Origin of the sequence: Sporosarcina sp. P20a, from assembly GCF_002743175.1 — a bacterium.
Taxonomy (GTDB): Bacteria; Bacillota; Bacilli; order Bacillales_A; family Planococcaceae; genus Sporosarcina.
Genome location: NZ_PDYT01000018.1, coordinates 1 through 56,891, shown reverse-complemented (window position 1 = coordinate 56,891; position 56,891 = coordinate 1). Strand labels below are relative to the sequence as shown.

General features: G+C 42.2%; 64 protein-coding genes, 1 rRNA gene and 2 riboswitches. Of the genes, 18 read left to right on the top strand and 47 right to left on the bottom strand.

Annotated elements, in window-relative coordinates; all coding sequences use genetic code 11:
* Together CSV72_RS12945 and CSV72_RS12940 are read right to left on the bottom strand one after the other, a co-directional pair.
* Positions 1 to 63, bottom strand: a 16S ribosomal RNA gene (locus tag CSV72_RS12945); the annotation flags it as partial.
* A 276-nt stretch (positions 64 to 339) separates the two neighbouring features.
* Complete coding sequence (locus CSV72_RS12940) at positions 340 to 1,242, bottom strand: DMT family transporter (protein WP_099678686.1); 903 nt, start codon at positions 1,240 to 1,242, stop codon at positions 340 to 342.
* Between the two features lie 125 nt (positions 1,243 to 1,367).
* Between CSV72_RS12940 and CSV72_RS12935 the strand changes: the two genes are divergently transcribed.
* A complete protein-coding gene (locus CSV72_RS12935; protein ID WP_099678685.1) occupies positions 1,368 to 2,090 on the top strand; it encodes an MgtC/SapB family protein in 723 nt (240 codons plus the stop codon).
* A 108-nt stretch (positions 2,091 to 2,198) separates the two neighbouring features.
* On the opposite strand, the gene CSV72_RS12930 is transcribed toward CSV72_RS12935, so the two are convergent.
* The gene (locus tag CSV72_RS12930; RefSeq protein WP_099678684.1) at positions 2,199 to 3,362 is read right to left on the bottom strand and encodes an iron-containing alcohol dehydrogenase; all 1,164 of its coding nucleotides are present in this window, start codon (positions 3,360 to 3,362) and stop codon (positions 2,199 to 2,201) included.
* 104 nt (positions 3,363 to 3,466) lie between these two features.
* Here CSV72_RS12930 and CSV72_RS12925 point away from each other — a divergent pair, with 104 nt between their 5' ends.
* Positions 3,467 to 3,724, top strand: coding sequence for a DUF378 domain-containing protein (locus CSV72_RS12925; protein WP_099661983.1), 258 nt, complete (start codon positions 3,467 to 3,469; stop codon positions 3,722 to 3,724).
* 41 nt (positions 3,725 to 3,765) lie between these two features.
* Here CSV72_RS12925 and CSV72_RS12920 read toward each other — a convergent pair whose 3' ends face one another.
* The 3 genes from CSV72_RS12920 to pruA form a co-directional block, all read right to left on the bottom strand.
* Entirely contained in the window at positions 3,766 to 5,010 is a 1,245-nt protein-coding gene (locus tag CSV72_RS12920) for a Glu/Leu/Phe/Val family dehydrogenase (protein ID WP_099678683.1), read from the bottom strand.
* A gap of 136 nt (positions 5,011 to 5,146) precedes the next feature.
* Entirely contained in the window at positions 5,147 to 6,340 is a 1,194-nt protein-coding gene (locus tag CSV72_RS12915; RefSeq protein WP_099678682.1) for an ornithine--oxo-acid transaminase, read from the bottom strand.
* Between the two features lie 33 nt (positions 6,341 to 6,373).
* Positions 6,374 to 7,918, bottom strand: a complete 1,545-nt coding sequence (pruA, locus tag CSV72_RS12910) for an L-glutamate gamma-semialdehyde dehydrogenase (protein ID WP_099678681.1) — start codon at positions 7,916 to 7,918, stop codon at positions 6,374 to 6,376.
* Between the two features lie 180 nt (positions 7,919 to 8,098).
* On the opposite strand from pruA, the gene CSV72_RS12905 reads away from it, so the two are divergent.
* Complete coding sequence (locus CSV72_RS12905) at positions 8,099 to 9,400, top strand: sigma 54-interacting transcriptional regulator (protein WP_099678680.1); 1,302 nt, start codon at positions 8,099 to 8,101, stop codon at positions 9,398 to 9,400.
* Between the two features lie 199 nt (positions 9,401 to 9,599).
* Here CSV72_RS12905 and yugI read toward each other — a convergent pair whose 3' ends face one another.
* The 4 genes from yugI to CSV72_RS12885 all read right to left on the bottom strand — a co-directional run bounded on the left by yugI (position 9,600) and on the right by CSV72_RS12885 (position 11,314).
* The gene (gene yugI / locus CSV72_RS12900; protein ID WP_029054404.1) at positions 9,600 to 9,974 is read right to left on the bottom strand and encodes a S1 domain-containing post-transcriptional regulator GSP13; all 375 of its coding nucleotides are present in this window, start codon (positions 9,972 to 9,974) and stop codon (positions 9,600 to 9,602) included.
* A 117-nt stretch (positions 9,975 to 10,091) separates the two neighbouring features.
* A complete protein-coding gene (locus CSV72_RS12895) occupies positions 10,092 to 10,358 on the bottom strand; it encodes a DUF1871 family protein (RefSeq protein ID WP_099678679.1) in 267 nt (88 codons plus the stop codon).
* Positions 10,359 to 10,472: 114 nt separating this feature from the next.
* Positions 10,473 to 10,694, bottom strand: a complete 222-nt coding sequence (locus CSV72_RS12890; RefSeq protein WP_099678678.1) for a hypothetical protein — start codon at positions 10,692 to 10,694, stop codon at positions 10,473 to 10,475.
* A 29-nt stretch (positions 10,695 to 10,723) separates the two neighbouring features.
* A complete protein-coding gene (locus CSV72_RS12885; RefSeq protein WP_099635633.1) occupies positions 10,724 to 11,314 on the bottom strand; it encodes a peptidylprolyl isomerase in 591 nt (196 codons plus the stop codon).
* A gap of 687 nt (positions 11,315 to 12,001) precedes the next feature.
* Between CSV72_RS12885 and CSV72_RS12880 the strand changes: the two genes are divergently transcribed.
* Positions 12,002 to 13,243 (top strand): MFS transporter, encoded by a 1,242-nt coding sequence (locus CSV72_RS12880; protein ID WP_099678677.1) that lies wholly within the window; start codon positions 12,002 to 12,004, stop codon positions 13,241 to 13,243.
* Positions 13,244 to 13,364: 121 nt separating this feature from the next.
* Positions 13,365 to 15,218 (top strand): transglycosylase domain-containing protein, encoded by a 1,854-nt coding sequence (locus CSV72_RS12875; protein ID WP_233191282.1) that lies wholly within the window; start codon positions 13,365 to 13,367, stop codon positions 15,216 to 15,218.
* Positions 15,219 to 15,264: 46 nt separating this feature from the next.
* On the opposite strand, the gene CSV72_RS12870 is transcribed toward CSV72_RS12875, so the two are convergent.
* The gene (locus CSV72_RS12870) at positions 15,265 to 15,837 is read right to left on the bottom strand and encodes a DUF5366 family protein (protein ID WP_099678676.1); all 573 of its coding nucleotides are present in this window, start codon (positions 15,835 to 15,837) and stop codon (positions 15,265 to 15,267) included.
* A gap of 182 nt (positions 15,838 to 16,019) precedes the next feature.
* Here CSV72_RS12870 and CSV72_RS12865 point away from each other — a divergent pair, with 182 nt between their 5' ends.
* The 7 genes from CSV72_RS12865 to mnhG are packed head-to-tail and all read left to right on the top strand — an operon-like array spanning position 16,020 to position 21,789.
* Positions 16,020 to 18,428, top strand: a complete 2,409-nt coding sequence (locus CSV72_RS12865) for a Na+/H+ antiporter subunit A (protein WP_099678675.1) — start codon at positions 16,020 to 16,022, stop codon at positions 18,426 to 18,428.
* Positions 18,415 to 18,837, top strand: a complete 423-nt coding sequence (locus CSV72_RS12860) for a Na(+)/H(+) antiporter subunit B (RefSeq protein ID WP_099678674.1) — start codon at positions 18,415 to 18,417, stop codon at positions 18,835 to 18,837. The genes CSV72_RS12865 and CSV72_RS12860 overlap by 14 nt, the downstream gene beginning before the upstream one ends.
* Positions 18,837 to 19,178 carry a Na(+)/H(+) antiporter subunit C gene (locus CSV72_RS12855; protein WP_099678673.1) on the top strand — a complete coding sequence of 114 codons (342 nt, stop codon included), beginning with the start codon at positions 18,837 to 18,839 and terminating at the stop codon, positions 19,176 to 19,178. Before CSV72_RS12860 ends, CSV72_RS12855 begins: the two co-directional genes overlap by 1 nt.
* A complete protein-coding gene (locus CSV72_RS12850) occupies positions 19,171 to 20,655 on the top strand; it encodes a Na+/H+ antiporter subunit D (protein ID WP_099678672.1) in 1,485 nt (494 codons plus the stop codon). Before CSV72_RS12855 ends, CSV72_RS12850 begins: the two co-directional genes overlap by 8 nt.
* A gap of 6 nt (positions 20,656 to 20,661) precedes the next feature.
* Positions 20,662 to 21,144, top strand: a complete 483-nt coding sequence (locus CSV72_RS12845) for a Na+/H+ antiporter subunit E (protein ID WP_099678671.1) — start codon at positions 20,662 to 20,664, stop codon at positions 21,142 to 21,144.
* Positions 21,141 to 21,422, top strand: coding sequence for a Na(+)/H(+) antiporter subunit F1 (locus CSV72_RS12840; RefSeq protein WP_099634500.1), 282 nt, complete (start codon positions 21,141 to 21,143; stop codon positions 21,420 to 21,422). The genes CSV72_RS12845 and CSV72_RS12840 overlap by 4 nt, the downstream gene beginning before the upstream one ends.
* Positions 21,406 to 21,789 (top strand): monovalent cation/H(+) antiporter subunit G, encoded by a 384-nt coding sequence (mnhG, locus tag CSV72_RS12835; RefSeq protein WP_099678670.1) that lies wholly within the window; start codon positions 21,406 to 21,408, stop codon positions 21,787 to 21,789. Before CSV72_RS12840 ends, mnhG begins: the two co-directional genes overlap by 17 nt.
* A 19-nt stretch (positions 21,790 to 21,808) precedes the next feature.
* Here mnhG and CSV72_RS12830 read toward each other — a convergent pair whose 3' ends face one another.
* Together CSV72_RS12830 and CSV72_RS12825 are read right to left on the bottom strand one after the other, a co-directional pair.
* The gene (locus tag CSV72_RS12830) at positions 21,809 to 22,057 is read right to left on the bottom strand and encodes a hypothetical protein (RefSeq protein ID WP_099678669.1); all 249 of its coding nucleotides are present in this window, start codon (positions 22,055 to 22,057) and stop codon (positions 21,809 to 21,811) included.
* Between the two features lie 70 nt (positions 22,058 to 22,127).
* On the bottom strand, positions 22,128 to 23,642 hold the full coding sequence (locus CSV72_RS12825; protein ID WP_099678668.1) for a leucyl aminopeptidase: 1,515 nt from the start codon (positions 23,640 to 23,642) through the stop codon (positions 22,128 to 22,130).
* A gap of 156 nt (positions 23,643 to 23,798) precedes the next feature.
* Between CSV72_RS12825 and CSV72_RS12820 the strand changes: the two genes are divergently transcribed.
* Positions 23,799 to 24,275, top strand: coding sequence for a divergent PAP2 family protein (locus CSV72_RS12820; protein ID WP_099678667.1), 477 nt, complete (start codon positions 23,799 to 23,801; stop codon positions 24,273 to 24,275).
* Positions 24,276 to 24,497: 222 nt separating this feature from the next.
* On the opposite strand, the gene CSV72_RS12815 is transcribed toward CSV72_RS12820, so the two are convergent.
* From CSV72_RS12815 to CSV72_RS12805, 3 genes are all read right to left on the bottom strand, one after another.
* On the bottom strand, positions 24,498 to 24,824 hold the full coding sequence (locus CSV72_RS12815; RefSeq protein WP_099678666.1) for a YuiB family protein: 327 nt from the start codon (positions 24,822 to 24,824) through the stop codon (positions 24,498 to 24,500).
* Positions 24,825 to 25,043: 219 nt separating this feature from the next.
* Positions 25,044 to 26,258, bottom strand: a complete 1,215-nt coding sequence (locus tag CSV72_RS12810) for an NAD(P)/FAD-dependent oxidoreductase (protein ID WP_099678665.1) — start codon at positions 26,256 to 26,258, stop codon at positions 25,044 to 25,046.
* A gap of 236 nt (positions 26,259 to 26,494) precedes the next feature.
* Positions 26,495 to 26,860, bottom strand: coding sequence for a HesB/IscA family protein (locus tag CSV72_RS12805; protein ID WP_099678664.1), 366 nt, complete (start codon positions 26,858 to 26,860; stop codon positions 26,495 to 26,497).
* A gap of 120 nt (positions 26,861 to 26,980) precedes the next feature.
* Between CSV72_RS12805 and CSV72_RS12800 the strand changes: the two genes are divergently transcribed.
* A complete protein-coding gene (locus CSV72_RS12800; RefSeq protein WP_199170103.1) occupies positions 26,981 to 27,685 on the top strand; it encodes a DUF2225 domain-containing protein in 705 nt (234 codons plus the stop codon).
* 61 nt (positions 27,686 to 27,746) lie between these two features.
* On the opposite strand, the gene CSV72_RS12795 is transcribed toward CSV72_RS12800, so the two are convergent.
* A complete protein-coding gene (locus tag CSV72_RS12795; protein WP_085131439.1) occupies positions 27,747 to 27,986 on the bottom strand; it encodes a NifU family protein in 240 nt (79 codons plus the stop codon).
* A gap of 83 nt (positions 27,987 to 28,069) precedes the next feature.
* Between CSV72_RS12795 and CSV72_RS12790 the strand changes: the two genes are divergently transcribed.
* A complete protein-coding gene (locus CSV72_RS12790; RefSeq protein WP_099678663.1) occupies positions 28,070 to 28,396 on the top strand; it encodes a YuzD family protein in 327 nt (108 codons plus the stop codon).
* Positions 28,397 to 28,545: 149 nt separating this feature from the next.
* Here the strand turns inward: CSV72_RS12790 and CSV72_RS12785 are convergent, their stop codons facing one another.
* Complete coding sequence (locus tag CSV72_RS12785; protein ID WP_099678662.1) at positions 28,546 to 29,613, bottom strand: NAD(P)/FAD-dependent oxidoreductase; 1,068 nt, start codon at positions 29,611 to 29,613, stop codon at positions 28,546 to 28,548.
* A 138-nt stretch (positions 29,614 to 29,751) separates the two neighbouring features.
* Between CSV72_RS12785 and CSV72_RS12780 the strand changes: the two genes are divergently transcribed.
* A complete protein-coding gene (locus CSV72_RS12780) occupies positions 29,752 to 29,988 on the top strand; it encodes a YuzB family protein (protein WP_099678661.1) in 237 nt (78 codons plus the stop codon).
* Positions 29,989 to 30,482: 494 nt separating this feature from the next.
* Here the strand turns inward: CSV72_RS12780 and CSV72_RS12775 are convergent, their stop codons facing one another.
* The 14 genes from CSV72_RS12775 to CSV72_RS12720 form a co-directional block, all read right to left on the bottom strand.
* Positions 30,483 to 31,250: a TIGR01457 family HAD-type hydrolase gene (locus CSV72_RS12775; protein ID WP_369802920.1), complete on the bottom strand. Its 768-nt coding sequence runs from the start codon at positions 31,248 to 31,250 to the stop codon at positions 30,483 to 30,485.
* On the bottom strand, positions 31,247 to 31,693 hold the full coding sequence (locus tag CSV72_RS12770; protein WP_099634510.1) for a DUF86 domain-containing protein: 447 nt from the start codon (positions 31,691 to 31,693) through the stop codon (positions 31,247 to 31,249). The genes CSV72_RS12775 and CSV72_RS12770 overlap by 4 nt, the downstream gene beginning before the upstream one ends.
* A gap of 97 nt (positions 31,694 to 31,790) precedes the next feature.
* Positions 31,791 to 32,144 carry a YutD family protein gene (locus tag CSV72_RS12765; RefSeq protein ID WP_233190444.1) on the bottom strand — a complete coding sequence of 118 codons (354 nt, stop codon included), beginning with the start codon at positions 32,142 to 32,144 and terminating at the stop codon, positions 31,791 to 31,793.
* 18 nt (positions 32,145 to 32,162) lie between these two features.
* The gene (lipA, locus tag CSV72_RS12760) at positions 32,163 to 33,128 is read right to left on the bottom strand and encodes a lipoyl synthase (RefSeq protein WP_099634512.1); all 966 of its coding nucleotides are present in this window, start codon (positions 33,126 to 33,128) and stop codon (positions 32,163 to 32,165) included.
* A 241-nt stretch (positions 33,129 to 33,369) separates the two neighbouring features.
* Positions 33,370 to 33,507 (bottom strand): methionine/alanine import family NSS transporter small subunit, encoded by a 138-nt coding sequence (locus CSV72_RS16590; RefSeq protein WP_233191280.1) that lies wholly within the window; start codon positions 33,505 to 33,507, stop codon positions 33,370 to 33,372.
* Positions 33,508 to 35,028, bottom strand: coding sequence for a sodium-dependent transporter (locus CSV72_RS12755; RefSeq protein WP_099634513.1), 1,521 nt, complete (start codon positions 35,026 to 35,028; stop codon positions 33,508 to 33,510).
* A gap of 158 nt (positions 35,029 to 35,186) precedes the next feature.
* Positions 35,187 to 36,755, bottom strand: a complete 1,569-nt coding sequence (locus CSV72_RS12750) for a Na+/H+ antiporter NhaC family protein (RefSeq protein WP_099678660.1) — start codon at positions 36,753 to 36,755, stop codon at positions 35,187 to 35,189.
* A gap of 191 nt (positions 36,756 to 36,946) precedes the next feature.
* Positions 36,947 to 37,122: riboswitch (Lysine riboswitch) on the bottom strand.
* Between the two features lie 55 nt (positions 37,123 to 37,177).
* Positions 37,178 to 37,945, bottom strand: a complete 768-nt coding sequence (gene yunB / locus CSV72_RS12745) for a sporulation protein YunB (protein ID WP_099634515.1) — start codon at positions 37,943 to 37,945, stop codon at positions 37,178 to 37,180.
* A gap of 47 nt (positions 37,946 to 37,992) precedes the next feature.
* Positions 37,993 to 39,372 (bottom strand): bifunctional metallophosphatase/5'-nucleotidase, encoded by a 1,380-nt coding sequence (locus CSV72_RS12740; protein ID WP_199170102.1) that lies wholly within the window; start codon positions 39,370 to 39,372, stop codon positions 37,993 to 37,995.
* A 5-nt stretch (positions 39,373 to 39,377) separates the two neighbouring features.
* Positions 39,378 to 40,202 carry a sulfite exporter TauE/SafE family protein gene (locus CSV72_RS12735; RefSeq protein WP_099678658.1) on the bottom strand — a complete coding sequence of 275 codons (825 nt, stop codon included), beginning with the start codon at positions 40,200 to 40,202 and terminating at the stop codon, positions 39,378 to 39,380.
* Positions 40,202 to 41,062 (bottom strand): DUF72 domain-containing protein, encoded by an 861-nt coding sequence (locus CSV72_RS12730; RefSeq protein ID WP_099678657.1) that lies wholly within the window; start codon positions 41,060 to 41,062, stop codon positions 40,202 to 40,204. Before CSV72_RS12730 ends, CSV72_RS12735 begins: the two co-directional genes overlap by 1 nt.
* 175 nt (positions 41,063 to 41,237) lie before the next feature.
* Positions 41,238 to 41,591: a rhodanese-like domain-containing protein gene (locus CSV72_RS12725; protein WP_199170101.1), complete on the bottom strand. Its 354-nt coding sequence runs from the start codon at positions 41,589 to 41,591 to the stop codon at positions 41,238 to 41,240.
* A 15-nt stretch (positions 41,592 to 41,606) separates the two neighbouring features.
* On the bottom strand, positions 41,607 to 41,759 hold the full coding sequence (locus CSV72_RS16785; RefSeq protein WP_158232217.1) for a hypothetical protein: 153 nt from the start codon (positions 41,757 to 41,759) through the stop codon (positions 41,607 to 41,609).
* On the bottom strand, positions 41,756 to 41,992 hold the full coding sequence (locus tag CSV72_RS12720; RefSeq protein WP_099678655.1) for a glutaredoxin family protein: 237 nt from the start codon (positions 41,990 to 41,992) through the stop codon (positions 41,756 to 41,758). Before CSV72_RS12720 ends, CSV72_RS16785 begins: the two co-directional genes overlap by 4 nt.
* Positions 41,993 to 42,163: 171 nt before the next feature.
* Between CSV72_RS12720 and CSV72_RS12715 the strand changes: the two genes are divergently transcribed.
* Positions 42,164 to 42,496 (top strand): hypothetical protein, encoded by a 333-nt coding sequence (locus CSV72_RS12715; protein WP_158232216.1) that lies wholly within the window; start codon positions 42,164 to 42,166, stop codon positions 42,494 to 42,496.
* A 76-nt stretch (positions 42,497 to 42,572) separates the two neighbouring features.
* Here the strand turns inward: CSV72_RS12715 and CSV72_RS12710 are convergent, their stop codons facing one another.
* Both CSV72_RS12710 and CSV72_RS12705 read right to left on the bottom strand, forming a co-directional pair.
* Positions 42,573 to 43,550, bottom strand: a complete 978-nt coding sequence (locus CSV72_RS12710; RefSeq protein ID WP_099678653.1) for an NAD(P)H-dependent flavin oxidoreductase — start codon at positions 43,548 to 43,550, stop codon at positions 42,573 to 42,575.
* A gap of 167 nt (positions 43,551 to 43,717) precedes the next feature.
* Positions 43,718 to 44,191, bottom strand: a complete 474-nt coding sequence (locus CSV72_RS12705) for a MarR family winged helix-turn-helix transcriptional regulator (protein ID WP_099678652.1) — start codon at positions 44,189 to 44,191, stop codon at positions 43,718 to 43,720.
* Between the two features lie 193 nt (positions 44,192 to 44,384).
* Between CSV72_RS12705 and CSV72_RS12700 the strand changes: the two genes are divergently transcribed.
* The gene (locus CSV72_RS12700; RefSeq protein WP_199170105.1) at positions 44,385 to 44,795 is read left to right on the top strand and encodes a hotdog fold thioesterase; all 411 of its coding nucleotides are present in this window, start codon (positions 44,385 to 44,387) and stop codon (positions 44,793 to 44,795) included.
* Positions 44,796 to 44,864: 69 nt separating this feature from the next.
* Here the strand turns inward: CSV72_RS12700 and sufB are convergent, their stop codons facing one another.
* The 13 genes from sufB to CSV72_RS12635 all read right to left on the bottom strand — a co-directional run bounded on the left by sufB (position 44,865) and on the right by CSV72_RS12635 (position 56,590).
* Entirely contained in the window at positions 44,865 to 46,262 is a 1,398-nt protein-coding gene (gene sufB / locus CSV72_RS12695) for a Fe-S cluster assembly protein SufB (RefSeq protein WP_099678651.1), read from the bottom strand.
* A 42-nt stretch (positions 46,263 to 46,304) separates the two neighbouring features.
* Entirely contained in the window at positions 46,305 to 46,742 is a 438-nt protein-coding gene (gene sufU / locus CSV72_RS12690; RefSeq protein WP_099678650.1) for a Fe-S cluster assembly sulfur transfer protein SufU, read from the bottom strand.
* Positions 46,732 to 47,961, bottom strand: a complete 1,230-nt coding sequence (locus CSV72_RS12685; protein ID WP_099678649.1) for a cysteine desulfurase — start codon at positions 47,959 to 47,961, stop codon at positions 46,732 to 46,734. The genes sufU and CSV72_RS12685 overlap by 11 nt, the downstream gene beginning before the upstream one ends.
* Complete coding sequence (gene sufD, locus CSV72_RS12680) at positions 47,961 to 49,268, bottom strand: Fe-S cluster assembly protein SufD (RefSeq protein WP_099678648.1); 1,308 nt, start codon at positions 49,266 to 49,268, stop codon at positions 47,961 to 47,963. Before sufD ends, CSV72_RS12685 begins: the two co-directional genes overlap by 1 nt.
* An 18-nt stretch (positions 49,269 to 49,286) precedes the next feature.
* Positions 49,287 to 50,066, bottom strand: coding sequence for a Fe-S cluster assembly ATPase SufC (sufC, locus tag CSV72_RS12675; RefSeq protein ID WP_099678647.1), 780 nt, complete (start codon positions 50,064 to 50,066; stop codon positions 49,287 to 49,289).
* A gap of 265 nt (positions 50,067 to 50,331) precedes the next feature.
* Positions 50,332 to 51,513: a dicarboxylate/amino acid:cation symporter gene (locus CSV72_RS12670; RefSeq protein ID WP_099678646.1), complete on the bottom strand. Its 1,182-nt coding sequence runs from the start codon at positions 51,511 to 51,513 to the stop codon at positions 50,332 to 50,334.
* 410 nt (positions 51,514 to 51,923) lie between these two features.
* Complete coding sequence (locus tag CSV72_RS12665; RefSeq protein WP_099678645.1) at positions 51,924 to 52,781, bottom strand: MetQ/NlpA family ABC transporter substrate-binding protein; 858 nt, start codon at positions 52,779 to 52,781, stop codon at positions 51,924 to 51,926.
* Between the two features lie 64 nt (positions 52,782 to 52,845).
* Positions 52,846 to 53,514 carry a methionine ABC transporter permease gene (locus tag CSV72_RS12660; RefSeq protein WP_099678644.1) on the bottom strand — a complete coding sequence of 223 codons (669 nt, stop codon included), beginning with the start codon at positions 53,512 to 53,514 and terminating at the stop codon, positions 52,846 to 52,848.
* A complete protein-coding gene (locus tag CSV72_RS12655) occupies positions 53,507 to 54,532 on the bottom strand; it encodes a methionine ABC transporter ATP-binding protein (RefSeq protein WP_099678643.1) in 1,026 nt (341 codons plus the stop codon). Before CSV72_RS12655 ends, CSV72_RS12660 begins: the two co-directional genes overlap by 8 nt.
* Before the next feature lie 378 nt (positions 54,533 to 54,910).
* A riboswitch (SAM riboswitch) is annotated at positions 54,911 to 55,016 on the bottom strand.
* 49 nt (positions 55,017 to 55,065) lie between these two features.
* A complete protein-coding gene (locus CSV72_RS12650; RefSeq protein ID WP_099634532.1) occupies positions 55,066 to 55,365 on the bottom strand; it encodes a thioredoxin family protein in 300 nt (99 codons plus the stop codon).
* Positions 55,358 to 55,711 (bottom strand): toprim domain-containing protein, encoded by a 354-nt coding sequence (locus CSV72_RS12645; protein ID WP_099634533.1) that lies wholly within the window; start codon positions 55,709 to 55,711, stop codon positions 55,358 to 55,360. Before CSV72_RS12645 ends, CSV72_RS12650 begins: the two co-directional genes overlap by 8 nt.
* A gap of 62 nt (positions 55,712 to 55,773) precedes the next feature.
* A complete protein-coding gene (gene gcvH / locus CSV72_RS12640; protein ID WP_029054457.1) occupies positions 55,774 to 56,154 on the bottom strand; it encodes a glycine cleavage system protein GcvH in 381 nt (126 codons plus the stop codon).
* A gap of 76 nt (positions 56,155 to 56,230) precedes the next feature.
* Entirely contained in the window at positions 56,231 to 56,590 is a 360-nt protein-coding gene (locus tag CSV72_RS12635) for an arsenate reductase family protein (protein ID WP_099678642.1), read from the bottom strand.
* Positions 56,591 to 56,891 lie beyond the last annotated feature (301 nt).

Genomic DNA, 56,891 nt, shown 5'->3' with positions numbered 1-56,891 from the left:
GACTTGCATGTATTAGGCATGCCGCCAGCGTTCGTCCTGAGCCAGGATCAAACTCTCCATAAGAGAAATTCGATTAGCTCGAGTTTCATTTGCTGGCATCAATTAAGATACTCATTTTGTTTGTGTCACCGTTAGGTGCACAAACTGTATTTCGTTAACGTTTTGCTGTTCAGTTTTCAAGGTTCGTGTTTGTCAGTCGTATAAAAGCGACTTCTCTATATTACACTCGGTGGCTATCAAAGTCAACAACTTTTTAAAAGAAGTTTTTTCTTTGTTTTCGTTGTTCTCGATTACGTCCGAAGCGACAAGAACTAATATACAATAGATCGTATAGAGAAATCAAGTGTTTTTCGTAAATAGTTTTTTATTTATTGCTTTTACATCAATGACAAACAGCAAAACCCCTGCCAGGACAACGATTGCGCCTCCTAATTGAAGAGAAGTTATTTTTTCGTGCAACACGAAATATGCGGCTATGGAAGCGAGTACCGGTTCAAACAAGATGGCGATCGACACAACATTTGTGCTCACCCATTTGACTGCCCAGTTAAATAACGTATGTCCCAATAGATTTGGCAAGATCGCCAGAGCTAAAAACCATCCCCAATCCGCTGTGGGATATCCGAAGAAAGGCTCTTGCGTGATAAGTATATAGAAAAAGAGAGTTACCGAACTTATAGAATACACAAGAAAAGTGTACGTCACGAGTGATATTCTTTTGCGTACATTCTGGCCTATTAATAAATATGCTGTAACGAATGCACAAGCGAGCAATGCAAGTAAATCCCCAAATAATGCAGCCCCGCTTACTTGAAAATCCCCCCAACTAATAATGAAGCTCCCTGTTAATGCAATGATAACAGCAGTCAACATTTTGCCTGTGATGATTTCTTTAAAGAACAATGCTGTTCCGGCTAATGCAAATATTGGTTGTAGTGTCACTAACACGGTCGAGCTAGCGACCGAAGTGTAGTTGAGCGATTCAAACCACAGTATAAAATGGATGGCAAGAAATATTCCTGAACTTGCGGTAAACAGCCAATCCCTTTTTGTTAATGAAGTAAGTTCGCTACGATAGGAATTTAAAAACAACGGAAGCATAATGACGGCTGAAAAGAACATACGATAAAAGGCGATGACTCCTGCATCGGCAGTAGCCATCTTTACAAAGATTGCAGACAATCCAACAGTGAGGACACCAATCGCAATCGGTACGTAGGGATGAATTGACGGTTTATTCAAAATACCACTTCTCTTTCTATCTCTCTTCCCATTACAATAGAAGAAGAGGCCAATACAAGTCGATTGCCGTATAAAAGAGAGTATATAGGTAATCTTCCTATTTTGTAAGTAAAGGAGGATGATTTATGTTCACATTACTTGCCGATTCATTTAATGGAGAAGCATTAATTAAAATAAGTATTGCCCTCGTACTTAGTATCATTATTGGTGTAGAGCGAGAAATCAAGAAAAAGCCTATTGGTCTGAAAACAAGCGCAGTCATTGCCACCTTCAGTTGTCTGTTGACAATTATCTCAATGGAAGCAGCTTACTTAGTCCCCTCTCGCAATGATATCAATATTACAATGGACCCTTTGCGGCTATCCGCACAAATCGTCAGCGGTATCGGTTTCCTTGGCGCTGGGGCTATATTGCGCAGAGATAATGATAATATTACGGGGCTTACTACGGCCGCGATGATTTGGGGTGCAGCGGGTATTGGCATCGCCGTAGGTGCAGGTTTCTACATCGAAGCATTTTTCACCGTAGTTAGCGTCATGATTGTTATTGAGCTAATAGCGCCTTTATTGGGCAAGTTCGGTCCTAAACGATTGCGTACTAAAGAAGCGAATTGTACGATTATCATTACTCAAAAGTCTAAAATTGACGATCTCGTAAAGTACTTGAAAGAAGAGCATATGGAAATTGACCATATGCGTATCAGACAATTCCAGACATTAGAACATCAATACCATCACGAATTGCAATTCAAACTTATGGCACATCCAAAAAAATCTACCTCTTCACTCTATATTGAACTCACTACACTTTCCTATGTAGAATCGGTGGAACTCGTAATTTATCCATAAAAAAAACGCCAAGTCCACGTGACCTGACGTTATAAACTGAAAGCAAACCCGCTCGCAGGCTTTGCTTTCAGTCTTTTTATTTATTCAATTTACATATAACTAAAGAAATCACAAGCTAGCTTTCAATAAAGATAGCACTTCATCCTCAGATAGCTTAGCAAACCCACCGACCGGACCATTCACAGCTGCTTTTTCTGCCATTAACTCTAATTTAGAGTCATCAATATCATAATCCGCCAGCGTGACGGGCGCGCCAATCTTGTTCCAATAAGCACTCAAACGGTCGATTCCTTCCATTGCAATCTCTTCATCCGTCTTATCAGCTGGATCTACTCCGAATACATTAACGGCCAACTGCACAAAGCGTTGTGGGTTTTTCGGGAATGTCTGCTTCATCCAGTGCGGGAATAAAATTGCTAAACCGCCAGCGTGAGGAATATCGTAGACAGCGGATACCGCGTGTTCGATATTATGCGTGCCCCAGTCCCCTCTTGTGCCCATCGATAGGAAACCGTTTAATCCCCAAACACCTGCAAACATCATGGATTCGCGAAGCTCTATGTTCTCAGGATCTTTCACGAGTCGCTCCCCAGTTTTCATAACGGAACGTAATGCCGCTTCACATATTTCATCCTGGAACGAAGCATTGTTTGCCGTATGGAAATATTGCTCGAAAATATGGGACATCGTATCAACAATACCGTTCACTGTTTGATCAAGCGGCACGGACAATGTGTATTTAGGATCCAATATGGAGAACTTCGGATAGTTTAACGGTCCACCCCAGCCATATTTCTCTTGTGTTTCTTCATTCGTAATAACAGAACCTGCATTCATTTCCGAACTAGTCGCAGTGATCGTCAGCACTGTACCAAATGGAAGTGCCTCTTTAGGTGTTGCTTTACCTGTTACGAAATCCCATGGATCACCGTCGTATTTCGCTGCGGAAGCAATCAGTTTAGTACAGTCAATCACAGATCCTCCGCCAGCAGCGAGAATCACATCGATATTATGCTCTTTACAAAGCTCCGCGCCTCTTTTGGCTGTCGACAGTCGTGGGTTCGGTTCAACACCCGGCATGTCTACTACTTCAAAATCATTGTCGTTCAACAATTTTGTTATTTCATCATACAGGCCGTTGCGCTTAATACTACCGCCACCATATACTAGCAATACCTTTTTCCCGTATGCTTCAAGTTCTTTAGGTAAATGCTGCAGTTGATCTGTACCGAAAATTAATTTCGTCGGATTGTTGAAAATGAAATTATCCAAATCGTACGCCTCCTTCATCTTACTCTCTATTATGAAAAAGATGTATTTACGATGCAAGTATAGTGTTCTAAAAACAGGATATACTTTTTGTAGGAGGAGATAAAATGGAAACTTTACAAAAAGTTACGTTAGCGATCGCGCTTATCGGTGCATTAAACTGGGGAGTTGTCGGGATTTTCCGTTTCGATGTCATTGCCCAACTGACAGAAGGCGCCTATCAGCCACTAGCACGCTTTCTTTATATCGTCATCGGTTTGTCTGGTCTCGTGGCGTTACAAGTACTCTTTACGTATTGGCGCAGGGAAGAGGAGCCGAAATCAACAGAAGAAATTCGATCCGCTTCATCTATCGAACAAATATAAAAGGCATCTCCTCACACTCGAGGAGATGCCTTTTATTATTATTATACCCAGCCACGGAAACGGCTTGCTTCCGCTGTTTTACGTACACCAACCATATATGCTGCTAAACGCATATCGATATTACGTGTAGCCGCTACGTTATACACATTTTCAAATGCCAGAACCATCTTCGCTGTCATTTTTTCACGCACTTCTTCTTCAGACCAGTAATACCCCATATTATTCTGAACCCATTCGAAATACGATACAGTTACGCCACCAGCACTAGCCAATACGTCAGGCACTAGTAGAATACCGCGATCTGTTAGGATTTTTGTAGCTTCCGAAGTAGTTGGACCGTTAGCTGCTTCCACTACGATGTTCGCTTTAATATTATGGGCATTTTTTTCAGTGATCTGATTTTCGATAGCAGCTGGAACTAGAATATCACATTCCATTTCGAGAAGTTCCGCGTTTGTTAGCGTATTGTCGAATAGTGTAGTAACTGTTCCGAAACTGTCACGACGATCTAGTAGATAGTCGATATCTAAACCATCAGGGTCATACAATGCACCGTATGCATCGGAAATCCCGATTACTTTCGCACCTGAATCATGTAAAAACTTAGATAGGAAGCTACCCGCGTTACCGAATCCTTGAATGATTACGCGTGCACCCTTCATATCAATATTACGACGTTTCGCCGCTTCATTAATAATTATCGTTACACCCTCAGCTGTTGCGCGCTCGCGGCCGTGTGAACCACCAAGTACAACTGGCTTGCCTGTAATGAAACCAGGTGAGTTGAATTCATCTATTTTACTATATTCATCCATCATCCATGCCATGATTTGTGAATTTGTAAAGACGTCCGGTGCAGGAATATCCTTTGCAGGTCCCATTACTTGACTAAGTGCACGCACATAGCCACGGCTCAAACGTTCTAATTCACCCATCGACATTTCTCGCGGATCGCATATGATACCGCCTTTAGCACCGCCATATGGCAAGTCTACAATTCCTGCTTTAAGTGTCATCCACATAGAAAGCGCCTTCACTTCATCTGCACTTACGTTAGGATGGAAACGAATTCCACCTTTTGTGGGTCCAACTGCATCATTGTGTTGTCCGCGGTATCCTGTAAATACTTTTACTTTTCCATCGTCCATACGGATAGGAATACGCACTTCTACCATAAGAAGTGGTTCTTTCAATAGTTCATACATTCCTTCATCATAGCCTAGCTTTTCAAGTGCTTCTTTTATAACAACTTGTGTAGACGTAAATAGATTCAGGTTTTCTGTCATTGTATGGCTCGCCTCTTTGTTTGTTATTGTCTTTCACGGACACATTATAACATGAGCATTGTCAAACATCCACACATCGATTCAAATCTTTTCCGAATTTTTTCGTTTAATAAAAAGCTTGGCGGCAAGGTATTACTTACTTGTTAAAAACTGTGCGAATCTTATCCAATGCCCAGTCTAACTCCTCTTTCGTGATGATCAACGGTGGAGCGAAACGGATCACGGTATCATGTGTTTCTTTACATAATAAACCAAGGTCTTTTAGTTCTTCGCAATACGGACGTGCTTCTTCTGTCAATTCCATTCCAATAAACAATCCGCGTCCACGCACTTCCTTTATTGCAGGATGCGTCAGTTTCTTCAACTCATCCATGAAATAGTTTCCTAATTCTTTGGATTGCTTCGCAAGCTCCTCATCTTCCAACACCTCAAGTGCCGCTATGGATACTGCGCATGCCATTGGATTTCCACCAAATGTAGATCCGTGAGATCCTGGATTGAATACGCCTAGGATGTCATCATTCGCAAGTACACAGGAAATTGGGAATACTCCACCACCAAGTGCTTTACCGAGGATATACATATCCGGTGTGACACCGTCATATTGACATGCAAACATTTCTCCTGTTCGACAGAGTCCTGCTTGAATTTCATCAGCAATAAAGAGAATGTTTTCTTTTTTACATAGTTCGGATGCTTTCTTCATGAATCCTTCTGGAGGAATGATGATTCCAGCTTCACCTTGGATCGGTTCAATCAGGAATGCAGCAGTATTGGAAGTAATAGCCGCTTTCAATGCATTGATATCCCCGTACTCAACTAATTTGATGCCAGGTAGCAATGGACCGAATCCTTTTTTATATTCAGCATCGGATGACAATGAAACCGCACCCAGTGTACGGCCGTGGAAGTTTCCTACACATGCAATGATTTCTGCTTGATTGCCCGCTACACCTTTCACATCATACGCCCAGCGTCTCGCTGCTTTTAAAGCAGTCTCCACTGCCTCCGCGCCAGTATTCATCGGTAATACCATATTTTTACCTGAAAGCTCTGCCATCTTTTCATACCACGGACCCAATTGATCATTATGGAATGCACGTGACGTTAACGTGACACGATCCGCTTGATCCTTCAGCGCTTGAATGATTTTCGGATGGCGGTGTCCTTGGTTGAGTGCCGAGTAGGCAGCCAACATATCCATATATTTATTGCCTTCAGGATCTGTTACCCAGACACCTTCCGCTTCAGAAATTACAATCGGTAGCGGATTATAGTTATTCGCACCGTATTTTTTTGTTTTTTCAATAACATTCGTTGTTTTCGTCATATCCATTCACTCCTTCAAATTCACTTCAACAATTTACAGCATCTCTGAAGTAGTTTTTCCTTGCATATGCAACTGCAAGTAATCAGGTCCGCCAGCTTTTGAATCCGTACCGGACATATTGAAACCGCCAAATGGCTGGTATCCAACAATAGCGCCTGTACAACCTCTATTGAAATACAGATTTCCTACATGGAAGTCTTCACGAGCTTGTTCAATATGGTGACGGTTCTTTGTGATGACCGCACCTGTTAGGCCGTAGTCTGTATCGTTCGCAAATTTAATCGCTTCTGTAAATGATGAAGCTTTTGAAAGCGCCACAACCGGACCGAAGATTTCTTCTTGAGAAATACGTGCATTTGGATCTACGTCTGCGAATACAGTTGGCGCTATGAAATAACCTTTTGAATCGTCGCCAGTTCCACCTGCAATAAGACGTCCCTCTTGCTTGCCGATTTCAATATAATCCATGATTTTATCAAATGCAGCCTGATCAATAACTGGACCGGCTGTGTTCATTCCATCCATTGGATCGCCCCAGTTGTATGTCTTCGTGATTTCTTCTACACGCTTTACTACTTCATCGTAGACATCTTCATGAATGATGGCACGAGAACACGCTGAACACTTTTGGCCACTGAATCCAAATGATGAGGAAACGATCGATTGCGCAGCCAATTCCAAATCTGCTTCATTATCGACAACAATTGTATCTTTACCGCCCATTTCTGCAATTACACGTTTCAGCCAAATTTGACCGTCATGTACTTTTGCCGCGCGTTCAAAAATACGTGTACCTACTTCACGTGAACCTGTGAATGAAACGAAACGAGTATCTTTATGGTCAACCAAGTAGTCACCTATCTCAGAACCTGATCCTGGGATGAAGTTGACGACACCTGTTGGCATGCCTGCCTCTTCAAGCACTTCGATAAACTTATACGCAACAACTGTTGCTGTAGATGCCGGTTTCAACAGCACTGTATTTCCTGTTACAAGTGCACCTACCGTTGTTCCCGCCATGATCGCAAACGCAAAGTTCCATGGCGAAATAACTACACCTACACCAAGCGGTACATAATCGAATCGGTTATACTCACCAGGTCTGCTCTCCACATGCATACCCTCTTTTAGTGTAAGCATCTGACGTGCGTAATATTCCATAAAGTCGATACCTTCAGCGACATCTGCATCCGCTTCATTCCAAGGCTTCCCTGCTTCTTTCGTAAGCAATGCAGAAAACTCAAACTTGCGGCGCCTAACGATGGCAGCTGCCTTAAATAACACATCAGCACGAAATTCCGGCTTGACTTTTCTCCAAGTTTCGAATGTATCTTTCGCAGTACTCATCGCTTGCTCTGCTAAATCACGACTAGCTTGCGAGACATTACCGATAATCTCTTTTTTATCAGAAGGGTTAGTGGATGCTAACTTCTTATCTGTCATTATGCGTTCACCGCCGATAATTAGCGGATAGTCTTGCCCAATATAGCTTTCTACGACTTTAAAGCCTTCTTCATATGCTTTTCTGTTTTCTTTAACTGTAAAATCTGTGAATGGTTCATGTTTGTATGGAATCATTTGGAATCAAGTCCTCCTTTATAGTTAGAGCGCAAAATATATTTGCGTTTGATAGCGTTTACATTTATAATGATGCGAGAAATCATTGCACATTGCAAGCATTTTGTTGTAATTATTTTTAAATTCTACTAACTTAGCAACTGAAATTCGATACGTACTTATGTTAGGAAGGTGATTCAAATGTATACACACGAAAATTTATTGAATAGATGCAATCAGTTTGCAGTGGATCATGCAAATATCGGTATACACGCTGTCGATCATTCAGGACGAACCATTGTCTATAATCGCAAAATGAAGGAAATCGAAGGATTGAATCTTGAAGATGTAAAAGACCATTCTATTTTGGAGCTATTTAACTTTGATAAAAATGAGAGTACGTTATTGAAAGTATTGCAAAGTGGAGAACCCCAATTGCGTGTTAAGCAAAGATACTGGAATACCAATAAAGTAGAAATCACAACGATGAACGACACCTACCCTATTTATGAACAGCAGGAATTGATCGGGGCAATTGAGTTCGCCCAAGATATTACGGCATTGGAAAAATTCGTTTTGCAACCACTGCGTAAAAATCGCGGACCGATTACATTCAATCAACTCACCGCTCATTCATCCGCCATGAAGTCGGTCATTTCCACTGCTGAAAAAGCAGCAGCGGCCGGCTTGCCAGTTTTATTAATTGGGGAAACGGGAGTAGGAAAGGATAATCTTGCCGAAGCGATTCACTATGGGTCTGCAGAAAACGAGCGAATTTTTCACACATTCCATTGTCTCCATGCTGATACAGAGATCATCCAGCAACTCGAAGAAACTTTACAACAGCAACCGCCTATGACGTTATTTTGCGAACGAATCGACGGTTTATCCATTTCTTTGCAACAAGCACTGCTATACGTCTTGCAGAAAACACCCGCCCATCAATTCATTGCGAGTATCGGGGATGACCCTGTCGAACTTATCGCTTCTGGAACATTGCTAAAGGAACTCTATTACTTTTTCGCGTCCTTCGCCATCAGGATCCCTCCCCTTCGGAAGCGTCCAGAAGATATTATCCCTTTCGCTGAATCGTATTTACAGATTAGAATAGAGTCGCTAGGGACGGGATTGACGAAAATCGATGACAAAGTGAGAGAATTACTTCATGCATACGGCTGGCCTGGGAATTTGCGAGAGCTCGAACTACTTCTCGATGAGGTTTCATCTATGCGTACAACAGAAGATACGCTAACTTTTGATATGTTGCCTTTGCAATTTAAGATGAAGGTGGAGTCCATCGCGAATGACGCTTCAAAACCAAAGGACTTTATCGTACAGAGCGATTCAAAGCTGTTGCCTTTTGATCAATATATACGAGAAGCCGAAAGGTATTATCTTCAAAAAGCTATGAAGCTGCATGATCACAATATTACGAAAACCGCCAACTCTCTTGGCATGAGTAGACAGAACTTACAGTACCGGTTGAGGAAGATGAAGGAATAGGTACATGGTAAAGCACTGTTGATCTACTGATAGTTGCCATCCATTCAACGTTTCAGCTTTTAAAAACTATGACGAAACCTAGAAGTACAACCAAAAAGCAATCTGCCAATACCTTAGAGATTCCACGACAGTTTGTCTATTTAAAAAGCAAAAAAGGACTGTCACAGAAGTTATAACCACTTCTACGACAGTCCTTTTATTAACGTCCGGATTGTTCAATCCAGCCCTGTAGTTTATCTTTCAGTGAATTAAAGCCATCTGCATCCTGCTGATCTACACGTTCTTGCAATGATTGACGTGAACGGGAGTGATTCAGGTAAGAACTTGGTGGCTCTTGTAATGCACGGATCGATAAGCTGATTTTACTAGCTCCTTCATCCACATCCAATACTTTGACGTGAACTTCTTGCCCAACTTCCAAAAATTCATGAATGTCTTTAACGAATCCATACGTGATTTCAGAGATGTGCACTAAACCTTGCGTTGAAGCATCCAGCGCCACAAACGCACCGTACGGCTGTATTCCGGTAACTTTTCCGGTCAGCTCATCTCCTACTGCAAATTTGTGAGACATGCAAAACAGCTCCCAATCTAAAGTAGTATCTAGTCTGCCACTAAGGCCGCTTCATAGTATACCATATTTCAAAGTTTTGAACAAAAAAGAGCCATCCGAATAGATGGCGTGAAGCATTTAATATTGAACGATTGATTTAGCTTCATATTTAACAGCAATCAGTTTATAGGATATGTCCATACAGTTCTCTAGAGGTATCCAAATTTCATGGGTGTGCTCATAGACATCACGAATATATTTAGCCAAGTCTGCTGGATGATCTACATGTTGAAGCTTCGTCACGATTTCAGCGATTTCCGCACCATCTGCATATTCCCCTTCTTGGAATGGATCCCATTGTTTAAGAAGTGAGACTGCTTTTTTATTCATTTCAATGGTTTGCATGATTCTTCACCTGATTTGTATTTTCTTTTAATGATAGCACAACAGGTAGTAAGAAAACAGTTAGAGATATTTTGACAGTTTACGAGGCCGATGAATTAAAAAAGAACATCCCGATCAATCGATGGGATGTCCTGGATTTTTATGTTGTTGTCGCTCTTTTAAAATACGTTGTTCCAGCTCTTTCGTTTCTTCTTCCTGCCGTTTAGACTTCTTAATAATCCAACGAAATACGAACAGCATTAGCGTCATGAAGATGACGAAAGAGATTGCTGCTGGGATGTATTCTGATTTATCTTCAGGAAAATAAAGAAACGGCATCAATAGAACGAAGTCCATGCTAGTTTCCCCCTACGAATCAAATCCGATTACTTTTGGATAATCTCGATTGATTCAATTTTAATCTCTTCTTTAGGCTTGTTATCACGGTTAGCTTTTGCATTCGCAATTTTGTCCACAACGTCCATTCCTTCTAGTACTTGACCGAATACAGAGTGCTTCTGATCCAAGTGTGGTGTTCCACCGTTTGCTTCATATGCATCTGCAATTTCTTCAGGCCATCCACCTTTTTTCAATTGTGACGCTGAAGCGCCAGCAAGTGAAGATGCTTGTACGATGAAGAATTGGCTACCGTTTGTATTCGGTCCAGCATTTGCCATAGAAAGTGCACCACGTAAGTTGAATAGATCCATTGTAAACTCATCTTGGAATGTGTTGCCGTAGATACTCTCTCCGCCCATTCCTGTTCCTGTTGGATCTCCACCTTGAATCATGAATTCAGGTATAACGCGGTGGAAAATAATCCCGTCGTAATAACCGTTTTCTGCGTGAGTCAAGAAGTTTTCTACTGTTTTTGGAACCTGCTCTTTAAAAAGCTTAATTTTGATTGGCCCCATTGTTGTGTTCATCGTTACTAGTGCTTCGTTTTCTGCTACTTCAGTCGATAGTTGTGGATACATGATATTCCTCCTCAGATTTGCGTGCATATTCATTTTGATGCGTGTTTTGTATATGAAAACAGTCTATCATATATGATAGCAAAATTCGATAATTGTAACTGTGACAGTTAGTTGACAATGTTTATTGTGCTGAGAAAAAGCGCAATATGAGGAGAGGACAACGTTCATCTACTATTTGCGGGAGACGCAGTTGCGAGTTCGCTCATTCATTCGTTTGAGCGCTCATTAATTCGTAGAAGCGCTCATAGTTCATGCGTAGCCGCCCTATGGCAAGGGATAACCGCTCTATCATGGTCCGTACCCGCTCATACTTACGGGTTATGCGATCTATCATGCCGCATAACCGCTCATTGCCTCCAGCTCTAGTGGGCAATTGCTGCGGCGCTCATTAATTCGTATAAGCGCTCATAGTTCTCGCGTAGCCGCTCTATGGCGAGGGATAACCGCTCTATCACCGTCCGTACCCGCTCATACTTACGAGTTATGCGATCACTCATGACGCTCAAACGCTCATAACCCTCCGCGTTTCCTCTGCTCTTGAATCTCAAAAGCCAATATACGTCCTTCAATGGCAGCGGAACACCAAAATCCACTCCACACCAGGTGTAGGCACTATGTTTCCTTCGACTGCCGAATTGTTTTATACTATGTACCATCTAAGCATTACAGGAGGAAGGCGGTTCAACGTTGAGTCGACATAAGAAAAATTTCATTATCATCTGGGTCACGAACTTTCTTGTAGCAGGGACGATGACGATGATTATGCCGTTCCTGTCGTTATATATTGAAACGTTTGGGGATTATTCTGATGCATACGTCCAGAAATGGGCAGGATTAATATTCGGTGCCACATTTATTACTGCGCTGATTATGTCTCCTATTTGGGGACGTTTTGCAGATCGTTTTGGCTTTAAGCCCATATTGCTAATTAATGGTTTGGGGATTACGATTTCAGTCTTTTTGATGGGCTTTGTGAATTCCGTAGAAACCTTTTTTGTCTTAAGACTTCTGATGGGTCTAGTTACAGGCTTTTTACCGACCTCATTAGCTTTCATTTCATCTCAAACGCCTCGTGAGGAAGCAGGTAAGATGCTTGGAACGCTGCAAATGGGCGGTGTTGCGGGTATGTTATTTGGACCTGTTCTTGGTGGTCTGATGGCTGATACGTTCGGTTTTGAGTATGCTTTCATCATCACGTCCGTTTCCGTACTGATTGCGACGCTACTTGTGCTATTTGGGATTAAAGAAGAAGCGCGTGTGAAAGTGCGCAAAGTAGCGAAGTATTCTCGAAAAGTCATTTTGGGCGGATTATTCAAACACCGTCTGATGTTCAACGTTATGGTCGTCACGACGTTAATCCAAGTCGGGAATTTCAGCATTCAGCCTTTGCTGTCACTTTACGTAGCGGATTTGACTCACGCTGCAACGAATGTAGCGTTCCTTGCAGGGTTGACGTTCAGTGCTACAGGACTCGGTAATTTACTATTTGCCAGGTACTGGGGGAAGGTTGGCGACGATGTCGGGTATGAAAAAATTCTTGGATTACTGCTGGTCATGTCGTTCGTCTTCATTATCCCGCAAGCGTTCGTTACGGAACTTTGGCAACTGGTCTTGTTGCGGTTCTTATTTGGTATCTCGACAGGTGGTATGATTCCACTGACGACAGCACTTGTCCGCCGAGAAGCGCCACTGGAAGTTCAAGGCGAAGTAATGGGTTACAACACGAGTTTCCGCTTCCTTGGTAATATCATCGGGCCAATGTTCGGTGGTATTGTCAGTGGATATATCGGGATTCCTGCAGTATTCATTGTGACGGGTGCATTGTTCATAGTCGGTTATTTGTTCTTATCCAGAGCAGTACGACGACCTACACAGGATTTCGAACACTTCTTGGAAGACCGGCAAGTTGAAGCAGATGAACACACATAATTTTAGCCCCGCAAACCGTTAATCGGTTGCGGGGCTTTTTATGTCCTATGATTCAGGCGGCACTTGTCGGTATATGTTATATTTTTCTATAGCTATGCGAATGTACAGGGAGGCTAGTAAGTTGAAACAAACGATTGGATTAGTGATCACGCTTGCTTGCGTTCCGCTATTATTATTTATCCAAAATCAAATCCACGAAGAAACCACTCAGGCGAAAACATTGCATGCTTCTATTCGTGATGCAGTGCAGTTGGACGTGCCAGCTATGATCTCCCCTATTCAAATGAAAGACCGAAACGGGACTTTATTTGCGGAAGAATATACTGAATGGCGACAGCCGATTAATTTGCAAGATATGACGTTTTTCACGCGGCAGTTGTTTTTAAAAAGTGAAGATCGGACATTTTATGAGCACCGGGGCTATGATATCGCGGCAATCATTCGAGCTTTCACGATCAACGCAGCGGCAGACGCTAAACAGCAAGGTGCTTCGACCATTACACAGCAAGTCGTGCGGATGCGCTATTTATCGACTGAGAAAACGTATGAACGAAAGTTTAAAGAACTCTTCTTTGCAGCAGAATTGGAGAAGCAATCGACAAAAGATGAAATTCTGGAAATGTATTTGAATGAAATGTATTTCGGCAATCAAGTGTACGGAATCGGCGGCGCGGCAAGCTATTACTTCAGTCGTCCTCTCGAAAAATTGCATGAGGCAGAAATCGCATTTTTGGCAGCCATTCCAAACAATCCATCACTTTATAATCCAATCAAGCATTTCGATCAAACAAAAGAACGGCAACTACGACTTCTTCAAGTTATGCGCGACCAGCAAGTTATTACAGAAGAACAATTTGAAGAATACAGTACATTGCCTATTCAATTGAACGTCAAGAAAAAAGAGCAGTTTTATCCAATGTACAGCTCATACGTATTAGAAGAATTGAAAGACCTCATCGCGCAGACGGAAGGGCTTGATGTGTCGATGAGTAAAGCGAAAACACCAGAAGAACGTCAACGCTGGCAAAATGAAATCAATCGTCGTACGCGCGAAGTGATCAGTAAAGGCGTGACAATCGATACGGCACTTGATCCAAGCAAGCAACAGCATGATGAAAATCGATTGAATGCACTTATTGGAACAGGCGGTGTGCAGGCTGGAGCTGCTGTGATCGACAATGACATGCGTGAGATCATCAGTCTATATGCAGGTTCAGGCTATAAAAAAACCGACTTCCATCGTGCTTATCAAGCGGTTCGACAACCTGGTTCAGCAATCAAGCCATTGCTTGTCTATGCACCGTTTTTCGAAAGTGGTCCGTATCATGCGGATACTCCTGTCAACAGTAGTGATATTTGTATTGGGGGGTATTGTCCGAAAAACTTCGGCAACTATCAGTTTGGTACGACTACAGTACGGGAAGCATTCCGGAATAGTTATAATTCGACGGCGGTACGTTTATTGCAACGAGTAGGGATTGACGAAGCTTTCTCACATTTAGCACCTTTTCATTTCCAACACATCGTAGCGGCTGATCGTTCTTATCCAGCAGCGCTCGGTGGATTTTCTAAAGGTATAACACCGCTTGAGCTTGCCCGGGCGACTACAAGCTTTATCGATGGGACGTACTTGACGCCTCACGCGATTCGCTCGGTAAAGAATAGTAAAGGCGAAGTATTGTATAAATGGAAGGATACGTCAAAAGCCGTTTGGTCCCCTTCTACAGTCAACAGTATTCGGTCGTTGATGAAAGAAGTGGTCGTCAACGGTTCAGGTGAAGGAATTTCTTATACCACCCGCTATACTGGGGCGAAAACAGGAACGACCGACGCGTTTAAAGACTTGTGGACTATTGGTATGAATGATCGTTATACGTCAGCTGTTTGGATCGGATATGACAGACCGACACCCATCCCACGTCTGCGTGACCAAAAAATTCACCTGCGTGCATTTTCCTCGACGATGCGACCATAAAAGCCTTGCAAGGTCCGTTTACTTCGGATCTGCAAGGCTTTTCATTTTATTTCACTGGATTAGCTAACGGAATACTGGCGAGCAGCCCGTTGTATAGACGGAAAATGATATACACCAGTCCCGCCACCAAGACACTCCAGATAATAATTTGGAAGAAAATCAAACCTACCGTGTGTGTCAGTGGCATGAATGGACTTAACTTGTAGACTACATAAACAAAGTAGACGAATGAAGTGATGAGGAAGATCAATGCAAGCATCTTCCACGATTGAATACCGATTACCGAAACGATGGCACCGATAAAATAAATGACGACACCTGATTTTGAAGCGCTATACGATGCATCGGCTTCTTCTTTCAGGAAAAATAATAAGGCCGTTTCGTGAATGGTGACAGCAATCAGTTTTAAAGCGGCAAATAGCATGAAGAATACTAAAGAATACATTGTCAGCAAAAAGATACGTAATTGAAGATCTGATAAGAACTCCCTCATGCCTTGATGGAGACCGATTTCTTTAAAGAGAATCAGTGTCTCCCCTACACTGTAGACGCCAAAGGTCAAACTGAATAATAGCACGGTGACAAATGGTAAATAACTGAACAAATATGGATTTTTCATAATACCTCCGAAAAATAATTTTTCACCCTTCTAATAATATAAGAAGGAAGTCGAATAAAGCAATAATCGGTCAACTGTCGTCTATGCAATTTGAAATGTTTTACGCTATACTAACAAATACGCCCACGCTTATGCCTCGGGAATTTGAATATGTGAAGAACATGGTTGGAAGGAGGATTCTCTTGGAATTCGTGTTATTTATTTTTTTACCTGTAATCTTCGCGATACTTGTTCCTTTTGCTTATAAGAAAATTAAAGGAATACATACGGGTTGGTTTGTTTTATTAGTACCACTAGTGTTATTTAGCTATTACGTAAGCTTTTTGCCGCTAGTCATGGATGGTGGTCATGCTATTTCTGAAATGAAATGGATTCCTTCACTTGGAATTGCGTTTACTTCATACATAGATGGTCTTAGTTTATTATTTACGCTATTGATCACCGGAATCGGTTCGTTAGTTGTATTGTACTCTGTGTTCTACATGGATAGGGAGAAAGAAGATCTTGGCAGCTTTTATGTCTACTTACTGATTTTCATGACCGCTATGCTCGGAGTTGTGCAATCTGACAACACGATGACACTCTATTTGTTCTGGGAGTTAACGTCCATTTCGTCCTTCTTATTGATTGGTTTTTGGTACACGAAGGACAAGTCACGTTTTGGCGCACTGAAATCGATGATGATTACGGTGTTTGGTGGATTAATGATGCTCGGGGCATTCATTTTACTCAGCATCATGGGAGAAACTTTCTCAGTACGGGAATTAATTGCCCAAGCTCCTGATCTGATGAATCAACCGTATTTCACTCTGGCATTAGTATTGCTCTTGCTAGGTGCCTTTACGAAGTCGGCACAATTCCCATTCTATATCTGGTTACCAGATGCAATGGAAGCGCCCACACCCGTTAGTGCGTATTTACACTCTGCCACGATGGTAAAGGCGGGTATTTATTTGGTCGCACGATTTACGCCGATTTTCGGCTCTGCGTCCACATGGATTTGGCTTGTCACTGGAATCGGATTGTTGACGCTGTTCTGGGGATCATTCTTCGCAGTAAAGCAAACGGATTTGAAAGCGATCTTAGCATTTTCAACAGTCAGTCAACTCGGTTTAATTATGTCCTTACTTGGGGCGGGTGCTATCTCCTATCATGCGACCGCAGCCATATTTGGCTTCGCGACGTATGCGGCGATTTTCCACTTAATTAACCACGCAGCATTTAAAGGTGGCCTTTTCATGATTGCAGGGATTATTGATCATGAAACCGGTACCAGAGATATTCGTAAGCTTGGTGGATTGATGAGCGTCATGCCGATCAGCTTTACCGTAGCGGCAATCGGTTCATTATCTATGGCTGGCTTGCCACCGTTCAGTGGATTCTTAAGTAAAGAAATGTTTTTAGAATCTATGGTAGCGCTTCGACACTTTGAATTATTCAACTTCGATACATGGGGCATTATGTTCCCGATCGTCGCTTGGGTTGCCAGTGTGTTTACATTTACGTACAGTATGTATTTTGTGTTAAAAACATTTATTGGACAGAAGAAGTTTGAACAATTGCCGAAACAACCGCATGAAGCACCGATTGGTATGCTAATTGCCCCTATGATTTTGGCAACGATCGTCATTCTTGTGTTCTTTATTCCGAATGTCATTGGTAAGTGGATTATTAAACCTGCTGTCATGGCGATTCAACCGACATTGTACGCAAGTCCGTCCGCTGTTGATATTCATGTCAAAGCATGGCATGGTTTCGGAGCTGCTGGCTTATGGCTAACAATTGGTGTGGTCGTTTTCGGTACATTACTCTATCTAACCATTCCGAAATGGCAACCGTTTTATCGTATCCAGCCTGAAAAGCTATCGCTGAATAAAGGCTATGATGCGCTGATGCGTGGAAGTGAAAAAGGATTGAATCGGGTTTCTCGTCTTTATATGACCGGCAAGATCCGGACATACTTATTGTATATGTTCGCCTTCATGTCAGTTACGATTATCGCAATCTTGTTCATCAAGGACGCATTTGTTCTCGATATGAATAGTTTCGCAGCGATTACATTATATGGATCGTTAAATGCGATTGTGTTAATTTTATCTGTCGGATTTGTTGTGTTTGCGAAGTCTCGTCTTGCTGCGATTATTGCGCTCGGCGGTGTCGGGTATTCCGTCGCGTTATTCTTCGTCATCTTCAAAGCGCCTGACTTAGCGTTAACGCAACTTGTAATCGAGACAGTTTCCGTTGCGTTGTTCTTGCTAGCATTCAAGCATTTGCCGGCACTCAGTACGCACGGGGAAACGAAACGCAATAAAGTAGTCAATCTGATTGTTTCATTGAGTGTAGGTGTGATGGTGACATTGGTCGCCTTATCCAGCCACTCACAAAAAATGATCCCTTCGATTTCTCAATACTATAAAGATACGGTCGAGACAGAAGCAGCTGGCGGAAATATCGTCAACGTCATTCTTGTAGACTACCGTGGATTTGATACATTATTTGAGATCGCAGTACTCGCTATTGCAGGGATCGCGGTACTTGGCATGATTCGCTTGCGTGTATCGAGAAAGGAGCCGAACGATGAAAACAAATGATGTTATTTTACAAACTACAGCTAAAGTAGTGTTTTTCATCATCTTCCTGTTCTCCATCCACATCTTTTTCGCGGGTCACTATGCACCAGGTGGAGGATTCGTTGGTGGCTTGTTGACAACAGGGGCGATTGTGCTGTTGTTGTTGGCATTCGATTTACGGACAATCCAACAAATTTTACCATTTAACTTTACGATCATGACTGCGTTCGGATTATTGCTTGCATTAGGTACAGCGGCGGGCTCCATTTTCTTTAATGTGCCATTCTTCACGCATGCATTCAGTGATTTTGATTTACCACTGTTCGGACATACGTCTCTTCATACAGCGATGTTGTTTGATAGTGGAGTGTACTTAGTTGTCGTCGGTTCCGCCATCACGATTATTCAATCGATTGGAGGCGATGACTGATGGAGTTTATTCTTTCAATTCTTATCGGGATATTATTTACGGCAGCCGTCTATTTGATATTATCGAGGAGTTTACTGAAAGTGATTTTAGGTACTGGTTTGCTCAGTCATGGTGCGCATTTACTCATTCTTACGATGGGTGGACTCGGAGGCTTAGCGCCTCCCGTTGTACTCGACGGTGTGACTGATTTTGCTGATCCCCTGCCACAAGCATTGATCTTAACTGCGATCGTCATCAGTTTTGGTGTGACGGCGGTCATGCTTGTCATGGCATATCGTATGTATGCTGTACACCAAACAGATAATATGAATGAATTGAGAGGGAATGATGAACATGATTAATCTTCTTTTATTTCCGATCATTATTCCTTTCTTTTTCGCGATGATCTTATTGTTTTTCAAAGAGCAGGTGGTCGTTCAGAGAGTGTTGACACTGATCGGATTGGCTCTCAGTCTAGTTGCTTCTATTTGGCTTATCGCGACAGTGAAGACAGAAGGAATCCAAACTGTGACACTTGGGAGTTGGCCCGCACCATTCGGGATTACGATGGTGTCGGACATGTTCTCCGCCTTGCTCGTCACGACGACAATTATCATTACATTTTTTGTCGTCATCTATAGCTTTTCATCCATTGGTGTAGAAAGAGAAAGATTTTTCTACTATCCTGCAATTCTGTTCATGATTACAGGAATCAATGGCGCCTTCACTACAGGCGATATTTTCAATATGTTCGTATTTTTCGAAGTGCTATTGATCGCGTCCTATTTGCTGATTGTACTGGGCGGCGAGAAACGGCAGCTTCGAGAATCCATTAAATACATATTGGTAAACGTCATTTCATCTGCCCTCTTCGTCGCTACGGTAGCGTATTTGTACTCGATCATCGGCACATTGAATATGGCGGATATTTCGGTGAAGATTGCCGAGATCAATCAACCAGGAATCATTTCTGTCATTGCGATTTTGTTTTTAATCGTTTTCGGAATTAAAGGAGCCATCTTCCCTTTGTATTTCTGGTTACCCAATTCGTACGCTGCGCCACCGATACCCATTCTTGCATTGTTCGGTGCCTTACTGACTAAAGTAGGTGTCTATGCGATCACGCGTACTTATACATTGTTTTTCGTACACGACATCGGGTTTACGCATCAGTTTCTGATGGTCTTGTCGTTACTTACGATCATTGCTGGCTGTATCGGTGCCCTTGCGTATTTCGATTTAAAACAAATCATCATTTACAACATCATTATTGCAGTAGGCGTTATCTTGTTCGGCGTAGCTCAAATGAACACGTCTGGACTAGAAGGTGCGGTCTACTATTTGATTCACGATATGTTGATCAAAGGTGCATTGTTTGTCTTGATCGGTATCATTATTTATGCAACTGGCACGTCGAACTTGCGGGAAATGGGCGGCTTAATTAAAACCCATGCAACACTTGGTTGGACCTATTTAATCGCTGCGTTCGGTCTGGCTGGTATTCCTCCGTTGAGTGGATTTATCGGGAAAGTGCTCATCACAAAAGGTGCGTTTGAAGCGGATCATGTGATCGGCAGTATCATTATTTTGGCTTCTAGCCTCGTTGTGCTACTGTCTGTCATCCGAATTTTCATTTATGCATTTTGGGGGCCTCAGAAGAACGAGCTGCCTGTTCGTGATGAACGCACGTATCGCCAAATGATGTTCCCAGCTATTATGTTGGTACTCATTACGGTAGCGTACGGTGTCGGTGCAGAGTGGCTTATGCCATATATGACGGATGCAGCGAATGTACTAGCTGATCCATCCATCTATATAAATGCGGTGTTAAAGGAGTAGAGGTCAATGGCTTTTCAGATACTATTAAATTTCTTCATTGCAGTCGTTTGGATGTTCATGTCAAGTTCATTGACACCTTCTACGTTCATCATAGGATATCTTATCGGGCTGTTGATGATCATCATGACACGCCGCTATTTCAGTGGACGCTTGTACATTTGGCGTATCTGGTCTGCAATAAAATTAACAGCAATTTTCTTAAAAGAACTCATCATGTCGAATATTTCCGTGTTGCTACTAGTTATCAAACCGGATCTGTCGACTATGCAGCCGATGTTCTTCGCAATGCCAACAGAGCTTGAAAAGGATTGGGAAATCACATTGTTATCTAGTTTAATTACGTTAACGCCTGGTACTGTCGTCGTTCATGTTTCAGATGATCAGCGAACTTTGTATATCCATGCGATTGATGTAGACGATGTGGATGAAGCAATCGATTCTATTAAAAACACATTCGAGAAAGCCATTATGGAGGTGAGCCGAGGATGAACTTGTTTTATTCCGTCTGTCTCGTGCTAGTCATCCTGTCTATGCTCGGATTACTATATCGTGTATGGAAAGGTCCTTCCGTGCCGGATCGTCTAGTCGCGCTCGATGCGATTGGCGTCATGCTCATATCAGCAATCGCGCTGCTTTCCATCTTGTTCGATACACCGTTCTTCATCGATGCGATTCTATTGATCGCCATTATGTCGTTTATCGGCACAGTGTCCTTCTCCAAATTCATTGAGAGAGGAGAGATCATCGAACGTGGACCTAATCGCTGACATTATTATTGTGTTACTCGTTACGGTGGGGATCATTTTCACGATCGTCACAGTCATTGGAATCTTACGGCTTCCGGATGTTTATACACGGGCACACGCTGCTTCAAAGAGCGCTACGCTGGGTGTTATGAGTTTACTGCTTGGTGTATTCCTTCACTTTTGGTGGAATGAAGGCCATTTCAGTGTGGCGCTGTTGCTTGGTATTGTCTTCTTGTTCATCACTTCTCCGATTGGCGGTCACTTAATGACACGCGCTGCTTATATGTCGGGTGTAGAACCTACCAAATTAACGGTTGGGGATGATCTAAAAGAAGCTGTAAAAGAACAACGTAAAGAATCAGATAAAAACACGCCGTATGACGAATAGTCATCCCGGCGTGTTTTTTTTAATAGTATGGATAATAAGGGTAATACGGTTGTGGATAGTATGGATAGCTGTTGTAGTAAGGTGGATAGTATCCTCCACCATAGCCACCGCCATAACCGTAACCTGGAGATATAGCATTACCTAAAAATCCGCCAACTAAACCACCAAGGAATGGTCCGCCGAAGCCACCTCCAAAACCGCCACCAAAACCGCCACCATGATGACCATGACCACGTCCACCGTATCCGCCTCTATAATTTCTTGTCATCCAAGCTCCCCCTTTCCCTCTATCCTATGACCAGCCGGAAAGAAGGAGTGGGGAAAGCGCCTATCGCGAATTATTCTTGTTCTTCCGATTCAGCTGCCAAGCGCTCTACGAAGGTCGCCAATGTACGGACCATCACGCCAGTTGCACCTTTAGGGCCGAGCACATGTGGACTAGCCGCGTCAGACGTACCTGCGATATCTAAATGAATCCACGGTGTATCTCCGACAAATTCTCCTACGAAGCCGCCTCCGAAGATCATATGGCCATCTCGTCCCGGTGAGTTGTTTAAATCTGCAACATCACTTTTTCGAATACGTTTACGATCGCTTTCAGTTAACGGCATTTGCCAAATGAATTCCCCTGTTTCATCCGCGGCTTCCTGGAACTTATTATAGAATGCGTCATTATTCGTTAGTGCACCTGTTTTATCATTACCGAGCGCCACAATGACACCACCTGTTAGCGTAGCCACATCAATCAAATACTCAGCGCCCGCTTGCTTCGCGTAGGTTACCGCATCAGCCAGTACTAAACGTCCTTCTGCATCTGTATTCAACACTTCTATCGTCTTACCGCTTAATGATGTGATGACATCATCCGGCTTGAATGCTTCACCGGAAATCATGTTATCGGATGAAGCAATGACTGCAAGAACATTTTTCTTCGGTCGTGACTCCCCTATGATTGCCATAGCGCCGAGAACAGCCGCTGCACCACCCATATCACCTTTCATTCCGACCATACCGTCTTTAGGCTTCAATGAATAGCCACCTGTGTCATACGTGATCCCTTTACCGACTAGACCGATGACATCTTCCCACTGTTCGGTCGCTTGGTACTTCAGCACAATGAGTTTCGGTTCTTCTACTGAACCTTGATTGACCGCAAGAATTGCTCCCATACCAAGCTCTTCCATTTCCGCTTTACCAAGAATATCAATTTCCAAGTCATAGCTTTCCGCTAATTCTCGTGCGTACTCCGCCATCTTAGTTGGCGTCAATAAATTAGGTGGTACATTGACTAGCGTCCTAGCTTCGTTTACTGCATATGCAGAGATCATGCCCACTTCTCCCGCAGCAATAACACTTTCTTCATCTTCTGTAGTGATGAATGTAACAGTAGTTAGTGGAACTTCCACTTCATTGGATGAAGTCTGGAATCCCTCATACGTATAGGAGCCCATTCCGATACCCTCAGAGGCCAAGAACGCAACGTCCTCACTATCAATCTCTTCGTTACAGAACGGCGCTGTCCAGACCCCTACAGAGCGTATACGGTCTTTGTGTAGTTGTTTACCTACCTCAGCGAATAATTCGCGCAATGGCTGTTCTGTCAGCCGCTTCTGATTGCCTACGCCGACAAAGTACACACGGTCGTAACTTTGCGTTGATAACGCAGGCATTTTAGTAATCGCCTTGAACTTCTGTTGAACGTCATGTGATTTGATCCAGTCTGGTAATGAAGGATGGAAAGATTCAACGAACGTATCAAAGCCTTCTACGTTCTCTGGATGATCTGGTATTCCTACAATAAGTACTTCTACTTCTTTCTGATCAATTGCGGATGCTGTGTCTACGTTTATCATGTGTTGTTCCTCCCCTTTTCTTTACGCGTTCCCCATACTAGTATAGACTAGTCAGATTAGCACTTCCAACTACAAATAATTGTTGGTTACATAACGAGTAGATCCAGATTATGTTATACTGAGTGCAAAACTACTGACAATAAAGGAGTGGATCTCTTGGCTATTTTAGAAAATATACCGCTCCTCGCAGCGCTATTCGCCATCTTTTTTGCCCAATTTGTGAAAATTCCTATTCATTTTTTATTAACACGTAAACTTGATTTTGGACTCATGACTTCCACAGGTGGCATGCCCAGTTCTCACTCGGCAGCAGTCACTGCACTGACAACTTCCATCGCATTCGAAGCCGGACTGGATTCACCATTATTCGCCATATCCGCCATATTCGCGGTCATTGTCATGTTCGACGCAACCGGCATTCGCTACCAAGCCGGACAACAAGCTCTCATCATCAACCAAATGCGCTCCGACTTCCAAATGTTCGTCAGCGATTTAAAGGACTGGCCAAAGAAAGACAACGATACTAAAATCCAGGAACTTAAAACCCTCCTCGGCCACAAACCAAACGAAGTATTCTTTGGCGCTTTAACAGGTATCCTTATTTCGATTATTACGTATACGGTTATATTATAACGTTATCAAACCTACTACCACGCTTGCGGATAGCTCTCGCAGGTGTTGGAGAATCTTTCCCGGAGCACTAAGGATAGTAGAATAAGCTAGGTGAACGGAGATCAGCGGTACCGATACCTCACCAACCTTTCCCATAATAGTAAAAAGCAAAAAAACGGAACTGTCACAAGATGTCGTAAATCACGACTTCCTGTCCAGCTCCGTTTTTCATGTCAATACGTATCAGAACATCTGATATCCCATCTTGCGTAAAACCTTCATCACGAAACCTGCGATAATCGCTCCGACCATACCACTCGCCAAAATCACTATATCGACAGCATGAAGCGACATAAGATTCGCCCCTAGCTCACTAAAAGCAAAACCAGGCTTCGTAATGTATTGATACATCGGCACATCATCAATAATAAAAATCACGATAATCGGATAAATAATAGCCATAAGCCACGTCATACGTAACAGCATATTTAATAAAAAGCCGATACCGAAAAACATAACAATAAATATCAAGATCGATAGCATCACTTGAGCTATGGATATAGTTTGCATGCTTGCTAACCTCCAGTTCATCACTTCCACATTTTACAGGATGATGCGACGGCTTTCAATAGAATGAGACAGTATACACAGAACGTTCTTTACAGATGTCATGAATTCTTAAAATCTAATAGTCGATTTCCTCTACTTCGACTGCTTTCACGGTTGACTTGCTGCCAATTTTAGTGCACACAAAAAGCACTCACAAAAGTGAGTGCTTTTCTATATTCATTATAGAATGTTGAATTTACCTTTTTTAATCGTTAATCCTAGACCGCCAATCATAAATAGAGCACGGTTATCAATCATTTTCTTCATGAATGATGCTTTCGCACCTGTTACTTTTTTGTCGAATACTACACCAATTGCATCGGAATCACCTAAAGAACAAACGCTACCTTTTAAATCTGGTACGAATTCTTTTGTCGGGTTTCCTTTCATCAAGGCAATGATATTGTTAGCAATCATTTCACCTTGTTGCATAGCAATTTGTGCAGTGGGTGGGTATGGACGATTAATTGCTTCGTTGATCATCAATGCACAGTCACCTACTACAAATACATCGTCGTATCCTGGCGCACGCATGTCTTTTTCCACTTTAACACGGGCACGCATGTTTTCTATACCCGATTCTTCGATCAAATGGTTACCGCGAACACCAGCAGCCCATACAACCGTACCCGCTTTGATGAATTCAAACTCATCTTCGCCTTTTTTTATCTTCACGCCTTCAGGAGTTGCTTCTACAACCGGTGTACCGATAGAGAATTCTACACCTTTCGTGCCTAATTGACGCACAGCGTATTCCACAAGTTCCGGATCGAAACCAGGCAATACCATTGGTGCCGCTTCTACACATAGAATGCGAACCTTTTTGGCTGGTACATCATATTCTTTACATAATTCAGGTACACGGTTTCCTAGTTCACCTAGATACTCAATTCCTGTGAAACCTGCTCCACCTACGATGATAGTCAAACGGCTATCGTCTTTTACTTCTTCAGTAGACCATGTAGCGAATTGATATTCCATGTGATCACGAATTTGACGGGCTGCATTCACATTGGCAATCGACAATGCGTACTTGTCCAAACCTGGAATTCCGAAAGTTTCCCCTTCGAAACCAAGGCCGATTACTAGGTAATCATATGTGTGAGAACCGAGATTCGTTTTAACATTTTTAGTCGCAACATCGATGCCCGTAACTTCCGCTTCGATGAACTTTACTTTATTACTATTGATTACACTTGAAATATCATAGCGAACTTGTTCTGGGGATAATGTTCCAGCTGCCGCTTCATGCAACCAAGTAGATTCATAGTGATAGTCATTTTTATTAATCAGAACGATATCTGCTTCATCTGCACCTAATGACTTTTGTAAATTCACAACAGTCATCAAGCCGCCGTACCCTGCACCTAATACTAAGATTGTTGGTCTTTTCACGTAAATCGAACCACCTTTTAGTTTCTTAAACGCCGAGTACGTGTAAAATCAATCTTACTTGGTTTTGCAGTGCCGGCATTTAGTTTGATATTAATATAATCTTGCTTTCATTACTTATAGTAGACCTTTTGAGCACGCATTTCAACAGAATTATTATTGTGCAAATAATCAATTTAGACTAGTAATTTGCCTTTTCTGTAATTTCATCAAATCCCGCTTGACTAAGATGGCTAAATTTATTCGCAATCTGCAGGAGCGCCAGCTTTTTTAGCTGTTCTAAATGAAGTTCCGCAACCACAATTGGCAATCGCATTCGGGTTATCGATGGTGAATCCGCCACCCATTAATGATTCTTTATAATCCACTTTTGTACCTACGAGAATAGCTGCATCCTCTTCTTTCACAACTACAGGAATTCCATGAGCTGTATAAAAGATATCATCGTCTTCTTTTTCTTGGGCAAAGCCAAGACCGTATGTTAACCCGCTGCAACCTCCGCCATTGACGGAAACGCGCAAGAATGAACCTTCTTCTTCGTTATGAGTCATCATTTTTTTCACGTGAAATGCTGCTGCTTCTGTAATCTCTACTGTGTTCGTCATTAATACCACTCACTTTCCACGTTTTCTTTTTATCATATCAATCTTTTTCATCACAATGCAAACAAATAATCCCCCTAATAGGTCTATTTTAATGTATAATAAGACTCAGGAAAGAAAGGAATGATACTAGTGGAAATCAGCCCCTATTACGAGAAAAAGATGCAATGTTTACTGTGTAAAGAGCCTTTCCCTACTACTAAAATTCGTTCTCGCCAAGTAAGAGTAATTGACCATGATAGCGATTTTAGACCTATTTATATAGACAAGGAAGTTAATCCTATTTTTTATAATGTTGCGGTTTGTCCGCATTGCGGTTTTGCATTCACTGATGATTTCGCACCGTATTTTGCGCCAAGCACTAAAGAGTCGATCGCTAAAAATATAACTGCCAAATGGCATAGTCGCTCATTTGGTGGCGTACGGACGAAAGAGCAAGCAGTTGAAGCCTATAAATTAGCGTATTTAAATGCCCACTTTAAAAAAGAAAAGCATTTAACAATGGCTGGGATGATGTTGCGTATAGCTTGGATTTACCGTAATGATGAAAACCGTCAGAAAGAAATGCGTTATCTTGAAATCTCTCGTGATCTGTACATAAGAGCATTTTCTGAAGGTGATTATATCGGAACACAAATGTCCGAAACCCGTGTGCAATATATCATTGCAGAATTATCCTGGCGCATCCAGGATCGTGCAGAAGCCATACGCAACTTTTCACGTGTAATTGAAACGCAAAAAAGATCGACAGAACCTACCATCATCCAGATGGCAAAAGATCGATGGCAAGAAATCCGTGATGAACAAATTGCTCATAAAACTAGCTGAATAATGAAAACCGTGCAAAGAAGATCATACTTCATTTGCACGGCTTTTTTATTTAATGAAATTAAAAAACCTGTTCTACTTCTACTACGCCTGGTACTTCTTCAAGTAATGCACGTTCAATACCAGCTTTTAATGTAATCGTCGAACTAGGGCAAGTTCCGCATGCTCCTAAAAGGCGCAACTTCACTATTCCTTCGTCAATATCCACTAGTTCGCAGTCCCCTCCGTCTCGCAAGAGGAATGGGCGCAATTTATCTAGCACTTCTTTTACCGGCTCATATAATTTAATATCTGTTGTCATTGTAATCACACTCTCCTTTCCTTATACTTATTATAAACTGCCAAGCAGAAAAAATCCAATAATGAATCGGAGGTTTGATTAATATGTCACAATCCCCAGTAACAATTGAAGTATATGGAGCAGAAGTCATCTGTGCTAGTTGTGTCAATGCACCATCTTCCAAAGATACGTATGAATGGCTCCAAGCGGCAATATCGAGAAAGTACCCTGAACAACCGTTTACTATTACGTATATTGATATCGAGCAAGAAGTAACAGAATCACGGCAGCAGGAAATCGTCGAGAAAATTCGTGAAGACGAGTATTTTTATCCACTCGTAATGATTAATGACGAAATGATCGGTGAAGGCCATATCCAACTGAAACCTGTTTTTAACGCATTAGAAACATATGGTTATCAACCAGGATAAATTGATAATTTGATGGATTAATTGAGAACAATACATTCACCGAAGCGGTCGTTCTATGTTGAACCGACCGCTTTTTTGTATCCATTGACAATTAAACAAAATTACAGCTAAAAAAAGCCACTTCATGGAAGTGACTTGTACATAGTAGATTACCCATTATGCCATTTATACATCCATAGCAAGCCGGATTTCATTAGACGAGCGATTCTTCCTGTAACAGTACGATCCGCCAAGTACGCAAATCCTTGTTTCTTTCCTAATGAACCCATGAAGCCTTTTAGTTTTAGTTCAGGCATTTCAAGCATCAGCGGTTCACCTTTCCAAGTAGAGCGTAATACTTGAACGATTTGCTCCCCTTGTACTTCTGCCAACTGAGCGCTTGGTGCGTGTGGAAGCGCAGCAATGTCCCCGACAACATACACGTTTCGGTAACTTGGGACTTGATGATATTGATTGAGGACGATGCGGCCTGAACGGTCTTTCTGAATGACTAAATCGTCCACGACCTTACCTGGTTTAATACCAGCCGTCCAAACTACTGCATCTACATCAATTGTATCCTCATGGTTATACAGAATGTGTTCGCCAACTTTAGTAATGTTAGAATTCGCAACGACTTCTACTTCGTTCTGATCAAACCAGCCTTTTACGAAGTTACTCAATCGTTCAGGGAAGTCACGCAATATACGCGGGCTACGGTCGAACAATTTGATTCTCAAATCCGGACGACTTTCACGTAACTCACTCGCTAATTCGATACCGCTAAGCCCAGCACCAACGATTCCTACTGTGGCGCCATCACCTAATCCTAGTAACGTCTGATACGTCCTGCGGGATTTGCCGATTGTTTGGATACTTAGCGTATGTTCAGCCGCTCCAGGTACGTTGTGGTAGTTATCTTCACTACCTAGCCCGATGACTAATTCGTCATACGGAAGTGCTTGACCGTCTGCCAACAACACTTCTTTTTCTTCAAGTTTAATTTCTTGAATCTCGCCTTCTACCACTTTCAATTGGTCATGAACAGGGATTGCTACACGTACATCGGAATCAGAAACCGTTCCTGCAGCCAGTGCATAAAATTCTGTTTTCAAACTATGAAATAGGGTTCTATCGACAAGTGTAATTTCAATATCGCTTGGTAATTCTTTATTTAGCAAACGCAATAAAATTCTCATGTTACCATAGCCGGCGCCTAGTAAAAGTAATTTTCTCATAAAGTTCTCCTTCTATGTCTATTTTCTCGTTCTTCTCATTTGCTATTATAGCAGTTTGTGATAACTTTCACAATATGTCATGTTCATTGACGATTTTGTAAAAAAAGAGTACCATTTCTAGTAGGCGAGGTGAGAAAGATGAATCCCATCGTGGAGTTTTGTATGAGTAATTTGGCAAATGGTGCCTACCCCGTATTCGAAACGTTGGAACGTGATCCAAACATCGACGTACTAGAATATGGCTGTTTGAGCTATTGTACGAAATGTAGTGATACGTTGTACGCAATTGTGAATGGTGAACTTGTTGAAGCGGAGACTGCGGATGAATTGACAAAGGAAATTTATCAGTTCATTGAAGAGAATCCCCTTTTTTAATAAAAATAAACCTACGGGATGTCTTGAAAGCTATTACGCTTTTAGGACATCCTTTTTTGAATGGGATTAAGGTGAGATCTGTGTGTATATTAGCAGAAGAGAGGTAACTAGTGGATGAAGGGATTAAGGCTCCAGCTGGGGACGCTTCAATCCTACGTTGAGAGTGGTGGTATTCAAATCACCTACTGTTATTAGTGTGTTAATTATTGTTATCTTTGAATTTGGTTATTTCAAAATCAAATCCCTGTAAAAAACTGATTACAAGCCCACATTCAATACACAACAAAAAGTATCACCAACTCAAATTGTAAGGGATTGGCGCGTAGGAGGGGCGACTCCTAGAGGATCAGCTCACCGCGAGCCCTCAGGAACGCGTCCCCTCCAAAGCGCCAATCCCCACTCCAACAGCCTGCTAGCCTAGTCTCTACAGCTATCCTAAACAAAAAAGCCATCTCAAGAATCCGTAACGTTACGGCTCCTGAGATAGCTCCATATTACTTCAGCCAATCCGCAAGCGAATTCAGCAAATAAGTTGGTTGCTGCGCCTTCTCCAACACTTCTTCCATAGGCGTGACCCCTGTTGCGACATACGCCGTATCTATACCATAGCGAATCCCCGCCATAATATCCGTATCGTAATTATCGCCAATCAGAATCATGTCTTCTTTCTCGTACATCCCTTGCTGGCGAATGAACTCCAGCATATACGGCTCTGGCTTTCCTACAATGAGCGGCTTTGTATCTGTAGCTGCTTCCATCAACGTCAGGAAAGATCCGTTAGCTGGTACTAGTCCCTTTTCAGTCGGGAATTTGATGTCTTGATTGGTGCCTAAAAAATGAGCACCGTTACGTATCGCCAAACAAGCATCCGCAAGTTTATCGTATGTAATCTGACGATCAAGTCCCATTAAAACGACATCAGGATTCGTTGTGGTAATATTGATGTTTTCAAGTTCCAGCGCTTCACGCAATCCTTCTTCACCAATCATCATGACGTTTGCACCTTCATAATGCTGTTTGCAATAACGAGCCAGCGTCGTGGCTGAATTCATAATGAAGTCGGTTTCTGTATTCACACCAAAACCTGCGAGTTTCTTCTGTTGAGCAGTACGCGTCAGAGCCGCGTTATTCGTAATGAAATACGTTCCCTTCCCCTGCGCTTGGCATGCTGCAACAAAATCTACAGCTTCTTGGATTGGTTCACTACCACGATACATCGTGCCGTCCAAATCGAAGCAGTAGGCTTTATATTGTCTCATCATTCTGTTGGCAGAAACGCCGAAACTGGACCTAATTCATTCGTCAAGTAGTCTCGAACTTGTCCTGGGAATTGTTGTAGTTCATCAAGTGTCTCACGGATAGATCGTGCTACTTTATCTGAATCGACTTCCACGAATTGGCGGACAATCATTGGACGTAATGAAATGAATGCTTTTAATGGGATAGCTTGTTCAGATTGAATGACTTTTTCATCTTCAAGAATATCGATAATATCATCGTAACTTCCAGGATCACGCATGATGAATCCGTCAATCATAGAATTACCTACGTCAATGATTCCTTCAATCAAGCCATGTGCAATTCTCTCTAAAGCAAGTTTATTTACATCGCTTTGTAGCCAGTTCGTTTCCTTTTCAAATATATCGATTAACTGCTCCATATACACTAACGTTTTATTAATTTGATTTTGATCTACAAAATACATAATGTTTTTCCTCCTCATATACTTCATACGTCTATCTTACCATATTTATTGCAGAACGAATGAAAGCTCCGAGCAAATTTGCCCGAAGCTTTCATTTTTATTGCTCCACTTTAGGAGTAGATGCCGTTTCAGGTTGTACTTCTTCTACAACTTCCACTTCCGTTAGTTCCGGTTTTACTTTTCCGATCTTTTTCAAGATGAAATACGCGCAACCGAAATTACAGTATTCATAAATATAATCTTGGACGGTACTGATTTTTGTTTCATATGTGGATTTGGAATTACGGTCTTCGAAAAAGCCTTTTAATCGTAATTGACCATATCCCCAGTCCCCTAAAATAAAGTCATACTTTAACAGTACTTCGCTAAAGCGTTCATTCAAGGCTTCTTCATCGAACCCATCACGAAACTCTTCTGCGATTTCATATTGCATATTTTCTAAAATAACCATTCTCTGCTTCACTTCCATTTAGCTGCTCGCTTGTCCTTCAAGTTTCAGCAGTTCTTCACCTTGGCGCTGTTTCTCTTTAGCCGAAGCATTAACTTGCTCGTCTGCGTGGTAGCTTGAACGCACAAGCGGCCCCGCCTCACAATGAGAGAATCCTTTAGTCATTGCGATTTTACGCAATTCACCAAACTCATCGGGCGAATAATATTTTACCACTTTAGCGTGTTTTTTTGTCGGTTGTAAGTATTGACCAATTGTCATGATATCTACGTTGTGTGCACGAAGGTCATCCATTGTCTCAATAATTTCTTCCACTGTTTCTCCAAGTCCGACCATTAATGAAGACTTCGTCGGGATCTCGGGATACATGTCTTTTGCACGTTGAAGTAACTCAAGTGAACGATCATATGTTGCACGCGCACGAATTCTCGGCGTTAGACGGCGTACTGTTTCAATATTATGGTTTAAGATATCTGGTTTTGCATCCATTAAACGTTGCAAGTTTTCTATATCTCCACCCATATCCGAAGGCAGCACTTCAATAGAAGTAAATGGATTTTTTCTACGTATCGCCCGAATGGTTTCAGCGAAAATAGCCGACCCTCCATCTTTCAAGTCATCGCGTGCTACAGCAGTTACAACAGCATGTTTCAAATTCATCAATTCAACGGATTCCGCTACGCGTTCCGGCTCAGCGGTATCTAGTTCATTAGGTAAACCTGTTTTGACTGCACAGAAACGACATGCACGTGTACACACAGCACCTAAGATCATAAAGGTAGCTGTACGACGCTCTCCCCAACACTCATGAATATTCGGGCAACGTGCTTCTTCACATACAGTATTCAAGTTTTTCTCGCGCATTAATTTCTTTAAACCTGTATAGTTCTCGTTGGTGTTTAGCTTAATCTTCAGCCAATCTGGCTTTCTAATATGCTCAGATTTTCTTCCTGTCTCAGGTTTGCATGACAACGCTACCGACTCCATTCTGTTGATAGATTCTACTCATGTCAATGTAACATAAATTCAGATAACCTTCAATTATAGTTGACACACATTGCAAGCAATAAGGTAAGCGAGTAGAAATTTAGAATAAGGTGACTGATTTTGTATTTTCATTGCAGTGGCGGAGGTTTTATTGTGCGTATGACTTTGTACACTTTCCCAAACACTAATTCACAATAAAAATACACCTGCAACCAAGTTTCTGGTTGCAGGTGTAAATCGTTTACTGTTCGATTTTGAATTTCTTTTTGAATTTACTGAGGATCGTAGCGTAAAAGATGCTAATAAATAGACCGCCCCAGATGATCGTCACACCGAGTAGCATCATGAGGATTGCAGAGCCGCTCATTCCTGTATCCATTTATAGACCCCCTTTATCTTCATCATAATCTGATGTAATTCTTGTGTTGTCTCTCCATTTTAGCGATGTGAATACGATCGACATAACAAATGCACCAATTGCAACTGGCCATCCTATTGTCCATAAGAATGACGTTGGATATCCCTCGTAGTTTTCAGCGATATTGTCTTTGATTAGGAAGAATAACATCGTACCCAATACTACTGGTGTAATGAATGATAGCGATACTTTCCACCACCAGCCAAGACGAATATCCGATACTGCGTTGGCATGCTGTTCGAACAAACCTAGTTTCCGGAATACCCAAGCTAGTAAGACGACTTCGACTAAACCGATGACTGCAATACCGAATTGGTTAATGAAGTAATCCGCTACGTCTAGGAAGTATAAACCGCCATTTGTAGCGTATAGCAAAGAAATCACTGCTGAGAGTCCGACGCCAATAGTTACTGAACGACGTCTTGAAATATTGAATTTATCTGACATACCTGCGATATATGTTTCGGTAATTGATATTAGTGAAGTAATACCCGCAAGTGTCAGTGACAGGAAGAAGAATGCGCCGAACAGGCCATTTAATCCTGGCATTTGATTGATAATTTCAGGGAACACGACGAAGGCCAAACCTACACCAGCTGTCGCAACGTCTGCTACTTCCACCCCTGAATTCGTTGCCATGAATCCTAGTACTGCGAATACTCCGATACCCGCCAATAACTCAACAGAAGAGTTCGCAAAACCTGTAATAAATGCGTTATTCGTAATATCTGATTTCTTTGGCAAATAACTAGAATACGTAATCATGATAGCAAATGCGATCGATAAACTAAAGAAGATATGTCCATATGCTGCAACCCATACACGTGGGTTCAGTAACTTATCGACATCTGGTTTAAAGAATGCATCCAGTCCAACCATAGCTCCATCTAGTGTGATTGCACGGATGACGACGAATAAGAAGAGTATGAATAGAATAGGAATAAATATTCTGTTCGCTAATTCGATCCCTTTCTTTACTCCACCGATCAAAATGATATAACAAATAACCCAGACGAATAGTAGTGGCAATGCCACGCCCCCTACAATTCCCCCGACATCTCCTGGATTATCCGCCAATTTTAGAACATCACCGAAGAAGAACGCTTCAGGTTCTTTCCCCCAAGATAAGTTAAATGAGTAGATCGTGTATTTCATTGCCCATGCAATGATCACGGCATAGTAGGTGGAGATAACGAACGATACGAAAATCCCCCACCATCCTAAGAACTCTGCTTTCTTACCGTTTAAACGGAAGAATGATAGAGGTGCGGATCCACGGTATTTATGACCAATTGTGAATTCCATGATCAGAATCGGGATACCAGCTGTTAATAATGCAAATAAGTACGGGATAAAAAATGCGCCGCCGCCATTTTCATAGGCTACATAAGGAAAACGCCAAATGTTTCCAAGTCCTATAGCTGATCCGACCGCAGCCAGTATAAAACCTGCTCTCGTTCCCCACTGTGAACGATTCTCCATACAACTCACCTCTTTTTGTTATTTTACAAAACTTTCATGATTCAATTTATTCTGATAATTATAGTTCCGTATATTTAGTATAAACAGCCCAATTCGAGATGTCAAAACAAATTTAGACTAAGAATGAAGTAATTATCACTCTTAGTCTAAAAGGTAAACTATGCTATTTGTTCCGCGCGTTTCTTTCCTTTAGCGCTCAAGTACGTAAATAAAACTATTAAAGTAATAATAACAGCTACTAAACCGATCCAGACAGACCCAGTCAGCCCGAGAACGATGTAGCCGATTACCGCTACACTTGCCGCAACAAGCGCATAAGGCAACTGGGTAGATACGTGATCCATATGGTTACAACCTGCTCCAGTAGAAGACAAAATGGTCGTATCAGAAATCGGTGAACAATGATCTCCGAATACCGCACCTGCAAGTACTGCCGCCAACGCTGGTAATAATAATTCAGGTGCCGCATTGACCATGATAGTACCCGCAATCGGCATCAAGATACCGAAAGAACCCCATGAAGTACCTGTCGAGAATGCCATTAACCCTGCTAATACGAAGATCAATACTGGAAGGAAAGTGACTGGAATATTTAATTGCTCTACCATCGTAGAAAGGAAGAGTCCTGTATCTAGGGAAGCGATTAGTTCAGTCAATCCCCAAGCGAAGATTAAGATGAGAATGGCAGGCATCATCGCTCTCAATCCGCTAATAAATGCACGGCCCATCCATGAAACACTTGCTGTTTCGTTCTTTTCCATTTGTAAAATATATAACAACATAGCTAGCAATGTTGCCGTAGTACCGCCAATTACCAAAGAAAATGGTACATCAGTGTTTTCAAAGATAGCCCAAATATCGAAAACGCCTGCTTCTTTATAGCCTGTGAAAATCATCATACCAAGCGTTACCGCAATCAACGTCACGATCGGTGCAACCAAATCGCGAACTTTTCCGTGCGTATGCTCAGGGAATTCTTCTTTTAGTTGACCCGGAATTTCTTTAGTTTGGTCAAATAGTTCCCCTTCATTCGTTGCACGATCTTCATGCTTCTTCATTTCGAAGAAGTCATTATTCGTCCAAGCGAAGAAAAAGACCATCGACAATGTCGCAATAACATAGAAGTTCATCGGTGCCATCATAATGAATGCAGTTAATGGTGAATAACTCACCGCTGCTGTCGTACCTAAAATAAGCGCAAGTTGTCCAATTAAGAATGCGCCCCAACTAGAGATGGGTGACACGACACAAATCGGTGCCGATGTAGAGTCAATGAAATACGCCAATTTCGCACGAGAAATCTTGTGCTGGTCTGTAATCGGTCTTGCAATCTGTCCAACTGCTAAGGCATTGAAATAGTCATCCACAAAAATTGCAATCCCAAGCCCCATCGTCAACAGCTTCGCGCCACGTTTTGTACGGATACGCGTGACTGCCCAGCGTGCAAATGCGGCACTTCCTCCCGATAGGCTGACGAATGCCGTAATGACACCTAGTAATAAAAGAAATAGCATGATAAATATATTGTACGTATTGAGTCCGCCATCCCAAAACGAAACTGTCATGGCTCTCCATACACCTTTTAGTGTCTCGAACGGAGCAAAGTTCGCTAAAAGTAAAGCTGCTGTAACAATTCCTGCTCCTAATGATAATAGTACTCTCCTCGTCGCTAACACCATCACGATGGCGATGATAGGAGGTAAAATAGAGACCCATGTTCCGATCATTGTAATTCCTCCTCTTTCTAGTTGCTAGATGAAATCGAAATGCAGAAGATCTTTCGAAGAGTGGAAAGCTGATACTATCCTGTAATTCCTTAATTTCCCGATAAAAAAAGCCAACTCCACAGGCAATAGCATACGTGTAGGAGTCGGCCAGTCAATTGATCAAGCAATAATTCATAAATCGCAGTACAATTGGCAACTGTAGCTCTCCATACATTTATCGCTGTATGACAGTGTCATTCCTCTTCGAAATGACCCCAACTTGAGAAGTTGACCCTTCTCAAACTTCGGCATTGCCTCCTTTCGCTCGCGGTCCTAGATGTCACTCTCTCGCCAGTTACTTATAAACAATGCAGCCTCTACGTAAGTCTCGATATTCTTCTGTACCTAGTGTAGCAATAATCGACATTGTTCACAATAGCCTTTTACTCCGTCTTCTCAAGTGGGACTTCAATTTGCGCTGGTGTTTGTTCTCCTTTCGAATAAATTTGAGGTACCTTTCCTCTTATCAAGCCAATCGCAATCGGTATTTTCTGCTCTACTACACTCCTACTTGTTGCTAGCGGTACAATAATCTGCACATTGACTTGTAACATTAGATACACTTCCACATACGCATTATTGATACCAAATTCACGAATATCGGTTTCTACTGTTGCATGTACATCTCCAACGACGTGGAAGCGGATAGGGATTTTTGGCCCCAAGTTACCGAGCAACGGAATATTCGCTGCTTGCCCAATTGGAACAAAAAACACAATACCTTGTTCTTTTTCCATGCGATCTGGATTATACTCGAGATCTCCGAGTGGCGGTAACATATCCAAATCTCCGCCTTCTGCACGCTCTAGATGATTTTCTACAAGTTGATGAATTTCCGACATAACCTGGCTAATGATTTCTGCGTTAAACTTAGTCGTCACCGTATCTGTTGTATCGTCGGGGACGTTTTCGATAATTTCATTGACATCGTAAACACTGGTGGTGCGATTATTAATGGCTTGACTGATGACGTGACTTGCTATTTTTTGCGTTTGTACTTCAGCATATTGTGTGTAAATTGGCGTTAGCTGTTTGTTGACCGTATAGAAAAACATCGCCACTCCCACCAAAATGCCCGGGATGACAAAGCGCAGTATGATTTTGCCATAGTTATGTTTCTTTGGCCGTTTTTGATTCGTATAAAACCGCATAAATACGCCTCCTACTTCACATTATGCGAAATAGGAGGCGTACATAACTAGCGTTCATTGAAATATTTTTTTCCATACCAACCGAGAATATCGCGAAGCATTTCCGGCATGATGTATTCTTTCTTAGCCTCTTTTAGTAATGGATAGAAAAAGCCAAACGTGAACATATCAAGTGTTGCCAACGTATACATCTCACCTGGCACGACCAAACGGTTTCCTGCAAATAATTGCCCGTTCGTGTTTCGGTATAAGTGCTCATGTATCATGCTACCCATCAGCGTACCACGAAAACCTAGACCTTTTATTGGAAGTTCCGTCCACTTTGGATCAAGTGACTGCTCGTAGATCGTCAGCAGATCAGTACCATCCAAATGGATAAGACATGGGTTGATAGGATGCGGCAATAAAGAGTGTAAATCCCCTCTTGTTACCCAACCTTTATCTAAACTACCGAGGAATATCCCTGCGTTAAACAACGCACAGTCAGCATCCAGATACGTCAGTAATGCACGGCCAAACAGCGAGGATAATGGACTTTCTCCTGAAAGGCGCTGCGATAACGGAGAAGGATTATAAAACACTGGTACTTCAAGAGTCTCTTCCCCTTTGGCAAATAAGCCATTCACTTGTTCAATATCCTCTTCTGACATTTCCATCATCTGTGTTGGAAAAACTTCTGCTTTCATATGAACGACTTGACCCGTCATGCGGTCTACATCGACTTGGACATGACCGACATAATGACCGAATTTTTCAGCTGCCGCAAGTAGCGTATCGTCAACCCACTCACCATTCGGTAATAAATGATGCGTGTGTGCGCCTAAAATGACATCGATCTCCGGACATTGCGTAGCCAATAGACGATCTTCATTGATTCCTAAATGGGAAAGACACACGATGACATCGCATTCTGGACGCAAGCTGCGTGCCATTTCCTGCAACGCTGCATGCGGTTCAGCTACACTCCAGCCAAGTTGTTCATAAAAGGCGTAGTATGGAGCTGTAGCACCTATGACACCGATGCGCACACCTTCTGTAGTCTCAAATATTTTAGACTTCTTCGCCCAGCAAGGCACCTTACCGTCCAGTTCAGTCAAGTTGCACAGCACTACATCAAAGTGCGCATCTTCATATAATGTATTCAGCGCACCCTTAGACATAGTAATACCTTCATTATTGCCAATCGTCACGGCATCGTATCCTGCTTTATTTAATAATTCGATATTTCCTTTACCTTCTGTTCCTTCGGTAAACGGATGAGATCTGTCAATATGGTCTCCAATATCAAATAGAAAACAAAACTCCCCATTGGCTTCAGCTTGTTGCTTGCGCTCTTTAAGAAAATGCTGGATTTGTGGCCAGTTTTCGAAATGACTATGGACGTCATTCGTATGATAAATGTGAATCGTCGCTACCGTTTCCTTCATATAGGTCAACCCCAAATCCCCTCATAAATGGAACGTAATCCAAAGATGAGTAAAATGATGCGTATGACTAAAACTAATGTTTCTGACTTCATTTTGCTATTTAAATAGGCTCCTAGCATTCCACCGAAATAGGCTCCTGGCACAACAGGAATCGTATAAAGCCATGGTACATGACCGAGTGAAATATGCGAAATCGAGTTGACGATAGCTGATAAGAATACCATTAGCATCGATGTCGCGACCGCCACATGTGGTGGGAACAAGAATAGTAAAATCATGGCTGGAACGATCATCGTACCGCCACCGATTCCGAATAACCCTGACGTAAATCCAATGAACAACGCCAATAGAATGGCAAACCAAATGGGATATCCATAGATATGCGTTTTACCTTGAGGATCAGTAAACTTGATCTTTTTTCCGTTATCTACAAACCACCTAATCGGCTTCAAATATTTCCTCGTTAGTAACAGTGTAGATAAAACAATGAGCAATATACCAAAATATAAATTAAATGATTGCAAACTTACATTTTTATTGACCAACGCACCGAGTACGATACCTGGTATACTCGCAGCAAAAAATAGAAAAGCACTGCGATAATCAATTGTCTTTACCTTCATATAGGATAGTGTCGAGCCAAGTCCATTCGCAATCATCATGATGACCGACAGGCCAACCACACTTTGCGGTGTAATATCAGGAATCATTCCAAGATTTAATCCGACAAACAATGTGACCGGAACCAAGATCGTTCCGCCACCAAGACCGGCAATTGAACCGATAATACCCGATGCCAAACCAATTAAGGCGAGTGCTACAAACTCCATTAGTGATCCCCCTCAAACAAGTCCATTTGCTTGGTGAGAGGCTGCCCGTATTCTATGTTGAGTAACCCTGCAAATTGTTTGGCATTCTTCGCCGCATGCTGACCAGAGTTATTATTAAAAATGACAAATACTTCTTCAGTCTGCTTCTCAAGATGTTTAACGATTTCACTCATACTCTCTAATTCTTTATCATTATAATCATAAAGATAGCGGACTTTACGCCAAGCTTTACTATCCCCCATCGTATTGACCCAACCTTTATCATTGCGTCCGTGGAGTCGTAACAGCACTTTCTCGTCGGTCGCAACCGGAACAAGAGGGACACTTCCATCCCCTACCTGCGGCTCATCACAGACCACATGGATAACGTTCAAGTCTTTCAGAAAATTGAGTGTTTTTTCTCGATATGCTGGAGAGTACCACGTTTGATTGCGGAACTCTACTGCTATCGGTAACGGCTGTAATTGTTCATGCACATAACGAATGCGATCCACGTTTTCTTTCTTGCAGTCAAACCAAGGTGGAAACTGAACAAGTACCATCGCAAGCTTTCCTGCCTCAACAAACGACGTTAGCGACAGCTTAAACAGCGAGAACATCTCCTCTTCAGAATCATAGGGAATCTTCCCACGCTGATGACCTGTAATGGCCTGATACGCTTTCACGACGAATTGGAAATTAGCGGGCGTCTCCTCTGTCCACTTATCCATTACTTTCTTCGATTGAATCGCATAAAACGTCGAATCTAACTCGACGATTGGAAAGTGTTTACTATAATCTATAAGTTTTTTATTCGCCACTGTATGCTCATTATATAGGCTAGGATGGTCTCCCCACCCTGTCAGGCCAACATGTATCATGGAAAGCCCTCCTCTTTTTATCTTTAGCTTAGTGTATCATATCTTATGTATTATCGGAAAAATCGTACTTACTGACTTGGCTTTCCCCTCATCTGGATTTTGCTAAATCAACTCGATTTCATTACCAAGTAAAAAAGCGTCTCGAGATAGGATCCCCGAAACGCTTTTTCTATGATTAACCTTGCCACGCGCTCATTCCACCGCGTACATTCGTCACATTCACGAACCCTGCCTTCTTCAGCTGTGTTGCCGCATTTGAACTGCGCATGCCGCTTTGACAGATGACAATGACTTCTTGATCTTTCTTCAATGTTCCCATTTTATTCGAAAGCACATTTAATGGGATATTCTTAAATTGCTTAATATGGCGCCCTTTATATTCAGCAGGTGAACGTACATCGATCAACTGGACGTTTTGATCTTTTAGTCTATCTTTTAATTGTTCAGTTGAAATTGTTTGCACACCTTTTGCAGGCTTCATTCGCCAAACTACTAAGCCGACGACAAGTGCTATGATGATCCATCCCATAATTGGTGCCTCCTATTAGTGAGTCCATTCTATGATGACGAGGATCACACCCATCACCATAAATGCTATATTGCCAATACAAAAGCGCGGAAATAACTTCTTTTCCATATTCTCAGCTGATTGAATTGTACAGCCCCGCTTGAACACAATCTGTTTGAATTTATTCATGCATCCAATGCAGCGTGAATACTTGCTGGATCAAAGCCAATAATCCATTTCCCATTCAACTTCGTTTGTGGAACGCCCATTTGTCCCGTTAACTCCATCAAACGCTCTCCCTCTGCCGGATTCGTAGAAACGTTAATCGTCTCGTAAGGTACATGGATTTCGTCTAGATAATTCGTCATCATCGTACAATACGGACAAGTAGATGATACATATACAGTTGCTTTTTCAGACATGTGAAAAGCTCCCTTCCATTCGTTTATATATGTATTATATACCCCTCTAGGTATATAATCAATGAATTGGTTTAGCGTTAGGATGGCACTTATCGCTCATGACGTACATGCTAATATAAAGAGTGAATGGATGAAAATGTGCGCCGTTCTATTACAACAAATTTAAGCGAAATGAAGAGCATTAAAAATGACGTCTCTATGATTAAGTCAGATGTTAGCACACTCAAGTCAAATGTCGGGACACTTAAGTCGAATGTCGATGTCCTCAATACAGAAATGTTAGAAGCAAAAAAGGCACAACAATTGACTGATAAGCGCTTGTCCTCTATTGATAGTAAACAGGATATTATCTACAAGCAAACTGGATCTTTATCTGAACCACAAATGAAAACCCCCTCCTTACTTGAACAAGTCCGATTAGATGTAGAATTCACCTATCAAAAGACCGCGATGAATGATTTATACATCAACCGTATTGAAACGCATTTCATTCACAAACACTAGATAGCAAATAAAAAACAAGCGTGTCTGGATGGACATACTTGTTTTTTATCGTAATACGATTCATTTTTTCTCCATATTACCTGCTCGCTGTGTTCACTCTATCTCCAACTAGCTTATCCTTTGCCTCGTTGTATTGCTGCGCTAATTGTGCAACATAATCTTTTGTCGGTTGTACTTTATCGACCACACCAATTCCTTGTCCACAGCCCCAAATATCTTTCCAAGCTTTTTGACCCGCATCTCCACCAAAATTCATTTTACTTGGATCACTTTCCGGCAAGTTCTCTGGATCTAAGCCCGATGCACGGATCGATGCAGCCAAATAATTCCCATGTATTCCGGTGAAATAATTACTGTACACAATGTCATCCGAAGTTGCATCCACAATGGCCTGTTTATATTCTTCAACTGCTCTTGCTTCTTCAGTGGCGATGAATGGAGACCCGATATACGCAAAGTCTGCCCCCATTGCTTCAGCAGCTAATACGCTACCGCCAGTTGCTATAGAACCTCCAAGTGCTAGTGGACCATCAAACCATTCACGGATTTCTTGAACGAGTGCGAACGGACTTTTTGGACCCGCGTGCCCGCCTGCTCCTGCTGCTACGGCGATTAATCCATCCGCCCCTTTTTCAATAGCTTTCTTGGCAAACATATTATTAATAACATCATGCAAAACAATCCCGCCGTAACTATGCGCAGCCTCGTAGACATCTTCTCTTGCACCTAGAGATGTAATAATGATAGGAACTTTATACTTCACACACAGCTCCATATCTTCTTGTAATCTTTCATTGGACCGATGAACGATTTGGTTGATAGCAAAAGGTGCAGCTGGTTTAGTAGGATTTTTTGCATTATAGTCCGCTAATTCTTCCGTAATCTCAATCAACCACTTTTCGAATTGCGCAACCGGTCTCGCATTTAATGAAGGCATAGAACCGATCACTCCTGCTTTACACTGCTCAATCACCGTCTTAGGATTACTAATAATAAACATTGGGGAAGCAATCACCGGAAGACTCATACTTTTTTTTAGTTCTACTAGATTCATCAATAACACTCTCCTTTTAGCGTAAGCGCTTTCAAATTGTATTCAGTGTTTGTCAAGAACATCCACTCTCCGCTCTTCATGACTACCAAATCTTTGATACATGTATATACATGTATTTTACTTGATTTTTTTGAGTTGTCAATCAATTTATGAATGAATATTCATTTTTATGTGGATGAACTTTTGAATTTGTCTATCACATTTTGTAACGTGCCCAACTTCTCCAGTAAATCCATATACTCTGCTTTACCTATAGAACCTTCAATTTCTTCCTGTACTCGTATCCAAATAGGCGTAGCGTCATTTAATTTTTCGTACCCTAATTCCGTTATCATGACTACTTTTGTTCGCGAGTCTTGCTCTGCCCTTTTGATTTGTACATATCCTGAATCGTTTAAAATATTCAAGTTACGTGTTACGGTCGTTTGATCCAACAACATAATCTCGCCCAATTTACTAATCGAAATATGGGGTGAAGTATAAATATTTCCAAGCATATAATACTGGGTGATTTTCAATCCCGTAGGTTTCAACAGATGATTGTACAGTTGCGTAAGTGAACCCGATACTGTACGCAGATTAGCACTGGCGCATACGTCAATAATATAAGCTGCTTGCTCCTGATCCAAATCTTTTTTCATGAGATGCACCCCTTCCTTAAAAATGAATATAGCCATGTTTCAGCTATCCTTGACAATTTATCCTATTCTAGATTAGTCTACATGTAGCATATTAACTTTTGCGTTGGATTCTCGATAGACTGAGTAGTATGCTCCAAATGTATGTATATACATGTATTGGTAGTATATCATGGAAATGGGGGTAAAGAGGATGATGAAAGAACTTAATTTATTGGACAGTATTGATTTGGAACAGACGCTGATTGGTGCATTGGGAATTACCTTTAAAGAACTAGATCCCGACAAAGTCGTCTGTGAAATGCCAGTTGGACCGAAAACTGTTCAGCCTATGGGATTACTACATGGTGGCGCTTCAGTAGCACTCGCTGAAACAGCTGCTAGTATTGCTGCTGCCTTAAACGTAAATCCCGAAACGCATTATCCCGTTGGCCTCGAAATTAATGCGAATCATATACGAGGTAAAAAGGATGGTGTAGTGACTGCTACTGCCATCCCTTTTCACAAAGGGCGTACATCGATGGTATGGGATATTCAAATTACGGATGAAGAAGAAAAATTAATTAGTGTTTCTAGATGCACGATTGCAATTGTTGAGAAGAGATAAGATAGACCATAAAAAATGTCTACAAAAAAACCTGCCGCATCATGTAGATGCGTGCAGGTTTTTGTTGTTTTATCCGATGGAACCTTCCATCTCGAACTTGATCAAACGGTTCATCTCTACCGCATATTCCATCGGTAGTTCTTTTGTGAATGGCTCGATGAAGCCCATAACGATCATTTCTGTTGCTTCCAATTCAGGAATACCACGGCTCATCAAATAGAAGAGCTGTTCTTCAGAAACTTTTGATACTTTTGCTTCGTGTTCCAATGAAATATTGTTGTTCAAAATTTCATTGTATGGAATCGTATCTGAAGTAGATAGCTTATCCATGATCAACGTATCACACTCAATGTTGGCACGAGCTCCGTCCGCATTACGTCCGAAGTGGACAATTCCGCGATACGTTACTTTTCCGCCGTGTTGAGAGATTGATTTTGAAACAATAGTAGAAGACGTGTTAGGTGCCAAGTGCATCATTTTCGCGCCGGCATCCTGGTGCTGTCCTTTACCTGCTAATGCGATGGATAGAGTCAGACCACGTGAGCCTTCACCTTTTAGGATGACTGCTGGGTACTTCATCGTCAATTTAGAACCAATGTTACCATCAATCCATTCCATTGTCGCATTCTCTTCACATACCGCACGCTTCGTTACCAAGTTGTAGACGTTGTTCGCCCAGTTTTGGATTGTCGTGTAACGGCAATATGCATCTTTTTTGATTATGATTTCAACAACCGCACTGTGTAGTGAGTTCGTTGTATAAACAGGCGCTGTACAACCTTCTACGTAGTGAACGCTTGCGCCTTCGTCTACGATGATCATTGTACGCTCGAACTGTCCCATGTTTTCCGAGTTAATACGGAAATAGGCTTGTAGCGGTGTTTCTACTTTTACGCCAGGTGGTACATAGATAAATGATCCACCAGACCATACAGCAGAGTTTAACGCTGAGAATTTATTATCTGAGTTAGGAATTACCGTACCCCAATACTTTTTGAACAACTCTTCGTTTTCACGAAGTGCAGAATCTGTGTCTTTAAAGACAATTCCTAGATCCGTTAGTTCTTCTTTCATATTGTGGTAAACCACTTCAGATTCATACTGTGCAGATACACCTGCCAAGTATTTTTGTTCTGCTTCAGGAATACCTAGTTTATCAAACGTACGCTTGATTTCTTCAGGTACTTCATCCCAAGAAGTTTCTGCACCTTCAGATGGTTTTACGTAGTACGTGATTTCATCAAACTTCAATGAATTCAAGTCTCCGCCCCATTGTGGCATTGGCTTACTGTAAAAGATCTCAAGAGATTTCAGACGGTAATCCAACATCCATTGTGGTTCATTTTTCATTCCAGAAATTTCTTCTACGATTTCGCGTGTCAGTCCACGTTCTGAACGGAACACCGAAACGTCCTTATCACTGAAACCATATTTGTAATCGCCGATTTCCGGCATCTGTTTTGCCATTACTATTCCTCCGTCCCATAATTGCTCGTACTATGGCCAAGGTCACTGCGACTCGCCAGAGACTCCCTTTTCCATCGCCTTCCAGCTCAATGTTGCACATTTTATGCGGGCAGGGAATTGCGCGACACCCGATAGTGCTTCTAAGTCGTCAAGATCAATCGACTCATCAATATCTTTGCCTAGCATCATATCTGAAAAAGTATGAGCTAATTGCAATGCGCGCTCTGTTGTTTCACCTTTAATCATCTGTGTCATCATGGAAGCAGATGCCATTGAAATGGAACATCCTTCGCCTTCAAACTTAACTTCCTTGACGATGTCGTCTTCTACGTTCATTGTTAAACGGATGACGTCACCACAAGTTGGGTTGTTCATGTCGATTGTAACATTACCATTCTCCAAAACGCCTTTGTTTTTCGGGTGTTTATAGTGCTCCATGATTACAGAACGATAAAGCTGATCTAATTTATTAGTAGACATCGTTAAAATACTCCTTTGTTGTGCGAAGTCCTTCCACGAGGCGATCTACGTCATCAGTGGTGTTGTAAAGATAGAAGCTAGCACGTGCTGTCGAAGAAACTTGTAACCATTTCATCAACGGTTGTGCACAATGGTGACCTGCACGAACAGCTATACCATTCATATCGAGTACAGTAGCAACATCGTGAGGATGGACGTCATCCAAATTGAATGTGACCAATCCTGCGCGCTTTTCTGGATCTCTTGGACCGTAAATGGTCAAACCGTCGATTTCAGACATTTTATCCATAGCATAACCAGCTAGTTCGTGTTCATGCTTTTCGATAGCATCCAAACCGATTTCTTCCAGGAAGTCGATGGCTGCACCGAGTCCGATAGCTCCTGCAATAATAGGTGTGCCGCCTTCAAATTTCCAAGGCAACTCTTTCCAAGTGGATTCGTATAATCCGACAAAATCAATCATTTCGCCGCCGAATTCGATAGGTTCCATATTATTGAGCAAATCCTTCTTACCGTAGAGGACACCGATACCGGTAGGTCCACACATTTTGTGTCCGGAAAATGCAAGGAAGTCGCAATCTAGATTCTGTACATCTATTTTTAAATGTGGAGCTGCTTGTGCAGCATCCACACACATCACTGCGCCATGCTGATGGGCAATTTTTGTGATTTCTTCAATCGGATTCATGGTACCGAGAACGTTGGAAACATACATGATTGAAACGATTTTCGTTTTGTCTGTAATGGTTTCCCGTACTTTATCAAGTGATAATGTACCGTCTTCTTCTAGATCAATATATTTTAACACGGCGCCAGTTTCTTTAGCGAGCTGTTGCCACGGAATAATATTGGAATGGTGCTCCATATGTGTAATGACGATCTCGTCACCTTCCGAGACATTGGCACGGCCATAGCTTTGCGCAACGGTGTTAATTGCTGTTGTTGTACCACGCATGAAGATTACTTCTTGCGTGGATTTAGCATTAATAAATTTACGGACTTTCTCACGAGCACCTTCATAACCATCTGTCGCACGATTTCCAAGTGTATGCACACCACGGTGAACATTGGAGTTATTAAAGCGATAGTAGCGATCTAGTGTCTCAATTACTTGAACAGGCTTTTGTGAAGTTGCAGCGCTATCCAAGTAAACAAGAGGATGCCCATTGATTTCTTGGTTTAATATAGGGAAATGATTGCGGATGTCTTTGCTGAGCATTAGCGCACTTTCCTTTCAATAACCTCCGTCAATTGTTTTCTAACTCCCGCGATTGGCAGTTTGCTAACAACCGGAGCTAAGAAACCATGAATGATGAGGCGTTCTGCTTCTTCTTGTGAAATACCACGGCTCATTAGATAGAACATTTGAAGTGGATCTACACGTCCTACTGAAGCTGCGTGACCTGCTGTTACATCATTTTCATCGATAAGCAAAATCGGGTTCGCGTCTCCGCGTCCTCTTTCACCTAACATAAGAATACGGGACTCTTGCACTGCGTTGGAACGAGTTGCACCTTTTGCGATACGTCCGATTCCGTTAAAGATAGCAGAGGAGTTTTCTTTCATTACACCATGCTTCAAGATGAAGCCGTCTGTATCAAGTCCCCAGTGTACGATTTCAGAAGTGAAGTTTTGTTTCTGGCTACCGCGTCCGACGACTACGGATTTCATATCACTAGATGAACCGTCACCAACTAAATGCGTGATGTTTTCAGAAATCGTATTGCTGTCGTTCATCAGTCCAAGCGCCCACTCAATGCGTGCGTGAGGTCCAGTAACGCCACGACGGTTGACATAAGTTGTCATACCTTCTGCTAATACGTCGACTGCACCGTAGACAATTTTCGCATTCCCCATAGCAAATACTTCAGATACAATGTTCGCTTGAGTTGCCGCATGCTCTATAGTAGAAAGATAGCTTTCTACATATGTTACTTGGCTGTTTTCCTCTGCGACAATTACTACGTGGTTAAATAATGAAGCTTCTTCATTATCATGAATGAAGAGTACTTGCAGTGGATCTTCGATTACTACGTTTTTAGGTACGTAGACAAATACTCCACCGTTGATCAATGCTGCGTGAAGAGCCGTTAACTTATGCTCATCCACTTTCACACCGTCAGTCATCAAGTATTTCTGTAACAACTCACTGTGTTCACGTGATGCCGTGAAGATATCCGTCAAAATAACGCCTTGTGACTTCAAGTCCTCAGACAACGAAAGGTATGCAGGTGTGTTATTGTGCTGCACGTAAATGTTTTGTTGTTGTTCGTCATCAATCAATGCTTTCGCTTCTGTTGGCAATTCTTCCAAACCTGCGAAGATTGAGCTTTCAACTGTATGTGAAGGGAATTCCGTGAAATTCCACTTTGTAATCTTAGTTTTATCTGGTCTTGGCATTTCGAGTACTTCAGCTTTAGCTAGAGCATTCGAACGAAAATCTGCCATCCAAGCAGCTTCCTCCACTTTTGCGGAATAAGAGCGGACGTCTTGTTCGGTCAATGCCAATGTTGTTTCAACCGTCATTTTGAGTCGTCCCCTTTCTTATGCTTCTTGTCCAACAGTTTCGTCTTCGATACCTAGTTCTTCTTTGATCCAGTCATATCCTTCAACTTCAAGTTTCTTGGCCAATTCAGAACCACCAGTTTTAACGATTTTACCTTGCATAATAATATGCACTTTATCCGGCGTGATATAGTCTAACAAACGCTGGTAGTGAGTGATGATCAAGCAACCAAAACCTTCACCGCGCATTTGGTTGATTCCGTTAGAAACAATTTTCAATGCGTCGATATCTAGACCTGAGTCAATTTCGTCAAGTACTGCAAACTTTGGTTTCAACATCATAAGTTGGAGAATTTCGTTACGCTTTTTCTCTCCACCAGAGAAACCTTCGTTTAAATAACGTGTTGCCATATCTTCTTGCATTTCAAGAACTTCCATCTTGCTATCCATTTCACGAATAAATTTCATCAAAGAAATTTCATCGCCTTCTTCACGACGTGCGTTCACTCCAGAACGGAGGAAGTCTGCGTTCGTTACGCCAGTGATTTCGCTTGGATATTGCATTGCTAGGAATAGACCTGCTCTTGCGCGCTCGTCTACTTCCATTGCTAATACGTCTTCTCCATCAAGTGTAATTGATCCAGAAGTTACTTCATATTTCGGGTGACCCATGATTGCTGATGCAAGCGTAGATTTCCCCGTACCATTGGGACCCATGATTGCATGGATCTCATTTGTATTTATTGTTAAGGTAACACCCTTTAAGATTTCTTTGTCCTCGATTTGGACATGAAGATCTTTAATTTCCAAAATTGCCATTCCAATACCTCCAGTATGATCGCGTTGAATGGTTTATCCATTCTCTATTTAGTATCATTCTAATCTTAACTCATATTCGAGTTGGTTGCAAATCTTTAAGAATCATTACACATATTGATTAATTTCGTCGTCACTACGCAGATGAGTATATTTTTCATGACTATCATTTTTCATTTGACAACTAGTGAATGAGAATCAATTAAACCTTAGTACATAAGAATTAGACGGCAAAAAAGCCGGTTAAGTAACCGACTTCTCTACTACTTTATACTTTTTTTGTGAATCGATCGACGATCATCGCAAGCGCACCGTCACCTGTTACGTTTGTTGCTGTTCCGAAACTATCCTGCGCCAAATACAGCGCGATCATCAGTGCAACCATGCTCTCATTGAAGCCTAGCATGCTCGTAAGAAGTCCAGTTGCCGCAACTACTGCGCCACCTGGTACGCCAGGTGCCGCGATCATTGCAACACCGAGCATGAAAATGAATTGCAGATAAGCTCCAAAACTAATGTCGATTCCATTCATCATCATGACTCCTATTGAACAAGAAACGATCGTAATCGTGCTACCCGACAAGTGGATCGTTGCGAATAACGGTACCGCGAAGTTCGTTACTCGTTCTGAAGCACCCGTCTTTTTCGCCTGACGAAGCGTAACTGGAATCGTGGCAGCAGAAGACTGCGTTCCGATAGCTGTCAAATACGCAGGTAGCATCGTTTTCATTAACACTAACGGATTACGTTTGTTCAATGAACCCGCCACTGTGTATTGCAATGTCAGCATGATCAAGTGAAGAATAATGATCATGATGAAAACAAATACAAAGACAGAAAGTACATTCGCCACTTCACCTGTATACGTCATATTCAGGAAGATCCCGAAAATATGAAATGGTAATAACGGTATGATCACGACAGAAATAACCTTATCGATAATTAAATTAAATTCATCGAAGAACGACATCATCGTCTTCCCTTTAATCGCTGCCATCCCTATTCCAAGTAGAAATGCCATTAGCAACGCGGTCATGATTCCCATAATCGGATCCATTTCCATTTTGAAGAACGCTACTCCCGCCTTACGTGCGCCTTCAGCAATGTCCGTCTTCGTCGTTGGATTAATGAAGTTCGGTAAAATATTTGTTGCTGCAAAATACGCAAGCAATCCCGCGATGACTGTTGATCCATACGCAAAAGCAGCAGACATTCCAAGCAATTTCCCTGAACCTGCCCCAAGTTTTGCAATACTTGGTGCGATAAACGCGATGATAATCAGCGGAACGACAAAGTTCAAGAATCCACCGAATAACATATTAAAGGTAGCTGCTAAACGAACGAACCAATGCGCAAACCCTTCATGGATCATTGGCAATAACAAGCCAAGCCCGATCGCTAGCCCAATGGCGATCAAAATACGCCAAATGAGCCCTAATTTAAACTTCACAATTCGTCCTCCTCAAATACACATATGTATTACTCAACAAAATTAACTTTATCACATGTCGAAAGAATAAAGAAGATTTTGTTTGGATTTTGTTGATATTTTTCTTGATGGATTTGAGGTGGAGTGGTTTCAATGTTGGGTAGGGCAAATTGTTTGCAGTATTGAGCTGTTCACGCGCTAGATTGAGCGGATAGCCTGGCACATTGATCGAATCACGCACCTGATAGAGCGGATAAACATTGCCATTGAGCGGTTTACGTTCTACATAGAGCGAATAACCCAACACATTGAGCGCTTCACGCACTTCATAGAGTAGTTAGCCCTAAACTTTGTGCAACTAATCCAAAACACCCACCACTCATACAAATAAAAAAAGCCGGCAGCTGCAATAGCTACCGGCCGTTACATTATTATTTTACTGGAACAACTGATCCAGACCATTCATTCAAAATGAAATCTTGAATTTGCTCTGAAGTTAATACTTCTACCAATGCTTTGATAGCATCGCTGTCTTCGTTACCGCTCTTCACAGCAATTACGTTAACATACGGCGACTCTTTATCTTCCAATACGATCGAATCTTCCATTGGATTCAAGCCTGCATCGATAGCGTAGTTGGAGTTGATCAACAGTGCATCGCCTTCATCATTATTATATAGCTGAGGCATTAATGCTGCTTCATAGTTCGCATCAAACTCCAAGTTCTTTGGATTTTCTACGATGTCGCCTACTTCAGCTTTCACTTTTTCTACGTCGTCAGCTAGCTTGATCAATCCTTTTTCTTCAAGCATTGCTAGTACGCGGCCGTGGTCAGCAACAGAGTTACTGATTAAGATCGTCGCACCGTCAGGAAGTTCTTCTAGTGAATCATATTTCTTAGAGTACACACCAATTGGCTCGATGTGGATTGCGCCTGCATTAACGAAGTCATAGCCGAAATCAGCCATTTGGCTCTCTAGATACGGAATGTGTTGGAAATAGTTCGCGTCAATTCTACCTTCTTCTAGATCTTTATTTGGCAATACATAGTCTGTATAACTTTCAATTGTTAAATCATAGCCTTTTGCAGCTAATAGTGGCTTAGCTTCTTCCAAGATTACTGCGTGCGGTGTGTTAGACGCACCGACTATTAGCGACGTTTTCTCGCCTTTTTCTGCATCATCTACATCTGGTGCTCCATTATCTTTACTACCCTCGTCTTTTGTTCCGCAAGCTGCCAGTGCAAGCACTAATACAGCTGCGAATAGACCGAATAAAAACTTCTTCATGTCCACATTTCTCCCTCTCCATTATGGAATGTTTTATGGTTAACAGGTTTCCCTGAAAATCCTATTATCGCTTGTCCAAACGTTTCACAATGAAATCACCAATAAACTGAATGATAAACACGATAACTAACACTAAAATCGTCGCCATCATCGTGACATCTCCACGGTTACGCTGGAACCCTTCGAGATACGCGAGCGTACCGAGTCCTCCAGCACCGATTACCCCTGCCATCGCTGTGTAGCCAACAAGCGCAATCGACGTCACCGTAATCCCTGACACGAGTGCAGGCATTGATTCTGGCAACAATACTTTGAAAATGATCGTAGACGTTTTGGCACCCATGGAACGTGCTGCTTCGATAACCCCTTTATCGATTTCCTGCAATGCAATTAATACCATGCGTCCGTAAAACGGAGCTGCACCAATAATTAACGCAGGCAATGCGGCATTCGGTCCACGCATACTTCCTATTAATAAATTAGTCAGAGGCAACAATAAAATGATCAAAATGATAAACGGAATCGATCGGAATATATTTACGAATGCTCCCGTAAAGACATTCGTGATTTTATTCGCCCATAACTGACCAGGAGTTGTTAAAAACAATAACAGACCGAGTCCAATACCAAAAACAAACGTGAAGACTGTTGAGTAAGCAGACATATAAAGCGTCTCGCCCGTTGCTTGCCACATTTTATCCCAGTTAACGTTCGGGAACCATTGCTCAATCATGGACCAGCACCTCCGTCTTCACTTCATTGGCATCAAGGAAAGCAATAGCTTCCTCAATAATTACCACGTCCCCTACTAGTTGCAAGACGAGTGTACCGTATGCGCCGTCACGTGTCGTCGAAATATTTCCTTGCACGATGTTGACGTCGATTGGGAATTTACGAATCAATTCAGCAAGTACCGGCTGCTCTGTACGTTCGCCAATGAAAGCTAGCTTGATCAACTTGCCGTGCGGTGACTCTTCCTGTAAATGCGCCATCGCTGCGTCCGTATCGCCGGTATCTGTTACCTGCGAGATGAAACGCTTCGTAATATCCGCTTGTGGGGATTGGAAAACATCCAGTACATTACCCGCCTCTACCACTTTACCCGCCTCCATGACCGCTACGCGATGACAGATTTTGCGGATGACGTGCATTTCATGCGTAATCAAAACGATCGTTAATCCAAGACGTTCATTAATTTCCGTCAATAAATCTAGTATTGCATTCGTCGTTTCAGGATCTAGTGCGGACGTTGCTTCATCACAAAGCAATACTTCCGGATCATTCGCAAGCGCTCGTGCAATGCCGACACGTTGCTTCTGACCACCTGATAATTGCGATGGATACGCCTGTTCACGGCCCGTCAGTCCAACGAGATCAATCAATTCCTTCACTTTTTGCTTTCGTGCCGATTTCTTCACGCCAGCAATTTCAAGAGGAAACATAATATTTTCTTCTACCGTTCTTGACCACAGTAAGTTAAAGTGCTGGAAGATCATACTGATCTTCTGACGTGCATCTCGAAGGCCAGAACCTTTTAATGTCGTCATTTCTTGTCCGTGAATCATAATACTGCCGGACGTAGGTGTTTCAAGACCATTCAATAGTCGAATTAATGTACTTTTTCCTGCTCCACTGTAACCGATGACGCCGAAAATTTCTCCCTCTTCGATGGCTAATGTCACGTCATCTACCGCGACAATTTCTGAACGGTTCAATTGGAATCTTTTATGAACGTTTGTTAGTTGAATCATTTTCCGCACCACCTTGATTAAGTCTTTTTGTTGTGTTTTCGGAAAGCTACACGACGCTTTCCGCTTTTGTTTCATCTAGCTTCAGATGCCAGCTCCTCGGGTCGTTTCGATCTTACATTCAAGGCAAAAAGCGCCTTGCTTGTAAGCTCTCCAACGCCTGTCGGAGCTAAACGGCATCTTCCGCTTTTGTTTCATCTAGCTGCAAGCGCCAGGCTCTCGGGTCGTTTCAGACTTTCCAAAAAGGCAAACTGCGCCTTAGTGGTAAGTCCTCCAACGCCTGTCGAGTCTACATGGTACTTTCCGCTTTTGTTAATAAAAAAAGCCTTCCTGCAGACAAGCAGAAAGGCCGAACGTATATAGTTATGTACGTTACCATTTCTCTCATCTATCAAAGCATTAGGCTTTGAGTGAATTGGCACCATTTCACATATGTGACGGTTGCCGGGCTTCATAGGGCACTTCCCTCCACCGCTCTTTATAAGAGTTACGTATTCAATTGATTAACTACTTATACCATACTTTGATTTCTTTTGTCAACTGAGCTTCTCTAGTAGATACGGGACGGATTGAAAGGCGTAAATTTTTTCTAATGGCTGTCCTTTGCGTTGAATGAGTAAACAAGGAACGCTTTCCACCTCATATTCTATTGCGATGTCTTGGACGTAATTTAAGTCCGCCTTTCCAATCGGTAGTTTCGGGCGCATCGCCTCGATCACCGTGAGCATTTTTGAAGCGACTGCACACGTTCCACACATCGGTGTATATAAATAAAAAGCGGCTACTTGCTCTGCCGCCTGTGCGCGTTGCCAGTCTTCAATTGTCCAATTATTCATGTGGTCCACCTGCCAAGTATTTGGAATGTACTTTAAAATTGGCGGCAGCTAAAATGCTAGCCAATAGTTTAATGGGAGTCGTTTCTACTTCGCGGTAGAGACGATCGGTATATAAATGTCTCGCTTCTGGATACAGTTGTTTGAACAGCTTACGAATGGACTCACCTGACGCGTCCGCATCCATAAAAACAAACAGGTCCTGCTGCTCATACGGTTCAAGCAGTTCCTCAATATGGTACGCGCTGATGGTGCCATTCGTACAAAGAATCTCTACAGGCTCAGCAAGGATCGGCACTAGCCGCTTACGATCCGAACCGCCTTCTACAATGAGAACTTTCGGGTCCATCCTGTTTCCTCCTAGCGTGTAAAAAAAGCACTGGGACGTTCCAGCGCTTTTCTTTTAGAATATTATTCAGCTGTCATTTCTTCGTACTGCTCAGCCGTCATTAATTCATCTAATTCAGCTTTGTTATCGATTTCGACTACTACCATCCATGCACCTTCGTATGGAGATTCGTTAACCAATTCCGGGCTGTCTTCAAGGTTTTCGTTCACTTCTACAACTTTACCAGTTAGTGGAGCATACAACTCAGAAACAGTTTTCACTGATTCAACACTTCCGAAAGGCTCGTCTGATTTCAATTGATCTCCAACTTGTGGAAGCTCAACGAATACGATATCCCCTAGTTCAGACTGTGCGAAATGTGTGATACCAATACGGTATTTACCGTCTTCTTCTTTTACCCATTCGTGCTCTTCTGAATAACGTAAATCTTTTGGTGTGCTCATGTCGTTACCTCCAAAAATATAATAGTTTATCTACCTTTAGTTTGCCATAGTTCCCGCATAAAGACAAGATTCTAGATCACTTCTTCCACGTTTCTGTGTAGGTTGTTTCATTAAATCCGACAGTTACTTTTTGGTTGTCAGAAACGATTGGGCGTTTGATGAGCATCCCATCTGAGGCGAGGAGCGCGATCTTTTCGTCGTCTGTCATGGTAGGTAGTTTGTCTTTCAAATTGAGCTCGCGATATTTCATGCCGCTTGTGTTGAAGAACTTTTTCATTTCGAGCCCGGAGTTCGCGATCATGCTACGAAGGTCGTCTTCGCTCGGTGGTTGTTCGGCGATGTTGTGTTCTTCGAATGAAATCCCCTCGTTCTCGAGCCATTTCTTCGCTTTGCGGCATGTGGTACATTTCGGATAGCCGTAGTATGTCATAGTCATAGTCGTAATCCTCCTTTTTTTCAGTATAGCAAATATAGGGGTATTGATACTAGTTTGGCGAGTGAACAATGAGAAGCTGGCAGAGTGTTGGGGTAGGAATTTGCGCTTCGGAGGGGACGCTTTCTGGAGGGCGGGCGGTGAACCACACCCCTTCGCTTCGCTCGCAGGGTGTTTCACCTGTCCCGCTGATCCTCCCAGAGCCATTCCTGTCTGGTCAGTGAGGCCCTATTGAAAAAGAAAAGTCCCCTTGTTATCATTCAGGGTGTCAAGGCATCGACGACTTGACCCGGAATCATAAACA

Bases quoted from the DNA above. Each gene is read 5' to 3' on its own strand.
- CSV72_RS12935 (WP_099678685.1), top strand. From the start codon at position 1,368: ATGTTCACATTACTTGCCGATTCATTTAATGGAGAAGCATTAATTAAA.
- CSV72_RS12925 (WP_099661983.1), top strand. From the start codon at position 3,467: ATGGAAACTTTACAAAAAGTTACGTTAGCGATCGCGCTTATCGGTGCA.
- CSV72_RS12920 (WP_099678683.1), bottom strand. From the start codon at position 5,010: ATGACAGAAAACCTGAATCTATTTACGTCTACACAAGTTGTTATAAAA.
- CSV72_RS12915 (WP_099678682.1), bottom strand. From the start codon at position 6,340: ATGACGAAAACAACGAATGTTATTGAAAAAACAAAAAAATACGGTGCG.
- pruA (WP_099678681.1), bottom strand. From the start codon at position 7,918: ATGATTCCATACAAACATGAACCATTCACAGATTTTACAGTTAAAGAA.
- CSV72_RS12905 (WP_099678680.1), top strand. From the start codon at position 8,099: ATGTATACACACGAAAATTTATTGAATAGATGCAATCAGTTTGCAGTG.
- yugI (WP_029054404.1), bottom strand. From the start codon at position 9,974: ATGTCTCACAAATTTGCAGTAGGAGATGAGCTGACCGGAAAAGTTACC.
- CSV72_RS12895 (WP_099678679.1), bottom strand. From the start codon at position 10,358: ATGCAAACCATTGAAATGAATAAAAAAGCAGTCTCACTTCTTAAACAA.
- CSV72_RS12890 (WP_099678678.1), bottom strand. From the start codon at position 10,694: ATGGACTTCGTTCTATTGATGCCGTTTCTTTATTTTCCTGAAGATAAA.
- CSV72_RS12885 (WP_099635633.1), bottom strand. From the start codon at position 11,314: ATGTATCCACAACTATCGACTGAAGTAGCAGAAAACGAAGCACTAGTA.
- CSV72_RS12870 (WP_099678676.1), bottom strand. From the start codon at position 15,837: ATGAAAAATCCATATTTGTTCAGTTATTTACCATTTGTCACCGTGCTA.
- CSV72_RS12860 (WP_099678674.1), top strand. From the start codon at position 18,415: ATGAAAACAAATGATGTTATTTTACAAACTACAGCTAAAGTAGTGTTT.
- CSV72_RS12855 (WP_099678673.1), top strand. From the start codon at position 18,837: ATGGAGTTTATTCTTTCAATTCTTATCGGGATATTATTTACGGCAGCC.
- CSV72_RS12850 (WP_099678672.1), top strand. From the start codon at position 19,171: ATGATTAATCTTCTTTTATTTCCGATCATTATTCCTTTCTTTTTCGCG.
- CSV72_RS12845 (WP_099678671.1), top strand. From the start codon at position 20,662: ATGGCTTTTCAGATACTATTAAATTTCTTCATTGCAGTCGTTTGGATG.
- CSV72_RS12840 (WP_099634500.1), top strand. From the start codon at position 21,141: ATGAACTTGTTTTATTCCGTCTGTCTCGTGCTAGTCATCCTGTCTATG.
- CSV72_RS12830 (WP_099678669.1), bottom strand. From the start codon at position 22,057: ATGACAAGAAATTATAGAGGCGGATACGGTGGACGTGGTCATGGTCAT.
- CSV72_RS12825 (WP_099678668.1), bottom strand. From the start codon at position 23,642: ATGATAAACGTAGACACAGCATCCGCAATTGATCAGAAAGAAGTAGAA.
- CSV72_RS12815 (WP_099678666.1), bottom strand. From the start codon at position 24,824: ATGCAAACTATATCCATAGCTCAAGTGATGCTATCGATCTTGATATTT.
- CSV72_RS12805 (WP_099678664.1), bottom strand. From the start codon at position 26,860: ATGACGAACACAGTAGAGATTACAGAAGCAGCAGCATTTCACGTGAAA.
- CSV72_RS12800 (WP_199170103.1), top strand. From the start codon at position 26,981: ATGATACTAGTGGAAATCAGCCCCTATTACGAGAAAAAGATGCAATGT.
- CSV72_RS12795 (WP_085131439.1), bottom strand. From the start codon at position 27,986: ATGACAACAGATATTAAATTATATGAGCCGGTAAAAGAAGTGCTAGAT.
- CSV72_RS12790 (WP_099678663.1), top strand. From the start codon at position 28,070: ATGTCACAATCCCCAGTAACAATTGAAGTATATGGAGCAGAAGTCATC.
- CSV72_RS12785 (WP_099678662.1), bottom strand. From the start codon at position 29,613: ATGAGAAAATTACTTTTACTAGGCGCCGGCTATGGTAACATGAGAATT.
- CSV72_RS12780 (WP_099678661.1), top strand. From the start codon at position 29,752: ATGAATCCCATCGTGGAGTTTTGTATGAGTAATTTGGCAAATGGTGCC.
- CSV72_RS12775 (WP_369802920.1), bottom strand. From the start codon at position 31,250: ATGATGAGACAATATAAAGCCTACTGCTTCGATTTGGACGGCACGATG.
- CSV72_RS12770 (WP_099634510.1), bottom strand. From the start codon at position 31,693: ATGTATTTTGTAGATCAAAATCAAATTAATAAAACGTTAGTGTATATG.
- CSV72_RS12765 (WP_233190444.1), bottom strand. From the start codon at position 32,144: ATGGTTATTTTAGAAAATATGCAATATGAAATCGCAGAAGAGTTTCGT.
- lipA (WP_099634512.1), bottom strand. From the start codon at position 33,128: ATGGAGTCGGTAGCGTTGTCATGCAAACCTGAGACAGGAAGAAAATCT.
- CSV72_RS16590 (WP_233191280.1), bottom strand. From the start codon at position 33,507: ATGGATACAGGAATGAGCGGCTCTGCAATCCTCATGATGCTACTCGGT.
- CSV72_RS12755 (WP_099634513.1), bottom strand. From the start codon at position 35,028: ATGGAGAATCGTTCACAGTGGGGAACGAGAGCAGGTTTTATACTGGCT.
- CSV72_RS12750 (WP_099678660.1), bottom strand. From the start codon at position 36,755: ATGATCGGAACATGGGTCTCTATTTTACCTCCTATCATCGCCATCGTG.
- yunB (WP_099634515.1), bottom strand. From the start codon at position 37,945: ATGCGGTTTTATACGAATCAAAAACGGCCAAAGAAACATAACTATGGC.
- CSV72_RS12740 (WP_199170102.1), bottom strand. From the start codon at position 39,372: ATGAAGGAAACGGTAGCGACGATTCACATTTATCATACGAATGACGTC.
- CSV72_RS12735 (WP_099678658.1), bottom strand. From the start codon at position 40,202: ATGGAGTTTGTAGCACTCGCCTTAATTGGTTTGGCATCGGGTATTATC.
- CSV72_RS12730 (WP_099678657.1), bottom strand. From the start codon at position 41,062: ATGATACATGTTGGCCTGACAGGGTGGGGAGACCATCCTAGCCTATAT.
- CSV72_RS12725 (WP_199170101.1), bottom strand. From the start codon at position 41,591: ATGGGATGGATCATCATAGCACTTGTCGTCGGCTTAGTAGTTTGGCGA.
- CSV72_RS16785 (WP_158232217.1), bottom strand. From the start codon at position 41,759: ATGAATAAATTCAAACAGATTGTGTTCAAGCGGGGCTGTACAATTCAA.
- CSV72_RS12720 (WP_099678655.1), bottom strand. From the start codon at position 41,992: ATGTCTGAAAAAGCAACTGTATATGTATCATCTACTTGTCCGTATTGT.
- CSV72_RS12715 (WP_158232216.1), top strand. From the start codon at position 42,164: ATGAAGAGCATTAAAAATGACGTCTCTATGATTAAGTCAGATGTTAGC.
- CSV72_RS12710 (WP_099678653.1), bottom strand. From the start codon at position 43,550: ATGAATCTAGTAGAACTAAAAAAAAGTATGAGTCTTCCGGTGATTGCT.
- CSV72_RS12705 (WP_099678652.1), bottom strand. From the start codon at position 44,191: ATGAAAAAAGATTTGGATCAGGAGCAAGCAGCTTATATTATTGACGTA.
- CSV72_RS12700 (WP_199170105.1), top strand. From the start codon at position 44,385: ATGAAAGAACTTAATTTATTGGACAGTATTGATTTGGAACAGACGCTG.
- sufB (WP_099678651.1), bottom strand. From the start codon at position 46,262: ATGGCAAAACAGATGCCGGAAATCGGCGATTACAAATATGGTTTCAGT.
- sufU (WP_099678650.1), bottom strand. From the start codon at position 46,742: ATGTCTACTAATAAATTAGATCAGCTTTATCGTTCTGTAATCATGGAG.
- CSV72_RS12685 (WP_099678649.1), bottom strand. From the start codon at position 47,961: ATGCTCAGCAAAGACATCCGCAATCATTTCCCTATATTAAACCAAGAA.
- sufD (WP_099678648.1), bottom strand. From the start codon at position 49,268: ATGACGGTTGAAACAACATTGGCATTGACCGAACAAGACGTCCGCTCT.
- sufC (WP_099678647.1), bottom strand. From the start codon at position 50,066: ATGGCAATTTTGGAAATTAAAGATCTTCATGTCCAAATCGAGGACAAA.
- CSV72_RS12665 (WP_099678645.1), bottom strand. From the start codon at position 52,781: ATGAAGAAGTTTTTATTCGGTCTATTCGCAGCTGTATTAGTGCTTGCA.
- CSV72_RS12660 (WP_099678644.1), bottom strand. From the start codon at position 53,514: ATGATTGAGCAATGGTTCCCGAACGTTAACTGGGATAAAATGTGGCAA.
- CSV72_RS12655 (WP_099678643.1), bottom strand. From the start codon at position 54,532: ATGATTCAACTAACAAACGTTCATAAAAGATTCCAATTGAACCGTTCA.
- CSV72_RS12650 (WP_099634532.1), bottom strand. From the start codon at position 55,365: ATGAATAATTGGACAATTGAAGACTGGCAACGCGCACAGGCGGCAGAG.
- CSV72_RS12645 (WP_099634533.1), bottom strand. From the start codon at position 55,711: ATGGACCCGAAAGTTCTCATTGTAGAAGGCGGTTCGGATCGTAAGCGG.
- gcvH (WP_029054457.1), bottom strand. From the start codon at position 56,154: ATGAGCACACCAAAAGATTTACGTTATTCAGAAGAGCACGAATGGGTA.
- CSV72_RS12635 (WP_099678642.1), bottom strand. From the start codon at position 56,590: ATGACTATGACATACTACGGCTATCCGAAATGTACCACATGCCGCAAA.